The sequence below is a fragment of the Nocardia sp. NPDC055321 genome (assembly GCF_053645575.1).
Window position 1 is genome coordinate 54138 of the sequence record NZ_JBSHMS010000024.1, and the last position, 57671, is coordinate 111808.

A 57671-nucleotide genomic window follows, 5' to 3' on the forward strand; every position below is an offset into this window, starting at 1 on the left:
GGGCGGGGGGGGGGGGGGGGGGGGGGGGCCCCCCCCCCCCCCCGCGGGGGGGGGGTCCTCTACCTGGGGGGGCGGCTCCCCCCCCCCCCCCCCCTACCCGCGGGGGGCGGCCCCCCCGGCGCCGCCGCCCCCCACGGCCGCGCGCCAGCGTTCGCTGCCCGGTTCCCCGAGCGGGTAGCGCTGATTGTCCACTCCCGGAACGGGTGTACCGATCCCGTCGGCATCCGGCCGATCACACGCGTCTGTCCAACCCCCGGTCGCAGCCATGTGATCATTCTTGCCTCAGAATTCGCCGACACGCCCGAGATGCGGCTCAATTGTGGATAATCACATTTCCTGTGTGCCAACAGTTTTCATGCGTCAGATTTGCGGTATAAGCGCTCGGCGCGCCGGGTGAGTCATCCCCGGCGCGCCGCGCGGTAGCGCTCGATCAGCGCAGCGGTCGAGCTGTCGTGCGTACCGGCCGATTCCGAGCGCAGTTCGTCGTGAATGCGCCCGGCCAGCGTCTTTCCCAGTTCCACGCCCCACTGATCGAAGGAGTTGATGCCCCAGATCCAGCCCTGGGTGAAGACCTTGTGCTCGTACAGCGCGATGAGCTGCCCCAGGGTGTACGGGGTGAGCCGCGGTATCAGCAGGGTGTTGCTGGGCCGGTTGCCCGGGAATTCGCGGTGCGACCCCGAATCGCGCTGCGGCGCGGGCTGTCCGAACGCCAGCGCCTCGGTCTGGGCGAACAGGTTGGCCATCAGCAGGTCGTGGTGACCGGCCAGCTCGTGTGCGGGCTCGAGTACCCCGAGGAAGTCGCAGGGCACGAAAACCGTTCCCTGGTGCAGCAGTTGGAAGAACGCGTGCTGGCCGTTGGTTCCGGGCTCACCCCAGATGACCGGCGCGGTGTCCACCTCGATCGGGGAACCGTCACGGCCGGTGGACTTTCCGTTGCTCTCCATGTCGAGCTGTTGCAGGTACGCGGGCAGTCGCGCGAGCCGCTGATCGTAGGGCAGCACCGCGTAAGTCTGTGCCCGCCAGAAGTTTCGATACCACATCCCGAGCAACCCGAGCAGCACCGGCAGATTCGCCTCGAACGGCGCGGTCCGGAAGTGCTCGTCCATCGACCGCGCCCCGGCGAGCAGATCACGGAAGTGCGCGGGGCCGATCGCCACCATGAGCGACAGGCCGATGGCCGAGGGCAGGGAGTACCGGCCGCCGACCCAGTCCCAGAACTCGAACATGTTCTCCGGGTCGATGCCGAACTTCGCGACCTCGCCCGCGGCGGTGGAGACGGCCACGAAGTGCTTGGCGACCGCACCGGGATCGTCGATCGCCGCCAGCAGCCACGCGCGGGCGGTGTGCGCGTTGGTGAGGGTCTCGACGGTGGTGAAGGTCTTCGACGAGACGATGAACAGGGTGCTCTCGGGCTCGAGCTCGCGCAGTGTGCGGGCCAGGTCGTGGCCGTCGATGTTCGAGACGAACCGGACCGCGAGGGTGTCGAGGCCGAATTCCCGCAGGGCCGGGTACGCCATGGCGGGACCGAGATCCGAGCCGCCGATACCGATGTTCACCACCGTGCGGATGGGCGCGCCCGTCGCGCCCCGCCACTGCCCCGTGCGCACGCGATCGGCGAACGCGCTCATCCTGTCCAGCACCGCGTGGACGTCCGGCACCACGTCGCGGCCGTCCACGATGATCGACTCGCCGGGCCGGGCACGCAGGGCGGTGTGCAGGACCGCCCGGTCCTCGGTGGTGTTGACGCGGGCGCCGGAGCACACGGCCTCGATGCCGGCCCGCAGTCCACGCTCGTCGGCGAGCGCGACGAGCAGTTCCAGGGTGCGGGCGTCGACGAGATTCTTCGAGTAGTCCAGCACCACGCCGTCGTGCTCGGCGGTCATGGCCGGGCCGCGCCGGGGGTCGCGCGCGAACAGCTCGCGCAGGCTCGCCCCGGCCAGCTCGCGCTGCCGATCGCCCAATTGCGCCCAGGGCGTGCGGGTTTCACTCATCACCGAGCTCACTTGACTTTGGCGATGACGTTCTCGCCGTACCAGTTGATCATGTTGATCTTGTGCTCGAGGGTCTCGGTGTCGTGCTCGGCGACGTAAGGATTGCGGAAGCCGACCAGCGCGTCGGTGATGCCCTTGTCCTCGAGGCGCTTGACCCCGTCGGGGGTGTAGGCGTCGAGCGAGACCGCGTGGATCTCGAACTCGCCGGGATTGTCACGCTCGCTGCGCAATTCGTTGATGCGCGCCAGGTACTTGTCCAGGGTCTCGGCGTCGCCGCCGGCGTGCATCCAGCCGTCGCAGAGCCGGACCGCGCGGCGCAGGGCCGGGTCACTGTGCCCGCCCAGCAGGATGGGCAGCGGTTCGGTCGGCGCGGGGGTCATCTTGATCTTCTGGATGTCGTAGAACTCGCCGTGGTACTCGAAGAACTCACCGGTGGACAGACCGCGCACGATCTCGATGCACTCGTCCATGCGCTTGCCGCGGCGCGCGAAATCGACGCCCATGATGTCGAAGTCCTCCGGCCACGGGCTGATGCCGACACCCAGGGCGAAGCGGTTGTTGCTCAGGCGCGCGAGCGAGCTCGCCTGCTTGGCCACCAGCACCGGCGGGCGGATCGGCAGCTTGATCACGAACGGGGTCAGGCGCAGCGTCGTGGTGGCCGCGGCGATGGCCGCCGAGAGCACGAAGGCTTCGATGAACGGCTTGTCCTCGAGGAACTCGCGGTTGCCGTCCTCGTTGTACGGATACTTCGAATCCGATTCCGCGGGGTAGGCGACGCTGTCGGCGATGGTGATGCTGTGGAATCCGGCGGCCTCGGCCGCCTGCGCGAGCGGGACATAGTAGTCCGGGTTGGTCATCGCCTCGGCGTAGGTGTAGCGCATGGCAGGTCCTTTCGGGGTGCGCGAGATCGGCGGCGCCCGCTGTGGCGTCGCCCGGTACGTGTGGGTGGTGACGGGATCGAATTCACGTGCCCGCCACCGGATTCAGGTTCGGCCGTTGTGACTGAGCTGCCGGGCCGTGGCGACCAGCCTGGCGCTGTAGTGCTCGCGCTCGGCGCGCGAGACCGCCGGGCGCAGCGGGCCGATCTGCAGCTCCCAGCCCGCGCGGCCGTCGGCCTTGAGAACCGGGGCGGTCAGATAGCTGATCGGCAGGTCGAAATCGGAGTCGACGGTGGCCGCCGAGTACGGCCGCCCGCCCAGATCGCTGAGCATCGTCAGCACCCGGTCGCGCAGCGCGCCGGTGGCGGGGTGGTCGTCGAGATGACCCGCGACCTCGGCCAGGACGTCGAGGAATCCGGCGTTCTCCGCGGCCACACCCCAGACCGCGACGCCGCGCGTGCGGATCTGTTCGAGGACGTCGCGGTACTCGTTCATGCGCGCGCGGGTTGCGGCCTGGCGCAGCCACTGCTGCTGGCTCTGTTCGTCGTTGAACGCGGCGATGGTGGCCCCCACCGGTGCGCGATAGGGCAGGCGGGCGCCGGGGGTGATCACCGCGGGAATGCGGCCGCGGCCGGTGGACACCGCGACGAACACCATGTGCGAGCGCACGACGATGGCCAGGGCCGCACCGCAATCCAGTTCGGCGGCGAGCGCCTCGATGGCGGCCAGCGTGCCGGGACCCGGCAGATCGCCGCGGGCCTGCGCGCTGGCGGCGAACGCCATCGCCCCCGCTCCGAGCTGGTAGGTCAGCTCCGGGGAGCGCCGCACCCAATCGCGTTCCTCGAGGACGCCGAGCACCGCGCCCGCGGTCGAGCGGCTCAGGCCGAGTTCGTGCGAGATGTCGGAGGCGGTGCGCGCAGCCGAGGAGCCGGCGAGCAGCTCGAGGACGTCGAGAACGCGCTGCGTGGGCGGTGATCCGGGCACCTGCACTCCTCTTGTCGAGTCGCTGAATTCTCGCTAGCGTACGACCGAATCAGATATTCGTAAATCAGCTTGCGAATATTCGCAAGCGTGGTGGCGGGCCCGTCGGTTCAGACCGTCCGTGACATCGTGAGAAAGGCTGGCGCATAATGCGTTTCGGCATCGTCCTGTTCACCAGTGACCGCGGCATCACCCCCGCGACGGCGGCGCTCGCGGCGGAGGAACGCGGTTTCTCCTCGTTCTTCGTCCCCGAGCACACCCATATCCCGGTCAAGCGCGAAGCCGCCCATCCCGGCACCGGAACCGCCGAACTGCCCGACGAGCGCTACACGCGCACCCTGGACCCGTGGGTGGCCCTGGCCACGGCCGCCGCGGTGACCTCGCGCATCGAGCTGTCCACCGCCGTGGCGCTGCCCACCGAGAGCGATCCGATCACCCTGGCCAAGACCATCGCCACCCTCGACCATCTCTCGGGCGGACGGGTCACCCTCGGCGCCGGATTCGGCTGGAACACCGACGAACTCGCCGATCACGGCGTGCCCGCGAACAAGCGGCGCACGGTGCTGCGCGAGTACGTCGAGGCGATGCGGGCGCTGTGGACGCAGGAGGAGGCCGCGTACCAGGGTGATTTCGTGTCCTTCGGGCCCAGCTGGTCCTGGCCCAAGCCGGTGCAGCCGCACGTGCCGCTACTGATCGGCGCGGGCAGCACCGACACCACGTTCAAGTGGATCGCCCGCTCGGCCGACGGGTGGATCACCACCCCGACCGAGACCGACGTGCACGCCTCCACCGGCAGGCTGCTGCGGGCGTGGCAGGAGGCGGGCCGCGAGGGCGCGCCGCGCGTGGTGGCCCTGGACTTCAAACCCGACGCCGAACGCCTCGCCCGCTGGGCCGACGCGGGCGTGACCGACGTGCTCTACGGGGTGCCCGACGCCTCGGACGACATCGCGTACACCTACCTCGACCGGCTGGCGAAGAAACTCGACGGGTTCGACCTGCCGAAGGGGTAGCGGCCGGGGTGCACCGGCACCTCCGGAAGCCGAGCACGCCTGTGGTTCAAGGACTCTCGAATTCGGGTACTCCGAAGGAGAGAGGACAGCGTCATGAGCGTCAATCACTCCTGGGACACCATTACCGCTGCCCTGCACCGGGTTTCCGGCCCGGGCAGGCGCGGCGGGGAGTGGTTCACCTACCTGTGCCCGGTGCACGAGGCCGACGGGCGGCGCCATCACCCCTCGCTCGGGGTGGTGTACAACCGGCGGCGCGGGCGCACCGTGGTCCGGTGCTTCGCCGGCTGCTCCGACGAAGAGGTGCTGGGCAGGCTCGGCCTGGGCGTGCGGGATCTGTTCGACCGGCCCGGTGCCGGGATGCTCCCCCGCCGCCCGGACAAGGCCGCGGCGGTGTCGCTCGCCGATCGCGCGGTGCTGGCGGGCGGGCTGTCGCTCGAGGCGCACCGGCGCGATCTCGGGCCCCGGGTCGGGCGACCGCGCCGGGTCGCGACCTATCTCTACCGCCGGGCGGACCGCACCCCGGCGGGCCGGGTCATTCGCGCGCACATTCCGCATCGGCACGGTCGCGCGAAGACCTTCTGGCAGGAGCGCTTCGGCGAACACGGTTGGGAGCCGGGCGGATTCGACCCGTTGCCGTACCGGCTGCCCGAGGTGCTCGCGGCCGTGGGGGCCGGGCGCGACATCGTCGTGTGCGAGGGCGAGGCCGACACCCTGACCGCCGTGCACGCCGGGCTGGCCGCCACCTGCAACGCCGGTGGCGCGCAGGGGTGGCGGCGCGAACACGGCCGCTGGCTCGCGGGGGCGCGGCGGGTCTGGATCATCGCCGACCGGGACGCGCCCGGCTATCGCCACGCCGACCGGGTGGCGCGGTCGATCGCGGGGAGTGTCGGCCGGATCCGCGTCGTGCAGGCGCGCGACGGCAAGGATCTGACCGACCACTGCAACGCCGGTCACCACATCCCGGATCTGGACCCGGTGCCGGTGCTGGACGACCACTATCGCGCGATGTGAGCGCGGCTTCGTAGGCGGCCGCGTTCGGCGACCACCCGCCGGCCGGTATCGCATCCCCGCGCGGCGGCGCCGGGCGCGAGATCACTCATCCCATTGCGCCAGTACGGTTTTCGGCGCCACCATCCGGTACGCGTCGTGCACCACCTCGGTGATCTCGGTCCAGTCGACGGGCACATCCAGGTACACACCGAGCCAGCCGCGATGCCCGACGTACGGCGGGCGGAAGAAGCGGTCGGGCTCGGCGGCGATCAACTCCTGCTGGGCGACGGGCGGCGCGGGACACCAGAACGCGAGGCGATCGTCGTGATGGTGGTCGGCGAACATCACGAACACCTTCTTGCGCACGAACCAGGTCGGCTCGCCGTGGCTGAGCCGTTCACTCGTCTCCGGGAGCGCGGTGCACAGTGCGCGTAGCCGGTCCAGTTGATCGCCCATGATCGAAGGCTAGTCACCGCGGGCGGGTCGCGCCTTGGACGAATGGGAAGCGTCGCTCCGGGCCTCGAACCGAGGCTGCACTACGCTGCGTATCACTCGGCGAGGCATTGCCTGCGCCCCCTTGATGAAGGCCGCCGTAGTACTTCAGTGCACTCCCCGCTCTCCGCCCGTCTGGACGCCCCGGAGGTTTGCCGATGACCCAGCTCGCCGCCCGACCCGTGACCGCACCGCCGTTGACACCGGTGGCCGCCGACCATCCCCTGCTGCGCCCGCTCGCGCCCGTCCCGTCCACCGGTCACATCTTCGACTTCCCCGGCCGCCTGGGCACCTGCGACATGGACGAGAACCAGGGCCTGCGCATCGACGGCATCGCCCGCCACATCCAGGAGGCCGGGGTCGATCACCTGGTGCACTGCGGCGCGCTGGAATCGCATCCGCACTGGATCGTGCGCCGCACGGTCATCGACGTGGTGCGACCCGTCACCTGGCCCGCGCAGCTGCGCACCCGGCGCTGGTGCTCGGGCATCTCACCGCGCTGGTGCACCATGCGGGTGCGCATCGACGCCGACAACGGCGGGCTCATCGAGACCGAGGGCTTCTGGATCCACATGAACAAGGAGACGATGAGCCCCTCGCGGGTGGACGACCAATTCTTCGAGCTCATGTGCACGACCACCGACGAACAGCGCCTGCGCTGGGAGCAGTGGCTGACCGAGCCGGCGCCGGCCGCGGACGGCGCCCGATTCCCGCTGCGGCGCACCGATATCGATCACTTCGAGCACGTCACCAACACCGCGTACTGGCACGGGGTGCACGAATTCACCGGGGCCGCCCCCGATCTCACCGAGGGACCGCACCGGTTCGTGCTCGAATACAACCGGCCGATCCGATTCGGCGAAGAGGTCGACATTCATACCCGGCGTGAATCGGACGCGCTCACCCTCTGGTTCACCGTCGACCGGGAAATTCGCGCCGTGGCGCAACTGCGCCGGACAGCGTGAGCGAGCGGCGGGCGCGCGGTGATTCCGGCGCGGTGCGGACAGTGACGCAATCGGCACCGCCCGCCGTGACGAAGGATTAGCGCCGAACGAGCGCTGCCCCTAGGCTGACGCCGTGATTTCCGAGCGGACAGTGATCGACGGGCGTTTCGAATTGCTCGAACCGCTCGGTAGCGGCGGCATGGGCACGGTGTGGCGCGCCTACGATCTGGCACTGCATCGGGAGGTGGCGCTCAAGGAGGTCCGCCCGGCCGAGCCCGATCGCGAGAGCACGCCGGGGGTCCAGCGCGAACGCGTGCTGCGCGAGGCGCGGGCGCTGGCCCGGATCGGGCATCCCAATGTCGTCGCCATCCACCACATCGTGGACTCCCCCACCGTCGCGCATCCCTGGATCGTCATGGAGCTGGTGCGCGGCCGGACACTGGCCGAACACCTGGATCCGGGGCCGCTGCTGGACGGCGGGCGTATGAGCCCGGACCAGGCGGCGCAGATCGGGCGCGGGATCCTGGCCGCGCTCAAGGCCGCGCACGCGGTGGGCATCCTGCATCGCGACATCAAGCCCGCCAATGTGATTCTGCGCGAAGACGGTTCGCCGGTACTCACCGATTTCGGCATCGCGGCCATCAACGACATGGAGGGGCTCACCTCCACCGGCAGCGTGGTGGGATCGCTCGACTACGTCGCACCCGAGCGACTCGGCGGGCAGGAGGGGCATCCGGCCTCGGACCTGTGGTCGCTGGGGCTGGTGCTGTACGTGGCGGTCGAGGGTTACCACCCGATGCGCCGCGACACCTCGGTGGCGACGCTGGCCGCGGTGCTGCGCGGCGAGGTGCCCCCGCCGCGGCAGGCGGGCGCGCTCACGACGGCGCTGCAGGCGCTGCTGGTGCCGGACCCCGATCAGCGGCCGTCGGCCGATCAGCTGGATTGGCTGCTCTCCCAGGCGATCACGGGCTCGAGCCCGGCGTTCCCGACGACGTTTCCCGGATCCCAGCCCGGGTATCAGGGGCCGCAGTCCTCGCCCTCCCAGCCACTGGTGCAGACGCCGCCCGCGGGATACGCACGACCGCAATATCATTCGTCGCCGCACCAGTCGCTGCCGTACGCGCCGACCATGACCGCGACCCCGCCGCAGCTGCCGGTGCAGCACGCGCCCGCCCCGGGCGGGCAGCGGCGCTGGATTCTGGTGGGCGGCGCGGTCGCGGCGGTACTGGCGCTGGGCATCGTCGGCGCGGTGACCCTGCTGCCCGAGGATTCGGACAGCCAGGCCCTACCCAGCCAGCTGCCCGGGACCACCGACGTGCGCAGCACGGTGTCGATTCCGGTCGTTCCCCCCACCGGCGGCGCGGCCCGGACCACGACGGCGGCCGCCGCGAAGACCGACCTGCTCACCCCCGCCGGCATCCGGCAGGCGATCGAGAATTTCGAGAAGACCACCGGCGGAACGGTTTTCACCGAGACGGTGTTCTATCCCGAGTACGCGAACTTCGGCGCGCCGGTGAAGGACCGCCCGACCGTCTACGACGAGTACTCCTACCGGAACGGCGCCGTCAGCCGCCAGGGCGCGGGCGGCCAGATCGCCGACGAGCCGACCATCACCCTGAACACGATCGACTGGGACATCCTGCCCGCCCTGTTGGCGACCGCCCACGAGAAGCTCGGCCTGCCGAACCCGACCAGCCGCTACCTGATCGTCAACCCGTCCTGGACCTTCAACGACGACAAACCGACGCTGATGGTGTACCTCAGCGACGAGTACGACGGCGGCGGGTACATAGCGGCCAATCTCGACGGCTCGATCGTGAGCGTGTACGCGCGTTAGGGGCGATAACTTCCTGGTCTGAGCGCCATCCACTCTCGGATTACCTGGGGCAGGTCGTCGATCCGCAGGTCTGCGGCGAAGTCGCAGTGCATCAGCCGGGTAAGCGATTCCACGATCTCGACGAACGCGACGCCGGCCAGTTCTTCGTCGGCGATCGCGAACCGCAGTGCGGCCCACGCGCGCTGATCGGGCCAGCGCCACAGCTCGGCCACCGACTGCCCGCGGAGCACCAGGTCCTCGGTGGTGTCCTGCACGATCGCCACGAACCGCTCCGCGCGCCGGTCCCACGCGGGTGGCTCATTTCGAAGGAGGCAGTCCAAGAACTGCCGGTGCGGCCTGTAACCGTGTTCGGTCACGTAGTGCAGGATCATTACCGGCGCCGCGTACACCACGTCGTTCTCGGCGTAGTAGTGGTATTCGCCGTTCCCCTCGAAGACTGCTCCTTCCGGACAGAATTCGCACTCGTGATACCCGAGCATGAGGTTCGAGACGTACTGGGAAGCGGCGTGCAGCGCCGCCGACTCCGAGTCGGAGAGTGGGGGTTCCGTGGCTCCGGGAATGCCGTGCCGACTCCCTAACCAGCCGATGGAGAGCATCGGTATCGGGAAGCTGTAGTACTCGTACGAGTCTAGATCTTTGTATTCCATGCCGCTTTCCTGGTGTCTGCCAGGACTATTCGATCGCCTGCCGCGACCGATCGCAACGAAATATCGATCGCCGTTCCGGCCGCGTGTACCCAAAGGCGGACCGAACGTGCACTATCGCACCGGATATGGCGGAAACCGCCACGGGGCGGACGATAGTGCACGATTTTAGGGCCTGGTACTTACCCGGCGACCGACCCACAGCCGCCACTTCAGGACCTTCAGTCGACCGGATCGGCAGGGCCGGTTGTCTTTCCGGTCAGATCACCGTGAGTGATCGACAGGGCGCCGACGGCGGCGATCCAGGCGGCCGTGAGGTGGATGGCGGCGACGCCGTCGCCTATGCCCAGGGCCCGAGTGAAGGCCTCGTCGATGCGGTGCGCGCGAACGTGGTCGATGACCGCCTCGGCGTACAGTTCGTCGCGCGGCAGCACCGCCAGGCGTTCGAGGATCACGGTCTGGAGGCGGTCGGGCGGTAGCGCGGCGATGAGGTCGGCGTTCTCGGTCAGGAGCGTGGTGGCGAACGCGTTGATTATCTCGTGCAGGGCCTCGATGTGGCCGCTGGCGCTTATCGCCGAACCGGTTCGTTCGACACGGGCACGGTCACTTTCGGCGTAGGCGCCCACCAGGTCCATCACCAGCGTGTATGGCACGGTCATCGGGCCAGTTCACCACACCGGACGGGCTCGCTCGGGGTGTTCGATCACGACCGCCCGTTTCGTCCGAAGTGCGCCGGGATGTCTCTGAGCCATCCCAGCGGGCCGTCGAGCGCTGATTCGAGCCGGTCGAGCATGTCGATGAAGGTCCGCTCGCTCCACGAGAGCACGGCGTCGAAGCCGAGCAGATACGCGATGGGCAGGATGGTGGCCGCCACACCCACGACGACCAGAATCGGGAACGCGATGAGACTTCCGATGCCCCGGGCGATACCGAGGGCGTCCACGTGCTCGGGGTCGTTCGGCCGGTAGACCACGACGATCCGCGCGCCGATGCGCGGGCGGGCGGCCATCGTTCCAGCCACGGCACCCCGGCGGAGTTCACCGGCCGGCCCGGCGAACTCCACGGTGGGCCGATAGACACGATGGTCTTCGGAGTCACGTTCCGCGGCAACCGAGGTGATGACCCCGCGCGCTCGGTGCCCCCGCGACCACAGCAGCGCGCGCTCGATGGTCTGCCGAAGGAGTCCGAACCCGATCACCAGCTGGCCTATGCCGAAAAGGACCACCCCCACAGCGCCCAAGTATTCCCAGAAGCCGTGCACCACAACAGAATATGGACCAAGAGTGACGTCGACAGACCGCGGCGAAGGCTACCGCGTGAACAAAACGGTGGCTGACGCGCAAACGGCTGATGACCGAGTCCGATACGGATGCATGTGGGACTCACCGTGCAGCGGAGGGGTCCGCCGTCCCGACGCGCCCGTCATGGCCGATCAGGTCCGGTTGGCGTCGATCTCGCGCACATGGAACCGGACGAGATCTTCGATCAGTTCGGTGGGCAGTGGCTTCTCCAGCGTGAACTGAATCGCGTGTTCGGAGGTGCGGTAATCCGTCAGGCGGTCCGCGAACTCCTCGATCGCCCAGGACGAGGGATAGAAACTCATGTGCTTCTTCGACGCGGTGAAATACACCAGGGCGCGGTTCTTGTACTTCAGGGTCGGCATGCGGTAGCTGATCGATTCTTCGACGCTCGGCACCAGCGCGGTCACGAGCGCACGAATACGTTCGAGCTCGGGCCGGAACGCGGCGTCGACCCCGTCGAGATACTCATCGATGCTCGTGACCTTGTCAGCCATGGTGCCGATCCTCTCCGGTGGTCGAGCGTTGGGAGTTGCTGCGCTATCGGGACGTTCACGGATGTAGTCGCCGAATGTAGTCCTGGTAGTCCACGACGAAGCCGTCCGGGTCGAACTCGATATCGGCGTGGTACTCGCCGGAACTGAAGGCGACCACGCTGTTACCGCGCGGCTCGTAGCGTTGCGCGGTGAGTTCGGAACCCAATTGAGGGACGGTGACGAAACGCATCGTGTAGTCCCGTGCGGTGGCGGCGGTCGACAACAGGCCGTCGCGCAGCACCGGGAGCGAGTTGAAGAACGCCGAATGCTGCAGATCGAAGAAGTCCGCGCCGTCGAGGGTGTGCCGGACCGGGCCTGCGCCGGTATCGACGATCAGCTCCGAACCGTCGAGCTCCCAACGCAATTCGTACACCAGCCCGACCATGGTGCCGCGTGCTCGATCCAGGCTTTCCATTCGGACGATTTCCATCCGCGGCTCGTCGATTCCCTGCCATACGAACGTGCGCATGCCGATGAAACTACGCGCTCGTGGTGCGCAGTTCGCGATAACAGCCTGGGCCCGGCCTATGCGTTCGGCCGACGCGGGACCGATCCGGCGGCATGCCCTGCGAGCCGGCCGGTCAGGTCGCTGGCTACCCGTTGTGCACGGCGTATCGGAGCAGGGTCACGCCGGACGGCAGCGCCCGCGATTCGAGCACCTCGAGCCGGTCGAACGAGGTGCCCTCGGCGACCAGCCCCTTCCCGCGCCCCTGAACGGCGGGAAAGACTAGCAGCCGGATCTCGTCGACCAGCCCGGCCGCCAGCACCGCGTGCGCCAAAGTCAGGCTGCCGCACAGGGTGATGTCGCCCCCGTCGGATTCTTTGAGCCGGCGCACCTCCTCGACCGGGTCACCGGGCAGGATCGTCGCCTTGCGCCACTGCGGATCGGTCATCGTCGACGAGACGACGTACTTCCGGACTTCGTCGAGGTAGGCGCCCGCCGGCTCGTCGGTGTGCTGTGGCCAGTAGCCACGGAAGTCCTCGTAGGTCTGCCGGCCCAGCAAGATGGTGTCGGAGGCCGCGCCCAACCGCTCCGTCGCGAACAGCCAGTCGTCGATGCCGCCTGCGGGGGTCGGGGCGAACCACTCGTCAATGATCTCGATCCGCCCGTCGGCGGTGATGTTCTCGGTGAGCAGCAACCGGCGCATCGCACCGTTCTAGCACCGATCGCAGCCACCCTCAACGCGCCGTGCAGAGGTCGGCGCGAAATTGACCGGAGACATTCGGAGGGGTGTTTGGGAGTATGTCGTGGGCGGGTCCCGCGGGGATCGACAGGATCGCGGGGGCGTCGACAGCGATAGTGCCGGGCGCGGAACGAGATTCGCGCACCACCGCACGGAAACAGTCAGGTTGATATGAGCGAAGAGCCGACCACCACCGAACTCGACGACGCCGTCCTTACCGGACCACCCAAGACACTGGCCGCGGGTCTGGTCAAAGCCGTGCGTCCGCGCCAGTGGGTGAAGAACGTCCTGGTGCTGGCCGCACCGCTCGCCGCGGGCACGATTCCCGGTACCGACACGTTCATCTTCACCGACCTGACCCGCGACCTGCATATCGGAATCGCTTTCGTGGCTTTCTGTTTGGCGGCGTCGGGCATCTATCTGGTCAACGACGCACTCGACGTGGAGGCGGATCGAGCGCATCCCACCAAACGCTTCCGTCCGATCGCCGCCGGTGTCGTGCCGGTGAATCTGGCGTACGCGCTGTCGGTGGTGCTCCTGGGAGCGTCGGTGCTGATCTCGTTCGTGGCCACGTGGGAGCTGGCCGCGGTGATGGCGACCTACATCTGCATCCAGCTCGCCTACTGCTTCGGGCTCAAGCATCAGGCCGTGCTCGACATCTGCATCGTGTCATCGGGTTTCGTGCTGCGCACCGTCGCCGGCGGCGCGGCCGCGAATATCGAACTGTCACAGTGGTTCCTACTGATCGCGGCCTCCGGCTCCCTGTTCATGGCAGCCGGAAAGCGCTACGCCGAGCTACGAATAGCACTCGACACCGGCGCGAAAATCCGCAAGTCGCTGACGTATTACACGCCCACCTACCTGCGTTTCGTCTGGACCCTGTCCGGCACTGCGGTAGTGATCTTCTACGGCCTGTGGGCGTTCGAGGCCGGTCACGAGGACAACCCGTGGTTCGCGATCTCGATGATCCCCTTCACGGTCGCGATCCTCCGTTACGCGGTAGACGTCGATGGCGGCGAGGCCGGCGAGCCCGAGGAGATCGTGCTGGGCGACCGCACGCTCCAACTACTGGCCCTGGCGTGCCTCGCAACGGCCGGTACGGCTGTGTATCTCACCTGACGGGCTCGCGTCGCGGGCAGATGAGTGCCTTCGGCTGACCTGTCCACACGTGGTTCGTTCAGCGCCACCGGAACCAGCGTCGGCGACCCGCACGCGATCCAACGGGTGGCTGGTACCAGACGGCCTTCGGACGTTTGCTCTGGAGCTCTTCCCAGCGCATGAAGGTGCGGTGATGGATTCCGGTGATCAGGGCTGCTTCTTCGTCGTTGATCTGTCGACCGTCGTCGCGTGCAGATACGCGGATGCCGCTGGTGACCTGATAGAGGGCAGCGATCGTGCCGTCCTCGACAGGTCCCTCCTCACGAAGGCGTTCCGTGCCCAGAACGAAGTTCTCGAAGTCGAGTGGGAAACTCTCGGACGATGCCGCCCGGCCACGAACCTCCTGCACCATCGCCCGCGAAGCCGCGACGAATTCACCCGTCCCGCGGTCTAATGCGAAACCTCCGGTGCTCCCGTCCGCCGCCTCCTCGAGCCACAAGGTTCGGTCCCGATGAAAGTAGAAGGCGGGGAGATCCACTGGCGCTCTATTCTTTTCGCTCCTGGCACGATCTCGGTGAGTCTACTGGTCGACAGGTCGGACCTGATTGCGCGGTCTGTGCCACATTGCGACGGGTCTTTCCAGCTCGCACAGTTCGGAATACGTGGCGTCGTCTTCCGATAGTTCGTTCTCGTTCTCGTTCAGCCAGCGCCGGTACAGCGCGGCTCGCCCCGATCGCTCGGCTCGAGACCGATCGGCATCCTCGACTGTTCCTGTTGCCCATGGCTGGTCGTAGCTGTAGCCGGTCACCAGCCGGACTTCGTCGAGGTAGGCGCCCGCCGGGGCGTCGGTGTGCTGTGGCCAGTAGCCACGGAAGTCCTCGTAGGTCTGCCGGCCCGGCAAGATGGTGCCAGGTCGCCCGTCGATGGCGGCGTAGCAGATCAACCTATCCACGGGTCACGGTCGACCGGGCGTGCTGTGCGAGGAGTTCGGTGAGGGTGTCCAGGCCCGGTAGGTCGAGGCCGCCGCCGGTGTGGGTGGCGTGCGAGAGCAGTTGTTGCAGGCGGGTGTTGAGCGGGGCGGGGGTGGCGTGGAGGCGGGCCAGGAGCGCTATTTCGCCGTTGAGGTAGTCGACTTCGTTGGTGGGGGCGGCTCGGGCGAAGCTCTGCCAGGTGGATTGGTGGCCGGGGGTTACTCCGGATTGTTCGTCGAAGTGGTTCTGGGCGGGGTCGAGGACGAGCTCGGCGAGGTCTCCGGGGGTGTAGCCCGCGGCGAGCAGGACCGTGCGGGCTTCGGCGCCGAGAGCCAGGCCGACGGTGTCTTTCGTGCGGCGGTCTCCGGCGAGTACCTCGAGTCCGTTGCGGACGCTGTGGATGATTTTCGACGCCTTGTAGGAGCGGATGTCGGTGACCAGGGTGATCAGGAAGTTCGCTTCGTTGATGTCCGTTGCGAAGGTCTTCAGAGCATGTGTGGCGAATTCGGGTGTGCGAGTGGTCGCGATTCCGGCGATGGCGCCACCGAGGTGGGGATGCCCGCCCACGCGAACTTCACCGGTACGACTGTGCTGGGCCGCGATGAGGAAAACCGCGCCCAGCACGGTGTCGAACCAACGGGCGGCGGTGCGCTCGGCGTCCAGGCCGTTCTGCACGGTGACCACCGGAATCAGTTCTGCGGCGTTGCCTCGGACACAGCTGTGCTCGTCGGTCACATCGCGCCAGGCCACGGCGGAGGCGACCGTTGGCAGATCCTGGGTCTTCACCGCGAGCACGACGATATCGCCGATCCGCAATCCCAGGTCAGCGGCCAGGTCGACGGCCCGGAGGCGAACCTCCCTGCGCCCCGAGTGGGTGTAGTACGACAGCCGCTGTGCGACAAGGTGTTCGAGTGTCGCACCGCGTGCGACGAGCAGCACCTCATGTCCGCGATCGCCGAGTTCCACGGCCAGACTGACACCGATCGCGCCCGCGCCGACGATGACGTACCGGGTCATCGCCCGGCCCGGCGCAGGAAGGTCTCCCCGGCGCGCACCGGGAAATCGAGGCGGTTCTCCGGTGGCGGCATCGGGCACAGGTAGTGGTCGGAGAACGTGCACGGCGGCAGGTAGGCGCGGTTGAAGTCCGCGACGAACCGGCCCTCGCCATCGGGAGCGGGCACGGTGAGGAATCGAAAGCGCTGGGTCTCGGTGCCGTTGGTGGTGTCGGCGAAGGTGAGCTGGATGTCGCCGTTCGGGGTCGCCGCGCCCGACAGCACCAGTTCTCGGCCATCGATACCGATGCGCAGGCGAACACCGGGGTTACTGCTGACGAAGCCATCGATGTGGTCGAGTCGCAGTGGCGCGGTGAGGGTCTCGGCGACACCGTCGAACACCCAGGAAGGATCCGGGGCGAAGGTATCGATTCCCGCCAGGCCCGCGCGGGTGGGCGCCTGCGGGTCGAATACCCGTAGCGCGACCTCGCCCGCGCGAATCAGGGGTTGCAGCAACAGCTCTCCGCTGAGCACCCGGTCGCCGGGTGCGAGTTCGAGATGACGACCCCCGCCGTCACCGATGGCGCGGCCGTCCGCGGCGACCCACTCGCCCGGAACACCGTCGATTCGCAGCGGAAGGTCGCTGAGCCAATATGTTCCGACGGCGGCGGCGAGACCGTGCGCCGCGGTGGCGAGTGTCTCGCGCTCGGCGTGCCAGTGCTGCCAGTCGGATACCCAGGTATCGGTTGCCGTGGTCATTGTGCGGCCCTTTCGAGAGTGGATGGTTCCCGGCCGGACAGCGCCCGGCGTCCGGGGATGGCGGCGAGCAGCCGTTCGGTACGAATGTCGCGCGGATCGCCGAAAACGTCTGCGACCGAACCCGCTTCGACGACCTTGCCGCGATCGAGCACCGATACCGTGTGCGCGATCTTGGCTATCACCGAGAGGTCGTGCGACACGAACAGGTATGCCAGGCCGAATCGCCGTTGCAGGTCGAGAAGCAGGTCGAGGATCTGCTCCTGCACCGAGACGTCCAGCGCGGAGACCGGCTCGTCCAGTAGCACCAGATCCGGTCGCAGGGACAGTGCGCGCGCGATGGCGACGCGCTGGCGCTGCCCGCCGGACAGCTCATCGGGCAACCGGTCCAGCGCGGTGCGCGGCAGCGCCACCGCGTCCAGGAGTTCACCGGCGCGAGCGTGGCGTTCGGCGCGAGTGCCGATGCGGAACGAGACCAGCGGCTCGATAACGCTGTCGCGCACGGTGAATCGCGGATCCAGGGCGGCGTACGGATTCTGCTGAACCAGTTGGAAGCGCCGGCGGAGCGGGCGCTGCCGCCGCCACGACAGACCTGCCAGATCGGTGCCGTCGAAAAGCACCGCACCGGAGGTAGGGGTCTCGAGGCCCATCGCGAGACGCAGGAGCGTGCTCTTCCCGGAACCGGATTCGCCGACCACGGCGTGGGTGCGACCGGCAGGCACGCGCAGCGACACCGCATCCAGCGCGACCACCCGGCGCCCGCGCCCGGTGGGCCGGAATTGCTTTGTCACAGCGTCGATCTCGAGAATGGCGGGCAGGTCTTCTCCCCCGGTCTCCCGGAAACGTGGCACCGGCACACCCGCGTTCGCCAGCCCGGGCGCGGCCGCGATCAGCCGACGGGTGTAGGCGTCCGCGGGCGCGACGAGAATCTCCGCGGGCGTACCGGATTCGACGATCCGGCCCCGTCGCATCACGATCACCCGGTCGGCGCGGTCCGCCGCGACGGCGAGATCGTGCGTGATGATGAGCAGGGCGATACCGCTCTCGCGCACCAGTGATTCGAGATGGTCGAGGATCCGGGCCTGGACGGTCACATCCAGCGCGCTGGTGGGTTCGTCGGCGATGATCAAATCCGGTCGCCCGGCCAGGGCGATCGCGATCAGCACCCGCTGGCGTTGCCCGCCGGAGAGCTCGTGCGGATAGCGGCGCACATGGTGCTCGGGGTCGTCGAGTCCGGCGGTACGCAATATGCCGAGTACTTCGAGGTCGACCGCGGGACCGCGTATTCCGCGCAGTCGTACCGCCTCGGCGACCTGGGTTCCGATCTGCTGGGTGGGATTGAGACCGACCATCGGGTCCTGCGGAATCAGTCCGACCGTCGCTCCGCGCAGGGACCGGACCGTCTTCTCGCCCGCTCCGACGATCTCGACGCCCCCGACTCGAATCGAGCCGCCTGTGATTCGCGCGCTGTCGGACAGCAGGCCGATCACCGCGTGCGCGGTGGTGGACTTCCCGGAACCGGATTCGCCGACCAGCGCCACGATTTCGCCCGGGCGCACCAACAACGAGACATCGTGCACCGCTGTCACCACGCTACCGCCGGTCAGGTAGCCCACGGAGAGGCCGGTGATGTCGGCGATCGGCGCAACGGTCGCCGTGCGGGTTTCCGGCACGGTCATCGCCGCACCTCCCGCAGGGTTTGCGCGATGTGATTGAGCGCCAGCACCGTCAGCGCGACCAACGCGCCCGGCAACAGCGATACCCACGGCGCGGTCACCAGGAAGTTTCGCCCGGCCGCCACGAGCGACCCCCATTCGGCCTCCGGTGGCGCCGCTCCGAAGCCGAGGAAACTCAGTGCCGCCACCGCGATGATCGCGGCCCCGAAATCCACCACCGCCAACGCCAGTACCGGCCCCCAGGAGTTGGGCAGCACGTGCCGGATCAGCACTCGCGGCCAGGATCCGCCGCCGGATCGCGCGGCTTCCACATAGGGCAGCGTCTTCACTCGGAGCACCTCGGCACGGGTGGTTCGCGCGAAACCGGGGATGGTGCCGACGCCGACGGCGATGGCCACCGGAATGGTCCCGAAGCCCAGGGCGGTGACGATCGACAGCGCCAGCAGCAGGCCCGGAATCGCGAGCTGCACATCGACCACGCGCATGATCAGCGCGTCGAGTACGCCACCGAGAAACCCGGACAGCACGCCCAGCAGGAGTCCCGCTCCGAGCCCGATGGCGATTGCCAGGAGAGCCGCCTTGACCGTGAGGTCGGCGCCGTAGAGCGTGCGGGTCCACAGGTCCCGACCGACATCGTCGGTGCCGAACAGGTGGGTGCCGCTCGGCGCGCGCAATCGCTCCGCGGGCGCGGTGGCGTAGGGCTCGTAGTCGGTGAACAGGGTGGGCGCGAATGCCGCGACGATCACGAACGCGACCAGCGAGCTCGCCAGCACGAAGCCGGGCCGGCGGGCGAGGCGCAGCAGCCGTGCACGGCCACGGCTGCCGCGTGTACGCGCGGGGAGTTCTCGGTCGTCATCGACCGCGATGACCTCCGGGGCGATCAGCGACTGCACCATGTCAGCGCACCTCGGCGGGCGCGAGGTGGGCGATGCGCGGATCCAGTAGCGGATAGAGCAGGTCGACGATCAGGTTGATCACGACGAACCCGGCGGCCGCGATCACCACGATCGCCTGCACCACCGGAACATCCTTGGCGAGCACCGATTCCTGGGCGAGCCGGCCGATACCGTTGCGATTGAAGACGGTTTCCACCACGATCGCGCTGGTCACGGTGAGGCCCACCAGGACTCCGATGATGGTGAGCGCGGGCAGTGCCGCGTTGCGCAGGGCGTGCCGAAACTGCACGGCCCCGCGCGAGAGGCCCTTGGCGCGAGCGGTCACGATGTACGGCTCGCGCAGGGTGTCGGCGAAGCTGCGCCCGAGCACCTGTGCGAGCTGGGACGCGCCCGGCAGCGCCATGGTGATCACCGGCAGCACCAGGTATTTCCAGCCGCCCGAGCCCGAGGACGGCAGCCAGCCCAGCTCGAACGAGAAGTACTGGATGAGCCCGAGCCCCACCAGGAACGACGGGACCGCGACACCCAGCGCCGGAGCCCGATCCAGCAGCACACGCAGCGGTGCGATCCGCACGAACGCGGCCAGGTAGGCGATCCCCGCACCCAGCACGATCGCGAGTACACCGGCGATCAGGCTGAGTGTGAGGGTGCCACCGAGCCTTTCGGCCAGCAGCTCACTCACCGGCGTCTGTTTGGCGATCGAGGTGCCGAAGTCGCCGTGCAGCGCACCGGTCAGCGCGGAGAAATACTGGTCCAGGATCGGGCGGTCCAGCCCGTACTTCGCCTTCGCGGCCGCGAGCTGTGCCGGTGTGAGGGAATCGGTTTCGATTCCGGCGGCGCTGAGCTGGATCGATACCGGATCACTGGGAAGCAGGTAGAGCACGGCGAAGGCGAGCGTGAACGCCGCCCAGAGCACGCCGGCCGCCTGTGCCACCCGTCCGGCGACATAGCCGATCACGGCTGGATCCAGACGTCGTGCAGGTCGATGAAGCTCTCGGCGGTGAAGCGGAAACCGTTGACCTGATTGCGAATTCCGGCGTACTGCACGCGTTCGGACACCGGGAAGGTGATGCCGTTGTCGATCAGCACGCCCTGAAGTTCGTGGTAGATCCGCTCGCGCGCCGCCGAATCGGTCGACTGCACCGCACGGGTGAACAGATCCGAGATCTGTGCCGCCGCGGCCGGCTTCTGGGCATTGCGCGCCAGCGCCTTGGAGTTGGCCAGGGCTTCGACGAGGATGAACTGCAGCGCACCGGGATCCGCCCGGGTGAAGTATCCCTCGACGAGGTCGTACTGGCCGTTGGCGATGACCGCGGGCCGCTCGGCGGCGGTCACGGACTTCAGCTGGAGTTCGATTCCCGACTGGCGCAGCTGATCCTGGAGCAACTCCGCGCCGACGCTGGCCGCGCTCAGCGGCTGGACCAGGGTGAGCCGCTTGCCGTCCTTGGAGCGGAATTGATCACCGGGCGCGACCTTCCACCCCGCCGCGTCCAGCAGGCGACCGGCCTGCGCCGGGTCATAGGTGAGCTTGGCGCTCTGGTTGGCGTAGTACGGGGTGGTGTTGTCGAACGGCCCGCCGACGACCGGATAATCCGCTCCGAAGGTGGTCGCGGCGAAGGTCTTCAGATCGATGGCGTGGTAGAGCGCCCGCCGGATCTGGTCGTCGGCCAGCGGGCGGCCTTCGGACACGTTCGGGTACAGCGTGTAGGAGACGCCCGGGAGCGGGCGCGACCGCAGATACGCGCCGGATCGGCCGATCAGGGTCCGGTCCTCGACGGTGAACGGATTACGCGGCCAAGCGATGTCGATCTGTCCACTGACCAGGTTGCCGGTCCGAACCCCGTCTTCGGCGACATAGCTGACCTTCACCTTGTCCAGATAGGCCTCGCCCGGGTTCTTGTTCAACGGCGACGGCCACCGGTAGCCGGTGCGGCGACTCAGGGTGACCCCCTGGTTGGGGGTGTAGTTGTCCAGGGTGAACTGTCCGGATCCCACGACATCGCCGAGGCAGCGCTGCTGCGGTGTCTTCTGGAACGAGGCCGGCGACAGCAGCGCCAGGTTGGTGGTCGCGGTCGCCTGCAGGAAGGACGAATTCGGCTTGCCGAAGTGGAATTTGACCGTCTTGGGGTCGATCACCTGCGCCGACTCGAGTCCGCCGATGTAGCTCGCGCCGAACGCGGTGCCGCTCGAGGTGCGGGCGAGATCGATGAATCCGTCGAAATTGGTCTTCACCGCGGCGGCGTCCAGCGGTGTGCCATCGGCGAAGGTCACCCCGTCGCGCAGGGTGAAGGTGTAGTCGAGCCCGTCGGGGCTGATCTGCCACGCGGTCGCCAGCCACGGCACGATCTCCCCGGTATCCGGGTTCTGATCGGTGAGCGAATCGGCGAAATTGCGGATCAGCGAACGGTGTTCGATCCAGTAGGTCTGGAAGGGGTCGATGCAGGCGAAGGCCACATTGTCCGGAAAGAACGCCAGGTTCAGGGTGCCGCCTCGCACCGGTTCCTGTCCTTCTCCCGAGGGCCCACCGGTGGTGTCGGCGCTGCCGCCGCAGGCGCTCACGAGCAGGGCCAGTGTCGCGGCGAACGCCGCGGCACCGAGCTTTCCGACCTTGCGCGGACTGCGCGCGAGCCGCGTGGTGATAGTCATGGCTGGGCTGTTCCTCGAAGTAGGTTGTGGGCGCGCGGCCCGGGTGTGTACAGGTGGTGCCGTGGTGGCGTACTACGCGTCCGGCCGCAGCACCGAACGCCCGGCGCCGAGTACGGCGGCGTCCTCCTGCGGGGGATGCACGCGCACGCAGAGCGCGTCGCGCAGATGCCGTTCGAGCGGGTTGTGGCGGGTCAGCGCGGCATTGCCGAGAGCGCCGACCGCGGTCTCCACCGCGGCGATCACCGATCGCGCGATGAGCACCTTGACCACCGATAGGCGCTGCGCCACGTCGCTTTCCCCGGCCGCGAGGCGGTGCAGGGCGCCGAACAGCAGGGTTTCGGCCTGCACTATCTGGGCTTCGATCTCACCGGCCACCGATTGAATGCGTTCGGTATCGGCGATCGGCTTGCCGAGTGCGGTCGGCACGCGGTTGCGGGCGTAGTCGGCGAAGGCCGCGCGGGCCGCGCGCGCCACCCCGATGTACAGCGCAGCATGTCCGAAAGAGGCCGGCCCCGCGGCAGCCGCGGGGTCCCGGTAGACGCCGTTCTGGAACGGGATCTCCGAGAAGTTCCGGTAGGGCACTGCGACATCGGCGTAGCTGACGTCATGCGTATTGGAGGCGCGCAGGCCCAGGTGATCCCAGGTGCGGCGCCAGGTGATGCCGTCGGCGTCGGCGGGGACGATCAGATGCCCCACCCGGACCGGGGTTTCGTCGGTCACCACCCACACCAGGTGGTAGGAGAGCGCGCTACCGCCGGTGGCGAAAGTCTTGTGCCCATTGAGAACCCAGCCGTCACCCGTGCGGCGAGCGAGGGTGGCGGGCAGGCCGCCGCGCGCGGGCGCACCCAATTCGGGTTCGGCTCGGATCGCGTTGATCAGCACCGGCTCTCCGGCCGCGCGATCGACCACTTCACGATAGAGATCTTCCGGCCAGCTCCCGGCCGCAGTCTGCGCGAGGTGAACCGCCAGTGTGTTCGCGACGATCAGGGCCACCGACGGGTCGCCCTCGCCGATCGCGATCAGCAGTCGAGCCACCTCGCTGTGCTCGAGCTGAGGTCCGCCGTAACGCGCGGAGACCGTCGCGGTGAGATACCCGCCGCGTTGCACGGCGCGCAAGCCGGCCTCGGGAATATCGCCACTGCGATCGTATTTCGCTGCCGTGGAAGCGATTTCCGCCGTCAACGCGGCCAGCGCGGCCGGTGAGGTATCGGGGACGGTCAGCACGGGACCGGTGGTGGCGGTCACGAGTGACTCGCCGTGACCAGCGCGCCCGGATTGTCGGCCTGCAGGGTGCCGCGCGTACCGGTTCGCTTGCGATGTTCGAGTTCCTGCCGGACCAGCGGCAGGATGTAGCGCCCGTAGTCGATGACATCGTTGAGGGTGTCGTACCCGCGGATGGAGACCAGGTTCGCGCCGAGGTCGATGTAGTCCAGGATGGCGGCTGCCACCGTCTCCGGGCTGCCGACCAGGGCCGTGGAGGCACCCGCGGCATTGGTGACCGCGGCGGTCCTGGTCCACAGCGCGCGATCGTAGATCTCTTGGCGGCGAGCGAATTCCAGTGCCCGCCGGGAGCCGACGTTCTGTGGCTCGGACCCGCTCACCTTGCGGTACGCGCCGCGTTCGAAGGTATCCGCGATGCGGTCGGCGTAGTCGTACGCCTTGGCCCATGCCAGCTCGTCGGTGCGGTCGATGATCGGACGGAACGTCACCCAGATGCGCGGGCGGTCGGTGCGCCCGGCCGCGGCGGCGATGGCGTGCACCCGCGCGATCTGGGATGCGATGTCCGCCAGTGGTTCTCCCCAGAACGAGAAGATGTCGGCCTTGGCGCCGCCGATGTCGAACGCGGCATCGGACTGCCCGCCGATCGAGATCGGAATCGAGGTGGCGTAGGGCGGGAAACCCGGCCCGAAATCGTCGAATCGATAATGCTCCCCCGCGTGGGAGAAGGCCGCCGTCTCGGTCCACGAACGCCGCAGGACGTCGATGAATTCACCGGTGCGCGCGTATCTTTCGTCTTTCGTCGAGTAGTCGCCCTGGCGGGCCTGTTCGGCGTCGTTGCCCCCGGAAATCACATGCACCACCGCGCGGCCCTCGGTCAGCTGATCCAGGGTTGCCAATTGCTGTGCGGCGACCGTGGGGAACACCGTGTTCGGCCGGACCGCGACGATGGGCTTGAGCCGCGCGCTGAGCTGTCCTACCGCGGAGGCGAGCACGAACGAGTCCGCGCCGGCGGAGCCGTACGGCAGTAGCGTGGCGTCGAATCCGCCGTCTTCCAGCGCCCGCACGTAGCGCCGCACGAACGGCAGGTCGATCCCCCGGGTCGGTATCGGCTCCAGTTCGGTCGAGGCGTTGGCGTGGGTGAGGCTGATGAACTCCACCTCCGTCGCGGCGGTGCCCGGTACCGCGTTCGATTCCGCATCGGCAGTCATGGGATTCCTCTCGGCGAACAATTCTCGATAAATCGTCATGCTAGGGAGACCGCATCCGCGGAAACCAGAGTTCTCTTCAGGTATTTCGATTCGGATAGCCGATCATCACCGATAGTCGAAATACGTTGTGCACATTAGAATCCGGTGGATCGAAAGGGTTTCCGAAGTACCGGATCGATCATTCCGATATCTCCGGCCAGGCGGTCGTGAAACCCACCGACCCGGTCGGCAGGCGTGATCAATAGGCTTTTCCCGGGTTGAAGATTCCCGCCGGATCCAGCGCTCGCCGGATGGCGTGCTGCACCCGGAGCGAATCCGCCCCCTGCTCCCGTTCGAGCCACTGTCGTTTGAGCACGCCGACACCGTGCTCACCGGTGATGGTGCCGCCCAATTCCAAGGCCGCGGCGAAGATTTCCGCCGCGGCCGACTCGGCCCGGGCGCGAGCCGCGGAATCGTGATCGGGTACCACGATTATCGGGTGCAGATTCCCGTCTCCCGCGTGACCGAAGGTATAGATCCGGCTGTCGTGTTCGGCGGCGATCGCGGTGATGCGGCGCACCGCCTCGGCGATCCGCGAGCGCGGCACGGCGATGTCCTCGATGAGCGCGCGTCCGTACCGTTCCAGGGCGGGCAGGGCCGCGCGGCGGACGGTGAGAAGTTCACCGGCGGCCTCGGGATCACTACCCACTCGGATTCGAAAGGTGTACCGGCGCAACACCTCCACTATCAGATCGGCTTCCGCGCGGGCACCGAAACCATCGGTCTGCGCCACGATGAACGCACCCGCCGCCTGCCCACGCACACCGAGCAGGTCCTGCGCCTCGCGCAGCGACGCCGCGTCGAGCAGCTCGAGCATGGCGGGCCGCACTCGCGCGGCGAGCACCTCGGTCGCGGCGGCCGCCGCCTGGTCGACATCGTCGAAGTACGCGGCGATGGTGACGGTATCGATCGGAGCGGGCTGCAACCGCACCACCGCCTCGACGATGACCCCCAAGGTGCCTTCCGAACCGGTGAACAGGCTCGTGAGATCCAGTCCCGCTACACCTTTCGCGGTGCGACGCCCGGTCTGCACGAGGGTGCCGTCGGCGAGCACGACACCGAGCCCCAGCACCGCCTCGCGGGTGACGCCGTATTTGACGCACCGGAGTCCGCCGGCGTTCGTGGCGATGTTGCCCCCGATGGTCGAGATGGCAACGCTCGCCGGGTCGGGCGCATATCGCAGACCGTGCTTCGCGGCCTCGGCGTCGAGCGTGGCCGCACTCACCCCGGCCTGCACCACCGCCAGTTCATCGACCGGCGCTATCTCGAGAATTCGGCGCAGTCCGCTGACGTCGAGGACCAGCGTGCCCGCCCCCGCGCTCGCGCCTCCGGCCAACCCGCTGCCGCCGCCCCGGACCACCACCGACAGCCCCCGCTCGGCCGCGAAGGTCACCGCGCGGCGCACATCGTCGACCTCCGCGGCGACCACCACCAACTCCGGTGATCCCGGCGGCTCGTAGCCGGATCTGTCGACGCGATAGGTGTCGGGGATCTGCTGCCCGCTCAGCACGGTTCCGGAAAACAACGGTAGATCGAGGGTCATCACGTACTCCTCTCCGAAGGCGAGCAAACCCGACCCCGCGGGCACGGTGAAGCCTTGGAATCAGGGCAATCCCAACGTCTGCGCATCGTGCGCGGGCGGGCGTACCATCGCCGATCACCATCCCGTCCGAGAGCGAAGGCAGAACATGACAACACCGGGGCAGCAACACAATTCGGACTCCGAAGCATCCGAGTGGCGTGAACACGGGGTCCGGGTCGTCAAATCCGGGGAGCTCGATCCCAACACCGCGCAGACGCCGGGCATGGACCGCGCCGCGGCGATCAATGCCGCGCGCGTGGGCGCCCAGCGCATCTGGGCGGGCACCGTCACGATCCACCCGGACGCGAAAACCGGTGCGCATCACCACGGTGCGCTGGAGAGCGTCATCTACGTCGTGCGCGGGCGCGCGCGCATGCGCTGGGGAAATCGGCTCGAGTTCGTCGCCGAGGCCGAACCGGGCGACTTCATCTTCGTCCCGCCGTACGTCCCGCATCAGGAGATCAACGCCAGCACCGACGAACCGCTGGAGTGCGTCCTGGTCCGCAGCGACAGTGAAGCGGTGGTGGTGAATCTCGATATCGAGCCGGTCGAAGCGCCCGAAACCGTGCACTGGGTGGACCCGATTCATCCGCACCCGTGAGCCGCGGTCCGATCGAAAGTTCCGATCACTGTCGATAACCGAATTCGATCGCAGGAATTGAATTCACGTGATCGCAAATGATTGACCCGAATACGTTCGGCGGGTTGAGTTTTCATCGGTCGGCGGGGTGTCGGTTCCGGCCGAAATCACACTTCTACGAACGGGTGAAATGTCTACTCATGAAGAGGCCGATCGTCCGGCCGCACGCCCCCGAATCCGTTCGCGCCGGCGGCGCAACACCTGGATCGCCGTGGGAGTCGCGGCCGTAGTGGCCGTCACGGCGGCCGTGGTGGCCGGATTGTCCGGCAGTGATGCCGAGGACGCCGGGCAGATCACCAAGGACGGCACACTGGTGTACGCGGTGGCGGGCACGCAGGTCTCACTCGATCCGGCGGTCGCGGCGACCGCGGTCACCAGCCTGGTCAATCGCAATATCTTCGATTCGCTGGTGGCCCAGACCGGTCCGGATTCCTTCGGTGCATGGCTGGCGGATTCGTGGACGATCTCGCCCGACGGGCGGACCTACCGGTTCGCGCTGCGCGAGGGGGTGACGTTCCACGACGGCACGCCGTTCACCGCCGACGCGGTGCGGGCCAGCCTGGACCACATCGTCGATCCGAAGACCAAGTCCGCGTACGCGGCGTCGTTGATCAGCGCCTATCAGGAGACCCGGGTCATCGATCCGCTCACGGCGGAAGTCGTGCTGAAGCAGCCCTTCACGCCGTTCCTGCAGGCGCTCTCCACCCCGAGTCTGGGCATCCAGAGTCCCAAGGCGCTCGCCGATCCGGCCTACCGCCCGGTGGGCACCGGGCCCTTCGCCTTCGAGAGCTGGGAGCAGGGCAAGGCCGAGACGCTGACCCGATTCGACGCCTACCGCTGGCCTGCCCCGGGCAGCACGCATTCCGGCCCGGCGCACCTGGGCAAACTGGTGTTCCAGTTCATCAACGAGGACGCCACCCGGTACGGCGCGCTGACCAGCGGTCAGGTGCAGGCCATCGGGGGTGTGCCGCCGGTCTCGGCGGACGATCTGAGCAAGCGCGAGGACTTCACGCTGCATTCGGACGAGACGCCGGGTCTGAACTACAACGTGTACTTCAACCAGTCGCGCGGACCGCTCACAGATCCGGTGGTGCGCCGTGCGCTCACGGCGGCTGTGGATGTGGCCGAGCTGGTGAAGAGCATCTACTTCGGGCACTTTCCGGTGGCGGACAACGCGATCAGCAAAGTGACCGCCGGATACGATGCCTCCGCCCGCGACGACCTCACCCGCTACGACCCCGACAATGCCAAGCGACTGCTCGATCAGGCCGGGTGGAACACCACCGATTCCGAGGGCTTCCGAGTCAAGGACGGCGCACGGCTGTCCCTGGTGTGGCCCTACTGGCCCGACGGCACCCGTGAACAGCGCGATGTGGTCGCCGATGGAATCCGGGCCCAGGCCCGCGCGGTGGGTATCGACATCCAGCGGCCCACCGTCGACACCGGTACCTATGTCGAGAAGTATCTGATCGGCGGCGGCTACGACCTGGTGGATGTCAGCTTCGCCCGGCCCACCCCGGATGTGCTGCGCTTCGCGTTCTTCTCCGCCAACACCTACGCCAAGGCGGGTGGCAATGTGGCGCTGGTCAATTCACCGCAGCTCGACTCCTGGGTGACCGGCGCCGCGGCCACCACCGATCCGAAGCAGGCCGCCGGCAACTACTCCTCGGTTCAGCACGAGGTGCTGAAGCAGGCGTACATCATTCCGGTCTACACCCCGGTCAGCCTGACCGGATACGCGAAGTCGGTGCGCGATCTGACCTTCGACGCGCAGACCTATCCGCGGTTCTACGACGCCTGGCTCGCGGCGTGAACCGGTTGCCCGCGACCCCGAGGTGGCCGCCCCCGCTCCTGCGGCGGCTACCCGAGCCGCTGCGGTGGCTGCTCGGCCGCCTCGTGCTCGCGGTGCTCGTGATCTGGGCCGCGGCCACGCTGACTTTCGCTGGACTGCAAGCTATTCCAGGAGACCCGGCGCGCGCCATCGCGGGTGGCGTGGCGGCGACCAGCTCGCCGCAGGTGCTGGCGCAGATCCGGGCCGAGTACGGACTGGACTCGCCGATCCATGTGCAGTACGCCCGATTCCTCGGCCGCCTGGCGCACGGCGATCTCGGCACCTCCTACCAGCAGCATCGACCGGTGCGCGCGCTCATCGCCGAACAGCTGTGGCCCACGGTCGAACTCGCCGTCGGCGGGCTGGTTCTCGGCCTGGCGATATCGATCGCCGTCGCGGTCCTCACCGCACAGCGACCCCGTTCGCGGGCGGCGGCGCGCGCGGTCGAGTTCACCGCGCTGTCCATGCCCACCTACTGGGTCGGTTTCGTCCTGCTGGCGCTGTTCTCGTTCCATTGGCAGGTGTTCCCGGTGGTCGGGGAGACCGGCCTGCGCGGACTGGTACTGCCGTGGCTCACCCTCGCGGTGGCCGTGGCCGGGGTGCTGTCACAGGTCACCCGGGACGGGCTGGAGCACGCGCTGGAGCAGCCGTTCGCGGTCACCGTGCGGGCACGCGGAGCGAGCGAGTTCCGGGTGCGGGTCCGGCACGCGCTGCGGCACGCGTCCGCCCCGGTGCTGACCCTCTCGGGCTGGATGCTGGGCAACCTGCTCGGCGGTGTGGTCGTGGTGGAAACCGTCTTCGCGCGCCGAGGCCTGGGCCAATTGCTGGTGAGCGCGGTCCGCGGCCGCGACTACCCGGTGGTGACCGGCACGGTGGTGCTCACCGCGGCGGCGTTCGCGCTGATCTCGATAGCGCTGGACCAGCTGTACCGACTGGTGGATCCCCGCATTCGGGAGGTGGCGCGATGACCACAGCCGCGCCGGCAGGGCGGGCGAAGCCGATTCGCTTGCGGGACCGGCATTCCCTGCCACGACCCGGCCGCTTGGTCGCCGCGACGGTGCTGGCGCTGGCCGCTGTCGCGGTCATCGCACCGCAGTTGCTGGCCGGCTCGCCGGAGTCCATCGATCCCGGCATCGCCTTGCAATCACCGAGCGGCACACATCTTTTCGGCACCGACTGGTTGGGCCGCGACGAGTACGCGCGTGTGGTGTACGGCGCGCGCGCGTCGCTGCTGGTCGGCCTCGGGTCGACGCTGCTCGCGACCGTCGCGGGGACGCTCTGGGGACTGGGCTCGGCGCTGGGCGGCCCGGTCGCCGATCAGGTCGGGATGCGGCTCGCCGACGTGCTGCTGGCCTTTCCGACCATTCTCATGGCGCTGCTGGTGGTGGCGGTGCTGGGCCCGGGAACCGGCAACGTGGTGCTGGCCATCACCATCGCGCTGACACCGGGTTTCGCCCGGCTGGTGCGGATCCGCACCCATGAGGTACGCCGATTGGCCTATGTGCGTGCGGCACTGGATCTGGGCATCGCGCCGTGGCGGGTGACGTGGCGCCACATCGTGCCCAATGTCCTGCTGCCGCTGAGTGTGCTGGTGGTGATCAATATCGGAACCGCGATCATCATCGGCTCGTCGCTGAGTTTCCTCGGGCTGGGGCCCGACACCGCGGTGCCGGAGTGGGGCGCGATGCTCGCGCAGTCCCGGAACTATCTGTCCGCCGCGTGGACCCTGGCGCTGTTCCCCGGGCTGGCGATCACCGTCACCGTGATGTCGATCAGTGTGGCCGGTCGCGCCCTGCGCGAACGCGTGGACGGAGTCACTCGATGAGCGAACGGCTGCTGTCGGTGCGAGATTTGTCGGTGGCCTTCGGCCGCACCGTCGCGGTGCGGTCGGTCGATCTGGAGGTCGACCGGGGCCAATGTGTGGCGCTGGTCGGCGAATCCGGGTCCGGTAAGAGCGTGACCGCGCGGGCCCTGGTCGGGCTGGCCGGAGCCGACGCGCGGGTGCGTGCCCGCGAACTGACCCTCGGCACGGACGACCTGCGCGACGCGAACAGCGCGCGCTGGCGGCGAATCCGGGGCCGCCGTGTGGGTTTCGTGCTCCAGGACGCGCTGACCTCCCTGGATCCGCTACGCCGGATCGGCTACGAGGTCGCCGAGCCGCTCGAGATCCACCGGCTCGCCACCGCCGACGACCTCGACGACGCCGTGTTCGGGCTGCTGCGGCGCGCGGGTATCGGCGATCCCGAGCGACGCTGGCGGCAGTATCCGCACGAGCTGTCCGGGGGCCTGCGCCAGCGCGCGCTGATCGCGTCGGCTCTGGCGGCCGGGCCGGAGTTACTGATCGCCGACGAACCCACGACCGCGCTGGATGTCGTGGTACAGCAACAGATTCTGGCTCTGCTGTCGGAACTGCGGGCGGCCGGCACGGCGATAGTGCTGATCAGCCACGATCTGGCGGTGGTCGCCGAGTCTGCGGACACGGTCGCGGTCATGTATGCCGGGGTCGTCGTCGAGCAGGGACCGGCCGAAGTGGTGCTGGGTGCGCCCGCGCATCCGTATACCGCCGAACTGCTTTCCGCCGCACCACGACTGGACGGGCCGATGCTGGCATCGACGGCACCGCGTTGGGCCGACCCGGCCGAGACCGGATGCCCGTTCGCGCCGCGCTGCCCCCTCGCCGGCGACGACTGCCGTACCGGCCTGCCCGAACCCGTCCCGCTGGCCGATGGGCGCACGGTGCGCTGTCTGCGCCCGGGCCTGGCTACGGCGCCGGTCGAAGTGGTGTCCGGCCCGCCCGACAAGGCGGCGGCGGTGGACGCTGTGCCGCTACTGGAGTTCCGGGCGGCGAGCAAGCACTATCGACTGCCCGCCGGCGGCCGGACCGTGGGTCTGGAACCGGCATCGTTCACGCTGCACCCCGGGCAAGCCTTGGGCGTGGTCGGCGAATCCGGTTCGGGCAAGAGCACATTGGCCCGGTTGGCCCTCGCACATCTGTCACCCGACAGCGGTGAGGTGCTGCTCGACGGCGCACCCTGGTCGCGGCTGCGCGAGCGCGACCGGCGGCCACACCGACATCGGGTCCAGCTCATCGACCAGGATCCAGCGAGCGCCTTCGATCCCCGGCATTCGGTCGCGACGATCATCGGCGAGGCCCTGCCGCGGACCTGGTCACGGGCCGAACGCACCGAACGCGTCGGCGAACTACTCGCCGACGTCGGGCTCTCGGCCGCGCTGCGCGATGCCCGTCCCGCACGGCTGTCCGGCGGACAGCGCCAGCGGGTGGCCATCGCACGAGCCCTGGCCGCCGCACCGGATCTGATCGTGGCCGATGAACCGGTCTCCGCACTCGACATCACCATCCAGGCCCAGATTCTGGACCTGTTCGACCGGGTCCGGCGCGACAGCGGAGCCGCGCTGCTGCTCATCTCCCATGACCTGGCGGTGGTGCGCAGGCTCTGCCGGCGGGTGGCGATCATCCACGACGGCCACATTGTCGAGATGGGGGATACGGCAGCGGTTTTCGCGAATCCGCAGCACGCATACACCCGGCAACTGCTCGCGGCCGTCCCGCGACCACCGGTCCCGGCCGCGGCACCTGAACTCGCACTCTCGACGCCCGAACATTCACTCTCGAAAGGAATCGCATGACATCGACCGATGACCAGCGGGTCGCGATCGTCACCGGCGCCGCGTCCGGTATCGGCCGCGCCACCGCGGAACTGTTCGCCGAGCGCGGATACCGGGTGGTCGCCGTGGACGTGGACGAGCGTGGCCTGGCCGGACTGTCCGGGAATCCGGTGACCCTGAGCGGTGACGTCTCCACCGAAGCCGTGAACGTGGCCGCGGTGCGCGTCGCCCTGGATCGGTTCGGCCGCATCGACACCCTGGTCCTCAACGCCGGGACCGGTGGTACTCCCCCGCTCGAGACGCCCGGGGCGGTCGACGCGGCCGACCGCATCTTCGGGGTCAACCTGCGCGGGCCGATTCACGGTCTGCGCGCGGCGATTCCGGCGCTGCGCGTGAGCGGCGGGTCGGCGATCTTCACCGCCTCGGTGGCGGGCCTGCGCGGGGATCCGGGCAACTGGGCCTACAACGCGTCCAAGGGCGCGCTGATCAACCTGGTGCGCGCCTTCGCGATCGACTACGCCGCGCAGGGGGTGCGGATCAATGCGCTCGCGCCGGGGCTGACCCGCACCGGCATCACCGCCAATGTGCATCAGGATCCCACGCTGCTGGCCGTCATCGAGCGGCGGATTCCTCTGGGCCGCTTCGCTGAACCCGTAGAGCAGGCCGAGGCCATCTGGTTCCTGGCTTCGCCCGCGGCCGGCTACATCACCGGCACCACCCTCGTCGTGGACGGCGGGCTTGATGCCAACCTCGGCATTCTGCCGCTGCCCGGTCAGGGCTTCTGAACCCCTTTCGATCCGATAGTTCGACAACCCGTACGAAGGAGCACAGGATGACCACGATCTCTGCCATCGAGGCCAACAAGGCCGTAGCCCGGCGGTTCTACGATGAAGTGGTGTCGCAGGGCAAGCTCGAGGTGCTCGACGAGATCATCGCCGAGGACGGCCGCGACACCGCGGTCCCGGCCGGGAACATCAAGGGCCGGTCCGGATTCGTCGAGCACATCACCTGGCTGCGTGAGAACGTCGAAGGCGTCACCGCCACGGTCGACGATCTCATCGCCGAGGCCGACCGGGTGGTCGTGTACTGGACGATCGACGGCATTCAGCGCGGTGAGATCTTCGGTGTGCCGGACCGGGGCGCAGGCCGCCGGTTCACCGGGGTCAGCATCAGCACCATCCGCTTCCAGGACGGCCGCATCGTCGAATACGGGGTGCTGCCGGATCGGTACGGCATCATCGCCCAGCTCGCCCGCTGAGTTCGAGAACACCGAAGCCCGGCACGGATTTCCGTGCCGGGCTTCGCCGTTCGATCGCTACGCGCTTTCCAGCGTATCGATCCACGTGCGCAGGGCCTGCGCGGTCGTGACCGCGTCCTCCTCGAGCACCGTGAAGTGGTCGCCGGGAATATCGGCGGTGCCGTGCGGCACGGGCCAGAAGGCCCGCCAGTCCCGGGGCCCGTCGGTGCGGGTGCCGGGCAGCGGAGTATCCGAGCGCAACAGGTGGATCGGCGTGCGCACCGGGGTGGCGCGCCAGTCCAGGAACAGCCGGTTGTAGGTGCCCATGGCGGTGAGCCGCTCGTCCTGCACCGCCATATCGAAACGGTCGACGCGCGCGAGCATGCCGCCGATCATGGCCCCGGTCCACCATTCCATGCCGGGTTCCAGCGCCGCCTCGACCGGATAGCTGTCCACGAGCAGCAGCCCGCGTGGCGCGTGACCCTCCGACTCGAGGGCCGCGGTGACCGCGTGCGCGACACAGCCGCCCATGGAACGACCCAGCACCACGAACGGACGATCACCGACCGCCTCGATGAGCGCCTCCACACCGAGCCGGACCAGGGTGTCGACCGAATCGGGCAGGTCATCGCTACCCGCGGTGAAGCCCGGCGCGGGCACGACGTACACATCGCGTTCACCGCGCAATTCCTGTGCCACGCGCGAGTATTCGTGCGGACCGGAGATCGCGCTCACCGCAGGGAACGCCACCACCACTGTCTCTCCCGGCCCCTGTGCGAGCCGGATCGGAGCCAGCGCGTGCCGTGCGCGCTCGTCCACGCCGAACGTGGTGCGCGCGTGCGACGCGGCAACGAGCAACTGCGCGGCCTCGAAGTGCTTTCCGGCGTCGTGCATTCGACGGTGGATCGCGGACAGGCCCGCACTCACGGCGCCGACCGCCGCGGCCGGTTCCGGAGAATCCCCGACCTGCCCGCCGAGGAACTCGGCGATGGCCTGCGGCGTCGGATAGTCGAAGGTGAGGGTCGCGGGCAGGCGCAGCCCGGTCACCCGCCCCAACCCGTTGCGCAACTCGACGGCGCTGAGCGAATCCAGCCCCAGTTCGATCAACGCCCGGTCACCGGCGATGGTATCGGGAGACGGATGAGCCAGCGCCACACCGACTTCGGCGCGCACCAGGTCGAGCAGGGCACCCTCCCGGGCCACCCCGTCCAATGCCGCGATCGCGCGCAGCACCGATCCGGAATCCGCGTTTCCGGCCGCGGTGCGCCGCCGTACCGGCACCAGCGACCGCAGCACCGGCGGCAGCGCATCGGTCCGCCGCGCCAGTGCCCGCCCATCGAATCCGGCCGCGATGACCACGGCGGGGTTGTTCACGACTACTTCCTCATGACCGCCCGCCACCGCGGTGAGGTCGTCAGCGGTCGCTTGCGCGGCGATGGCCGCCGAGGACCCGGCGGGATCGGCCGCGGCCGCGTCGAGCAGTGCCAGCGCGGTCGCCGTCGGCAGGGCTCGCAGCCCGTTTCTGGCTATGCGCGCACGGTCGGTGGCCGAGAGCGCCGCCGTCGTGCCGCTGGCGCGTTCCCACAGGCCCCAGGAGATGGACACGGCGGGTAGGCCGAGTGCACGTCGTTGTGCGGCAATGGCATCGAGTTCGGCGTTCGCGGCGGTGTAGGCCGCTTGGCCCGGACCGCCGAGTTGGGCCGACACCGAGGAGAAGAGCACAAATCGGGACACGGTGGGGAGTGCGCGAGTGAGTGCGTCCAGGGTGCGGGCGCCATCGCTCTTGGGCACCGCGACAGCGGCGATTCGTTCGGGGGTAAGGGTTTCGAACAGCCCATCGTCGACCAGGCCGGCGGCATGGATGACGGTGGTCAGCGGCCGGTCCCCCGGGATGTCCGCCAGAACCTCGCGCAGCGCGGCGTCATCGGTCACATCGAGAGCCGCGAGAGTGACCGCGGCACCGGCGGATTCGAGCTCCGCGGCCAGTTCCGCAGCGCCCTCGGTGGCCGCGCCCCGGCGACCGCCCAGCACCAGCGACCGAACCCCGTGTGTGAGCACCAGGTGGCGTGCCACCTCCGCGCCGAGTCCGCCGAGGCCACCGGTGATCAGCGTGGTGCCCGTGGTGTCCCAGCTCGAGATCTCCTCGGCGGCGGGCGGATCCCAGCGCCGCAGCCGGGGTACCGAGACCCGCCCGGCCCGCACCGCGGTCTGAGTGTCGCCGTCGCCCGCCGCGTGCACGGCCGCGGCGAGCGCGAACCAGGACTCCGGCGCGTCATCGATATCGCTGAGCAGCAACCGATCCGGATGCTCGGCCTGCACCGACCTGACCAGCCCCCACACCGCGGCGGCGGCCGAGTCCGGCACTTCGGTTTCCCCGAGGGCGACCGCGCCACGGGTGAGCACGACCAGCGGCACCGTGATGGTCGCGGGATCGGCGAGCCAGCGCTGTAGCACCGGCAGCAACGCATCGACGTCGGCAACGGCGACTATCGCGGCGTCGGCGGCGGAATTGCTTCCCACCGTCGCCGCGTCGGTGATCGGGTGGCGTCCAACTGCCGGACCATCGGCGGCGTCGTCTCCTGCAGGCTTGCCGCCGGCGGGGCTGTTCTCACCGGTCTGGATGTCGCCGGGACCGGCCGCGAAAAGCCGGCCATCGCCGAGACCGCCTCCGACAGAACCGCTTCGGGCGAGACCACCGTCGATACCCTCGCCGTCGGCTTCGGCGCGGTGGCCGCTCGCGCGCAAGGCGTCGAGCACCGGCCGCGAACCGGCGCCGCCGTCGAGGACCAGCCAGTGCGCCGGGCCGGCGGTGGCGGCGTTGTCGGACCAGACGACCTCGAACAGGGTGTCGCGCAATTCCGCACGGGACGAGCGCAATTGGGCGGTGGATACGCGGCGTGCCACCAGGCTGTCGATACTCAGGACCGGCGCGCCGGACGGGTCGGCGGCATCGATGGCGACCGTGTCGGGACCGGTCGATGCGATGCGGACCCGCAGTGCCGCGGCACCGGCGGCGAATATCCTGACCCCGGTCCAGGCGAAGGGCAGGCGGTTCTGCCCGGGCGGCACATCGGCCAGCGCTCGCAGGGCGGGGAGATGGACCGCCGCGTCGAGCAGGGCCGGGTGAACGGCGAAGCCCTCGGGCCGGGTGCCCGCCGTTTCGGGCAGTTCCACTTCGACGAAGAGCTCGTCGTCGCGCTCCCAGGCGCGGCGCAGTCCCTGGAAGGCGGGACCGTAGGCGAGGCCCGTCGCCAACAGCGTGGGATAGATGTCCGTCACATCGACGGACGCGGCTCCCGGTGGCGGCCAGACGCCGAGATCCGCTGTGCTCGCCGGGTTTTCCGGACCGATCACTGCGGTCGCGTGCCTGGTCCAGGCATCGGCGGCGCCGCCGAGCGGCCGGGAGTGGATCGTGACGGCGGAGGTACCGTCCCCGTTCGCGCTCACCGCGACCTGGAGGTCGACGGCGGCCTGGCCGAGTACCAGCGGGGATTCCACGATCAGTTCCTCGATCGAGGGCAGCGTGGCTTCCTCACCCGCGCGGGCCACCAGGTCGAGTAGGGCGGTGCCCGGCACGATCACCGTGCCCAGGACCGCGTGGTCGGCCAGCCACGGATGAGTGCGCAACGACAACTGCCCGGTGAGCAACAGTCGGTCGCCTTCGGCCGCCGTGATCACCGCCGACAGCAGCGGATGGTCCAGGGCCGCCGCTCCGGCCGCTCGGCCGGTCCGAGTCCCGGCGACGGGTTCAGCCCAGAAGGTCTGCTGCTGAAAGGCATAGGTGGGCAGGGTGATACGGGGGGCCGGGGGAACGATCTCGGCCCAGTCGACCCGGTGGCCGTGCGAGTGGACGACACCGGCGGCGGTCAGTACCGTGGCCACCTCTGGCCTGCCCCGGCGCACCAGCGCCGCCACCGCGACCTCGTCCTCGGTATCGTCCTCGGTCAGGGTTGCCGAGATCAGCGGTGCGAGTACCGAATCGGCCCCGATCTCGAGGAAGACTCCCACGCCCTGCGCGCGTGCCGTGCGCACCGCGTCGGCGAAACGCACCGTGCCGCGCAGATGCCGGACCCAATAGTCGGGCTCGGCCAGCTCGTCGCGACCGGCGACCGCGCCGGTGCTGTCCGATATCAGCGTGACCCCGTCGGGTTCGGCGAAGTCCAGTTCGGCCACCACACTGGCGAATTCGTCGAGCACGGGTTCCATCAGCGGTGAGTGGAACGCGTGCGAGACCGCCAGCCGCTTCACCCGCCGCCCCGATCCGGTGAGTTCGGCGGCGACCGCCACCACCGCGTCCTCGACCCCGGACACGACCACCGCGTCGGGCCCGTTCACCGCGGCGATCGACACCCGCGGCGAGTCCTCCAGCGCCACAGCGGCGCCGTCTCCGGCGTGCGCGACGCTGCTCGCCCGGGCGGCCACCGCGTCGATGACCGCACGCACCTCGGCCTCGGTGGCCTCGATCGCGATCATCGCCCCGCCCGCGGGCAAGGCCCCCATCAATCGCGCGCGGGTCGCGACGAGCCGCGCGGCATCCCCGAGCGAGAGCACCCCCGCCGCGTGCGCGGCCACGATCCCGCCGATGGAATGCCCCGCGACAGTGCGAATCTCGACACCCCAGGACACCACCAGCCGATACAGGGCGGTCTCGAACGCGAAGATCACCGGCTGGGTGTAGAGGGTCGAATCGATGAGACCTTCGGTTCCCGCCGCGCCGAAGGCGACATCACGCACCGGATACTCCACGGCCGCACCGAGATAGCGGTCCAGCGCGTCGACCGCCGCGTCGAAGGCCGCCGCGAACACCGGAAAACGTTCGTACAGCGCGGCTCCCGCGCCGGCGCGCTGGCTACCCTGCCCGGCGAAGACAACACCGACCGCCCCGGTGGCGGCCGTGGTGAGCGCCGCCGTGGAGGTCGCGTGCCCCCGCGCCAGCGCTTCCAGGGCGGTGGTCAGCTCCCCTCGCTCGGCCGCCACGACGACCGCCCGGGTGTCGTGCGCGACCCGGTCTCTTACCAGCGCCGAAGCGATCGAGGCCGGTTCGGCCGTGGTCCCCGAAACGAATTCGGCGAGCCGTGCTGCCTGCGCGCGCAAACCGTCCGCGCCCCTGCCCGACACCACGAACGGGAGCGGCCACGCGCCTGGCGACCCGGCATCCGGGTCCGGGCTGCCGTCCACGGCCCCCGGCAACCCGTACGAACCCACCGGCGGCTCATCCGCGATCGGTGCGATGGCTGCGTGCGTATCGGCACCCGAGCCCACGAGCGGCGACGGCCCGGCGGCGGACGAGGCGGAAGGTGGTTCCGGGGCAGTCCCATCCACGTCGGCCGGTGATCCGGTCGCGCCTTCGAGCGGCTCGTCGACGGCCTGTTCGACGATGACGTGTGCGTTGGTGCCCGAGACCCCGAAGGCGGAGACTCCCGCGCGCCTGGCTCGGCCGGTCTCGGGCCAGTCGCGTGCCCGCGAGAGAAGTTCGACGCGGCCAGCATCCCAATCCACGAGTGTGGACGGCGTACCCAGATGCAGGGTTTCGGGCAGGTGGCCGTGGCGGAGGGCCTCGACGAGTTTGATCACACCCGCGACGCCCGCGGCGGCCTGGGCGTGCCCGATGTTGGACTTCAGGGAGCCGAGCAACAGCGGTTCACCCCCGGTGCGTGAGCCATAGGTCGCCAGGATGGCCTGGGCCTCGATGGGATCCCCGAGCACGGTGCCGGTGCCGTGCGCCTCGACGGCGTCGACGTCGCCCACGCCGAGCCCGGCGTCGGCGAGCGCCTCGCGGATCACGCGCTGCTGGGCCGGCCCGTTGGGTGCGGTCAGGCCGTTGGAGGCGCCGTCCTGGTTGATCGCACTGCCGCGGACCACCGCCAGCACCTGATGGCCGTTGCGGCGAGCCTCCGAAAGCCGCTCCAGCAGTACGATTCCCACCCCTTCGGACCAGCCGGTGCCGTCGGCGTCGTCGGAGAACGCCTTGCAACGCCCGTCCGTAGCCAGTCCGCGCTGGCGGGAGAACTCGGTGAACCCGATCGGAGTGGACATCACCGACGCGCCGCCCGCGACGGCGAAATCGACCTCCCCCGCCCGCAGCGCCCGCACCGCGAGGTGCAACGCCACCAGCGACGACGAGCACGCCGTGTCGACGGTGACCGCGGGGCCCGCGAAACCGAAGGTGTAGGCGATCCGGCCCGAGACCACGCTGCCGAGATTGTTGATCGCGAGGTAACCCTCGAGCTCCTCGGGGACGGGGTCCAGGCGCGAACCGTAGTCGTGCCCGGCGAGTCCGGCGTACACACCGGTGCGACTGCCCTTGAACGCGTGCGGGTCCAGGCCCGCGCGTTCGAACGCCTCCCAGGTGACCCGGAGCAGCAATCGCTGCTGCGGGTCCATCGAGAGCGCCTCGCGGTGCGAGATGCCGAAGAATTCGGGATCGAATTCGCCCGCACCGGTGAGGAATCCGCCGTGCCGGGCATAGGAGGTGCCGGGCACGTCCGGGTCCGGATCGTAGAGCGCATCCAGATCCCAGCCACGATCGGCGGGGAAGGGGCCGACCGCGTCGCCGCCGCCCGCCACCAGCTCCCACAGCTGTTCGGGCGAGGCGATCCCGCCGGGCAGCAGGCAGGCCGTGCTCACGATGGCGATCGGTTCGCGGGTGCGGGCCTCGATCTCGTCGAGGCGCTGTTGCAGGCGCTGTTCCTTGGCGATGGAACGCTTGAGGTATTCACGGAGTTTGGCTTCGGTGGCCATCGCGGTCAGTTCCTGTCTACCAGGTCGAATAGTTCGTCGTCGGAAGCGGAGTCGAGGTCGACCTCGGCTCCGGGTGCGGCGAGGCGATCGGCGAGCGAACGCAGTCGCTCGGCGACCGATTCGGTGCCGGCCGCGCCGCCGATCAGCAGTTCCTCGAGCGCGCGCAACGCGTCGTCGGCATCGATCGGGCCGCGGTCGGCGCTGCCCGCGCGGGGCAGGGCGGTGGCGATGTACTCCGCGACGGCCGCGGGAGCCGGATGATCGAAGATGAGCGTGGCGGGCAGCGCGAGTCCGGTCGCGGTTCGCAACCGGTTGCGCAGGTCCACCGCGGTCAGCGAGTCCAGGCCCAGTTCACGGAAGGCGCGAGTGGCCGGAACATCGTCGGCACCGCCGTGTTTGAGCACGGCCGCGGTCTCGGCCCGCACCAGTTCCAGCACCGCGCCACGCCGCTCGGCGTCGTCGAGGCCGGAGAACCGATCCAGGACAACCGGACTCGTCGTTTCGACGATGTCGCTCGAGGCCGGCGTGGGCCGGTCACCCCGGCGCGATGCCGAGCGGTCCGCGTCGATCCAGTACCTGCTGCGCTGGAACGCGTAGGTGGGCAGCTCGATTCGGTGTCCGTGTCCGTGCAGCAGCGTCTCGGCGTCGACGGCCAGGCCCCGGCTGACCGCCGTGGCCACCGAGAGCGCGATGCGCTGCGGGCCGCCTTCGTCGCGGCGCAGGGTACCCACCACGACCGTGGCGGGGGTGCCCACCTCGGCAATGGTCTCCTCGAGGACCGAGGACAGCACCGGGTGCGGGCCGATTTCGACGAAGGCCCGGTACCCGCCCGCCAGCAGCACCCGGGTGGCCTCCTCGAATCGCACCGTGCCGCTGATGTTCTCGAACCAGTACTCCCCCGTGAGCTCCGGTCCGTCGAGCCAGTCCGCCGATACCGTCGACAGCACGGGAATGGTCGAGGCGACCGGGCGTACCGGGGCGAGTTCGGTGTGCAGGGTGGCCCGCAGGTCGTACATCTGCGCGGAGTGTGAGGCGTAGTCGACCGCCACTCGCCGGTTGCGCACACCCTGGGCGTCCAGCCGGGCCAGTACCTCCTCGACGGCCGCCACCGCCCCGGAGAGCACCACCGAGGTCGGGGAGTTCACCACGGCCAGCGAAATTCGGCCGTCGTACTCGGCCACCAGTTCCGCGGCGTCCGCCGCGGACAACGAGACCGCCGCCATCGCGCCGTGTCCGGCATGAGCGGCAATCGCCCTGCTGCGCAAGGCGACCACGCGCGCACCGTCCTCGAGCGAGAGCGCACCGGCAACCACCGCCGCGGCGATCTCCCCCTGCGAATGGCCCACCACCGCGTCCGGGCGGACGCCGTGCGCGATCCACACCTCCGCGAGCGCGACCATGATCGCCCACAGTGCCGGTTGGACCACGTCGACCCGGTCGGTGTCGATCTCGGCCCGCCCGAGCAGGACCTCGAGCACCGGCCAGTCGACGAACGGCGTCAGCGCTCGCGCGCACTCCTCCAGCCGGTGCGCGAAAAGCGGAGTGGTGCGGTACAACTCGGCGGCCATACCCGGCCACTGGCCGCCCTGACCGGGAAACACGAACACGGTCCGCCCGGTCACGTCGGCGGTACCGGTGACCACGTGGGCGGGCAGCGCCGCCCCGGAGGCCAGCGCTTCGAGCCCCGCGCGCAGCTCTGCCGCATCCCCCACGATCAGTGCCCGCTCGGCGAGCGCGGCCCGCGAATCCCACAGGGTGCGCGCGACATCCGCGTCGTCGAGTTCGGGCCGGGCCCGCAGATAGGTCGCCAGCGCGACCGCCTGCCCGCGCAGAGCGGCGGCATCGTGCCCGGACAGCACCCACACCACCGGGGCCGCCGAATCCGCTGTCGCTGATTCGGTCGGCGACGCCGCACCGGTCCGCAACGAATCGTCCGCGTCGGCGCTCGATACAGCCGTGGCATGCTTCGGGATATCCCCCGAAACGGTGCCGAGTTCCAGCGCTGTCGGCTCTTCGATGATGACGTGGGCGTTGGTGCCGCTCACTCCGAACGAGGAGATGCCCGCCCGGCGCGGCACGGTCCGCGGCTCCCACGGCCTGGCCTCGGTCAGCAGGCGTACCGTGCCGGCCGCCCAGTCCACGTGCGGTGTGGGCTCGTCGACGTGCAGCGTCCGCGGCAGCCGTCGATTGCGCAGTGCCAGAATCATTTTGATGATCCCGGCCCCACCGGCGGCGGCCTGGGTGTGGCCGACATTCGACTTCAGCGATCCCAGCCACAGTGGCCGGTCCGGGGCGTGTTCGGCGCCGTAGGTCGCGATGATCGCTTCGGCTTCGATCGGATCGCCAAGCCTGGTGCCGGTCCCGTGCGCTTCCACCACGTCGACCTCGCTCGCGGTCAAGCCCGCGTTGGCCAGCGCCCGGCGGATCACGCGCTGCTGCGCGGGACCGTTGGGCGCGGTGAGACCGCTCGACGCACCGTCCTGGTTGACCGCCGACCCGCGCACCACCGCCAGCACCGGGTGGCCGGATCGCTGTGCGTCGGAGAGCCTTTCGAGCACGAGCATGCTGACCCCCTCGGCCCAGCCGGTCCCGTCGGCGGCGGCCGCGAACGCCTTGCAGCGGCCGTCGGCGGCCAGTGCGCGCTGGCGGGAGAACTCCACGAAGGTGGCCGGGCTGGCCATGATCGCCACACCGCCCGCCAGGGCCAGGTCGCTCTCCCCGGACCGCAGCGACTGCGCCGCCAGATGCAGCGCTACCAGCGAGGACGAGCAGGCCGTGTCGACGCTCAGCGCGGGCCCCTCGAAACCGAAGGTGTACGCGATACGGCCGCTGGCGATGCTGCCGGCGCTGCCGTTGACCAGGTAGCCCTCCAGATCGGCGGGCGCGTCCTGGATGTGCGGGGCGTAGTCGTGGTACATGGTGCCCGCGAACACCCCGGTTCGGCTGCCGCGCAACGAGGTCGGATCGATGCCGGCGCGCTCCAGGGCCTCCCAGCTGGTTTCGAGCAGCAGTCGCTGCTGCGGATCGGTGGCCAGCGCTTCGCGCGGCGAGATGCCGAACAGTCCCGCGTCGAAATCGGCGGCGTCCACCAGGAATCCGCCGTGCCTGGTGTAGGAGGTGCCGGCGCGCTCGGGATCGGCGTCGTAGAGCGATTCCAGATCCCAGCCACGATCGGCCGGGAACTCGGAGATGGCGTCCCCGCCGGTGTCGAGCAGTCGCCACAGCGCGTCGGGTGTCTCGATACCGCCGGGCAGGCGCAGGGCCATGCCCACGATGACGATGGGATCGGTGTCAGCGGCGTCCACCGTGTGGGCGGCGGGACCGGTCTCGACCGTACCGACCAGCCGCGTGTGCAGGAGTTCGGCAATCGCCTGCGGGGTCGGGTGATCGAATGTCAGGGTGGCGGGCAGCCGCAATCCGGTCGCGCTCGCGAGGCGGTTGCGCAGTTCCACCGCGGTGAGCGAGTCCAGGCCGAGGTCGGTCAGGGCGCGGTCGCCCCGGATTCCGACGGGGTCCGGATGATCGAGCGCCACGGCGGCTTCGCGGCGCACCACATCCACCAGCAGCGCCCGCTGTTCCTCGGCGGATCGTCCACGCAGCTGGGCTGCCAAGCCCGACTCCGGCTCGCGGACAGGCGATTCCGCCCGGCGGCGCCGGGTCCGCACCAATCCGCGCAGGAGTGGGGGCACGGTGGCGCCGGGCCGCTCGAAGGCCGACAGGTCCAGGGGCGCGGGGGCCAGCAGCGGTGTATCGCGGTGGAATACGGCGGCATCGAACAGGTCGAGGCCGTGCTCGGCCGACAGCGGGCGCACGCCCTGACGAGCCAGTCGCGCCCGGTCCGCATCCGTGAGATGCGCTGTCACGCCGCTCGATTCGGACCACAGACCCCAGGCCAGCGAGACGGCGGGCAGCCCGTCCGCGTACCTGCGGGCCGCCACGGCGTCCAGTCCGGTGTTGGCGGCCGCGTAGGCGGCCTGCCCGGCGGTGCCCAGCAGCCCGGCGACCGAGGAATACAGCACGAACGCGGACAGCCCGAGGTCGCGGGTCAGCTCGTCGAGTAGCTGTGCCGCCACCAGTTTCGGTGCGAGTACCGCGTCGAATCGCTCGTCGGTCACGGTATCGAGCACTCCGTCATCGACGATTCCGGCCGCGTGCACCACGGCGGTGAGCGGATGCGCCGGGGTCACCGCCGCCAGCACACGGGCGACGGTCTCACGATCGCCGAGATCGGCCGATACCACCAGCACCCGCGCGCCCAGTCCGCGCAGCTCGGCTGCCAGTTCCGAAGCTCCGGGCGCACCGGCTCCCCGCCGGCTGGCCAGAATCAGGTGCCGAACACCGTGGCGCCGCACCAGATGCCGGGCCAACAGCGCACCCAGACCACCCGTGCCGCCGGTTATCAGCACGGTGCCCTCGGGGTCCCACGTGCGTGGCTCGGCGGCTTCCCGCGCCGGCCGGGGTTCCGCGGCGATGTCCTCCCGCACCGATCGGGTCTCGGCGGCCGTGCCCGCGTGGACCAAACGGGGTACGTACGCGCGGCCCGCGCGCAACGCGAGTTGCGGTTCCTCCTCGGCGGCGGCCAGCGCGCGGGGCAGGATGTCCCGGGACTCGGCCGCGTCATCGGTGTCGATCACCGTGATCGTTCCGGCGCGCTCGGTGGCGGCCACCCGGGCCAGGCCCCAGATCGGGGCGGCATCGGAATCCGGGCGGTCGTCGGCGGTGACGGCAATGGCGTTGTGGGTGAGCAGTATCCGAGTGTGCTCGGCCGGCTCACGCAGCAGCGCCAGGGCCGCGTGTACAGGTGCGTCGAGATCGATGGAATCCCAGACCCGGTGTTCGCCGGCCGATGTCGCGGTCGGCAGTGCGTATTCCACCCATGCCGTCTCGTACAGACCCTCCTGTGCCGGAGCGTGCTCGGTCCGGGCGGCGCGCAGCACGAGGTTGTCGACCGAGAACACCGGTGCACCGGCCGGATCGGTGGCGAGCAGGTCGCTCAGCCCGTCCGCGGTGACGGTGAAGCTCACTCGCAACGCCGTTGCTCCGGCCGAATGCGCCCGGAATCCGTTCCACACGAACGGAATGCGCGGTGCGGCAGGTTCCTCGGTGGTGAGCGCGACCGGGTGCAGGGCGGCGTCGAACAGCGCGGGGTGCACAACGTAGCCGGTCGGGTCCGCGAGCCCGGATTCCGGCAGGGCGATCTCCGCGTAGCGGGTCTGCCCACGCCGCCAGAGGGCGCGCACCCCCTGGAAGGTGGGACCGTAGTCCAAGCCCGTGGCCGACAGCCGGGAGTAGGCATCGGTGAGCTCGACGGGTTCGGCGCCCGCGGGCGGCCACGAATCCGGCACCGCCGCAACGGCCCTCGCCCGGGAGCGATCGAGCCGGCCGGCCGCGTGCCGGATCCACGGTGCGGTCGGGTCGGCAGGCGGGCGCGAGTGGATCTCCACGACGTGATGCTCGTCGACCCGGTGCGCGCTGACCTGGACCTCGACACCGGACTCGGTGGTCAGCACCAGCGGCGTCTCGATCACGAGTTCGTCGACCGCGTCGACACCCACCGCGTCCGCTACGTGCACTGCCAGCTCCGCGAGCGCGGTCCCCGGAACATAGATCCGCCCGGCGACGACGTGTTCGGCCAGCCAGGGCTGATCCGCGACGGACAGCCGTCCGGTCGCGACAACGCCCGCGCCGGAGGCGAGGCGGACGGTGGTGGCGAGCACGGGATGCTCGCCACGGCTCGGCTCGGTGGCCGCGGTGGTGGTCGCCCAGAATCGCTCGTACCGGAATGCGTAGGTCGGCAATGTGATTCGTCGCCGCGGCGACACGATCGCGGTCCAATCGACCGTATGACCGTTGGCGTGCACGGCCGCGGCCGCGGACAGCACCGTGGCGATCTCGTCGCGCCCGTTCCGGACGGCCGCGACCGCGACCGCGGGGTCGGGGCTCTCGGCCAGGACGGCGGACACCATCGGCGTGAGCACCGCGTCCGCGCCGAGCTCGAGGATCACTCCGACACCTCCGGCCCGCAGCGTGGCGACCACGTCCGCGAAGCGGACGGTGCCGCGCATATGCCGCACCCAGTACGCCGGGTCGGACAGTTCGGCGGCGGTGATCGCCGCACCGGTGAGATCCGAGACGAGCGTGCGCGCCAGGGATTCGGTGACGGTCAGCGCCGACACCACCTCGGCGAACTCCGCCAGCACGGGATCCATTGCCGCGGAATGGAAGGCGTGTGACACCACGAGCCGTTTGACCCGTCTGCCCCGGCCGGAAAGCCCCGCCGACACCGCGAGCACCGCCTGCTCGGCGCCGGAGATCACCACCGCGCGCGGGCCGTTCACGGCCGCGACCGACACCGTCTCGCCTGCGCCCGCCTGCTCGATCGCCGCCCGGATCTCGTCCTCCGCGGCTTCGACGGCGACCATCGCGCCGCCTTTGGGCAGCGCGCCCATCAACCGGCCACGGGCGGCGACCAGGCGGGTCGCGTCCGGCAGCGACAGTGCGCCCGCCACGTGCGCGGCCACCACACCGCCGATGGAATGCCCTGCGACCGTGCCGATCTCGATGCCCCACGATTCCAGCAACCGGAACAACGCCACCTCGACGGCGAAGATCACCGGCTGGGTGTAGGTGGTGTCGTCGATCAGTCCGGCCGTGCCCGGCGCACCGAAGGCCACCTCCCGAATCGGGAATCGCACCGCCGCGCCGAGGTGCTCGTCCAGCAGCGCCACCGTCGCGTCGAAAGACTCCCGAAAGGCGGGAAACCTCTGGTAGAGAATCTTTCCCACACCCGCGCGCTGGCTGCCCTGCCCGCCGAAGACCACGCCCACCGTGCCCTTGGCGGCCGCGCCCACCGTCACTCCGGCCCCCGGTGTTCCCTCGGCCAGCTCCGACAACGCCGCGATCAGGTGGTCACGATCGGCGGCTGTGACCACCGCCCGCGCGCCGAAGGTGACGCGATCACGAATCAAGGCTGACGACAGGGACTCCAGGTCCGCGTCACCGACGCCAGCGAGGTGGCGCACGAGCGCGTCGGCTTGCGCGTACAGAGCAGCGTCCGAGGTCCCCGAGACCAGGAACGGCAGCACCTGCCCCGACGACTCCGGCTCCCCCGCTGCGGAATCGACAGGTGGCGCGCCCGGTGACTCCGGCTGCGCCGCCGACGAATCGACGGGCCGGCCACTCGGCGACACCCGCTGCGACACTCCGGACTCAGCGAGCCGATCACTCGGCGATGCCGACTGTGACGGCGGCGAATCAGCGAGTGGCGCACCCGGTGATTCGGGAGCCGGCTCGGGGTCGGTGGCCTGCTCGAGGATCACGTGGGCGTTCGTGCCGGACACGCCGAAGGCCGAGACGCCCGCACGCAACGGCCTGCCGCCGGCAGTCCACGGTCGCGACCGGTTTACCAGTTCGACCTGTCCGGCGGTCCAATCGACAAGGGTGGACGGCTTTTCCGCGTGCAGGGTCGCGGGCAGTGTCTCGTGACGCAGCGCCAGCACCATCTTGATCACACCGGCCACCCCCGCCGCGGCCTGGGTGTGGCCGATATTGGACTTCACCGCGCCGAGCAGCAGCGGTTCCGCACGGTGGCGGCCGTAGGTTGCCAGCAGGGCCTGCGCCTCGATCGGGTCGCCGAGTTCGGTGCCGGTGCCGTGCGCTTCGACCGCGTCCACTTCGGCGGCGCTCACCCCGGCATCGGCCAGCGCCTCCCGGATCACCTGTTGCTGGGCGGGGCCGTTGGGCGCGGTCAACCCGTTGGACGCGCCGTCCTGGTTCACCGCGCTGCCCCGGATCACCGCCAGCACCTCGTGACCCAGCCGCCGGGCGTCCGAAAGGCGCTCCACCAGTAGCACGCCCGCGCCCTCACCCCAGCCGGTGCCGTCCGCCCCGTCGGCGAACGCCTTGCAGCGGCCGTCGACGGACAGCCCGCGCTGCCGGGAGAACTCGACGAAGATCGCCGGGGTGGACATGATCGTCGCGCCGCCCGCGACGGCGAAATCCACCTCGCCCGCCCGCAACGCCCGCACCGCCAGGTGCAGGGCGACCAGGGAGGACGAGCACGCGGTGTCGACGGTGAGCGCGGGTCCCTCGAAACCCAGGGTGTAGGCGATGCGACCGGACAGCACGCTGGCCGCGGTGCCGGTGACCAGGTAGCCCTCCACATTGGCCGGCACGCTGCCACTGCCGGTCACGTAGTCCTGGCCGTTGGTGCCGACGTATACCCCGGTGCGACTGCCGCGCAGCGACCGCGGATCGATGCCCGCGCGTTCGAACGCCTCCCACGTCGTGTGCAGCAACAACCGCTGCTGCGGATCCATCGCCAGCGCCTCGCGCCGGGAGATCCCGAAGAAGTCGGGATCGAAATCCGCTGCGCTGTCGAGGAATCCACCGTGCCGCGTGTAGGCCGTGCCGGGATGATCGGGGTCCGCGTGGTAGAGGTTGGCCAGGTCCCAGCCGCGATCGTCCGGAAACTCGGACAGGGCGTCCCGGCCGGCGCTGAGCAGATCCCAGAACCGTTCCGGGGTGTCGGCCCCGCCCGGGAATCGGCAGCCGAGCGCGACGATCGCGATCGGCTCCTGCTGGGCGGCGGTGACCTCCTGCAATTGCTGCCGGGTCTTGTACAGTTCCTCGCTCACCCGGCGCAGCAGGTGCCGGATCTTGTCGTCGCCGGTGGCGTCGTCAACAGCGTTCACAGCGGTGCCTTTCACTATTCGCGAGCAGGTCAGGAGATGCCGAGGGCGGAGCCGATGAAATCGATGAGATCGGCGTCCGTCGCGGAGTCCGGCAGAGCCGGGCTGGTATCGGATTCGGTTGCGCCCGCATCGGATTCACCGAGCAGGCGCCGGAGTCGCTCGAGCGCGACGGCCCGATCGGCGGCGGACAGATCGGTGGCCGCCAAACCCGCTGCCACGCGCTCGAGGTCGCCGAGCAGGATGTCCACTCGCGGCGGCCGTGCCGGAGCGAATTCGCCGGCGATGAACGCGCTCAGGGCGGTGATGGTCGGATGGTCGAAGACCACGGTGGCGGGCAGGTCCAGACCGGTGCGCCGGCGCAGCCGGTTGCGCAATTCCACCGAGGACAGCGAGGTGAATCCCTGATCGCGCAGTCCTCGATCGTCGTCGACCGCGTGCGGATCGGCGTGACCCAGCGCGGCGGCCGCCTCCTGGCGAACCAGAGCGTGAACGCGACGGTGGCGCTCGGCGTCATCGAGGGCCGCGAACTCGTGTGCGGGCTCGGCGGCGATCGCGGGTTCGGCCGACGACAGCACTTCGGCGAGTAGCCGGGCGTGCATCGGATCGGCTGCCGCCCACTCGATATCGGCGACGATCACCTCACGCTCGCCACCGATGACCGCGCGCTCGAGTGCGGTGAGGGCTTGCGCGGGATTCATCGGCCGCAGTCCGCTCCGGCGCAGCTGTCCTGCCGCCGAACCGGCGATCCCCGCGCCCGCCCAATGCCCCCACCCGATGGCGGTGGCGGGCAGCCCGGCCCGGCTGCGATGGGCCGCCAGCGCACCGAGTACCGCGTTGCCCGGCGCGTAGTTCGCCTGTCCCGCGGCCGGAACGGTAGCGGTGACCGAGGAGAACAGCACGAAGGAGGACAGTTCGATATCCCGGGTCAGCTCGTGCAGGTGCAGTGCCGCACCCACTTTGGCCCGGTGTACGCGTTCGAGGCGTTCCCGGTCCAGGCCGTCGACCAGTGCGTCGTCGAGTACGGCGGCGGTATGCACCACATCGGTGAGCGGGCGGTCGGCCGGAATACTCGCGAGCAGGGCAGCCACTGCGGCCCGGTCGCCGACATCGCAGGCGACGACCACCGGATGGGCTCCGGCGGCGGACAATTCGGCGATCAATTCGGCCGCGCCGGGGGCCTGTGGTCCGCGCCTGCTGACCAGCAGCAGATCGGTCGCCCCGTTGCGGGCGAGGCGTCGCGCGACGTGCGCACCCAGCGCGCCGGTGCCGCCGGTGATCAGGACGGTGCCGGCCGGGCGCCAGCGTCCCGTGGCCCGCAGGGTGCCCGGTCGCACGCGCTTCACCCAGGTTCCGTCATCCCGTACGGCGAATTCGCGCTCACCGCCGGGATTCAGCAGTGCTGCGACGATCCGTGCGAGGGCATCGGTGCTCGGTTCCGCCGGTACGTCGATGACGGTGCCCGCACCGAGGCCGCCTTCTGTCGCCGCGGCGGTGACGAAACCCGCGTGCCACGCTCCGGACGGCTCGGGATCGACTCCGTCCGCATCGCGGGTCGGCAGCTCGTCGAACTCATCGGAGGCAACCGCCGCGGCGGTCAGCGTCGCGAACGCGGTGACTCGCGCCGCGGCGGCCGCGGACTGGGTCAGGATCGTGGTCGCGGCGGCGAGATCGAGATCGAACGCCGATCCGGTGGCGCGTGCGGCCAGCGGCAGCAACGACACCACGCTCAGGGCCTCGCCCGGCACGTCGGCCAGTGCCATGTCCAGCTCGGATCTCGTTGCGGTCGAAGGGTTCACACGCAGTTCGGTGACGTGTGCGGCGCCGAGCGCAGCGCGTAGTGCTCGGGACCACCCGTCGGCGGCGCCGTTGTCCGGGCCCACCAGTACCCAGGTCGTCTCGTGCTCGGGTGTCGCGTTGCCGGGAGTGAATCGCGACCACCGGGTGTGATGGATCCATTCGCCGGGCACGTGGTCGGCCGCGCCGCCCGGTGTGTCCACCCAATAGCGCTCACGCTGGAAGGCGTAGGTGGGCAGGGCGGCCCGGCCGTGGTCGGGCACGATCGCCGACCAGTCCACCGGGTGACCGTGGGTGAACACGGTGGCCGCGGCGGTCAGCACGCCGGCGACCTCGTCCCGGTCGCGGCGCAGGGCCGAGACCACGGTGACATCGTCGAGCACGCTCGACAGCGCCGCCGCCAGTACGGAGTCCGCACCCAGCTCCACCACGAGCCCGATGCCTTCGGCGGCCAAGGTGCGTGCGGCGTCCGCGAAGCGCACCGTGCCGCGCAGGTGCCGGACCCAGTACGAGGGATCGGCGAGCTCGGCGCCGGTCACTGCGCGGCCGGTGTGATCGGACACGATGCGCGGACCGGTGACGTCGGCGAAGGTCAGCTCGGACACCACGTCGCGAAACTCGTCGAGCACGGAATCCATCGCGGCGGAATGGAACGCGTGGGACACGGCCAGCCGCTTCACCCGCCGACCGCCCGCGGTCAGGTCCCCCGCAACCGTCGACACCGAATCCTCCGGACCCGAGATGACAACCGCGCGTTCACCGTTCACCGCGGCGACCGCCACCGTTTGCGTCGCGCCGGCGGCGCCGATCGCGGCGAGCACCTCGGCCTCGGCGGCCTCGACCGCCACCATCGCGCCACCGGCCGGCAATCCGTCCATCAGCCGGGCACGGGCGGCGACCAGCCGGGCCGCGTCGTCGAGGGACAGCACGCCCGCCACGTGCGCGGCGACCACGCCACCGATCGAATGCCCGGCCACCGCCGCCACGGGCACACCCCAGGACTCCCACAGCCGGTAGAGCGCGACCTCCACCGCGAACACCACCGACTGGGTATAGATGGTCCGATCGATGAGCCCGTCGGTGCCGGGTGCGCCGAACGCCACCTCGCGCACCGAGAACCGCACCGCCGCACCGAGATACCGGTCCAGCAACTCCACCGCGGCCTCGAACGCGTGGCGGAAGACCGGGAAACGCGCGGCCAGTTGCCGTCCCGCACCGGCCCGCTGACTACCCTGTCCGCCGAACACCACCCCCACCGCACCGGGCGAGGACCCCGGCCCGGTGACGACGTGCACCGCGCCGAGGTCATCCGCCAGCGCCCGCACACCCGATCGCAGCGCCGCGTCGTCCTCGGCGAGCACCACCGCGCGCGCCGCGAACCCGGCTCGGTGCCGGATCAGCGTGGACGCCACCGCGGCGGTCTCGAGCCGCTTCGATCCCGACAGGTGCACGGCGAGCCGATTCGCCTGTGCCCGCAGGGCGGCCGGAGTCCGCCCCGACAGGACGAACGGCAGGACCCCGTCCGGAGCCCCGTCCTCGGGAACAGCATCGGCCGCCGATGGATTCGGCCGCTCGTTCGTCGCGACAGCCCGCGGAGCGGGTGCCTCTTCGATGATCACGTGTGCGTTGGTTCCGCTGATCCCGAACGACGACACGGCCGCCCTCCGAGGCCGCGCGGCACGCGGCCACGGTTGCGCCTCGAGCACGGGCCGCAACGTTCCGGCCTGCCAGTCGACGAACGGGGACGCCGGCTCGGCGTGCAGCGTCGCGGGAATCAGCTCGTTGCGCAGTGCCAGGACGATCTTCGCGACACCAGCGGTGCCCGCGGCGGCCTGGGTGTGACCGATATTGGACTTCAGCGAACCGAGCCAGACCGGGTCGGCCCGATGCCGTCCGTAGGTCTCCTGGAGGGCCTGCGCCTCGATCGGGTCACCGAGGGCGGTGCCGGTACCGTGCGCCTCGATCAGATCGACATCGGCGGGATGCAGACGCGCATCCGCCAGCGCCGCCCGGATCACCTGCCGCTGCGCCGGGCCATTGGGCGCGGTCAAGCCGTTGGATGCCCCGTCCTGGTTCACGGCGCTGCCGCGCACCACGGCCAGCACCTCGTGTCCGAGTCGGCGGGCGTCCGACAGCCGTTCCACCAGTAGCACACTCACCGCTTCGGACCAGCCGGTCCCGTCGGCGGCGGCCCCGAACGCCTTGCACCGGCCGTCCGCGGCCAGGCCGCCCTGTCGCGCGAATTCGGTGAACATGCCCGGACCGGCCATCACCGTCACGCCACCGGCGACCGCGAGATCGATCTCCCCCGCCCGCAGGGCGCGCACGGCCAGATGCAGGGCCACCAACGACGAGGAGCACGCCGTATCCACGGTCAGTGCGGGTCCGGCCAGGCCGAACGTGTAGGCCACGCGACCCGAGAGAACGCTCGGCGAGGTGCCGGTGAGGCCGAATCCGGTTGCCGCGCCGCTCATCTCGTGCAGGCGCGGACCGTATTCCGATGGGCTCGCACCCAGGTACACGGCGGTGCGCGTGCCGCGCAGGGAGTCCGCGACGATGCCCGCGCGCTCGAACAGCTCCCAGACCGATTCCAGGACCAGCCGCTGTTGCGGGTCCATCGCGACGGCTTCGCGCGGCGAGATGCCGAAGAACTCCGCGTCGAACTCGGCTGCCTCGCCCAGGAATCCGCCACGGGAACCGTCCCCGCCGAGAATGCCGGCCAGCGCGCCGAGATCCCAGCCGCGATCGGCGGGCAGGTCTCCGATGGCCTCGCCGCCGGTCACCAGCAGGTCCCAGAGCGCTTCGGGGGATCCGTGCCCGCCGGGGAATCGCCCGCTCACCGCGACGATGGCGACGGGCTCGGCGGCATCGTCCGGGTCGTCCGAGACAACAACGGCGCCTGCCGGATTCGCAGCATCGGCGATGCCCGGGTCCGGGGCCGATCGCCCGCGCAGCCGGTCTGCCAGGTGCGCCGCGAGCGAGCCGGGGGTCGGGTAGTCGTAGATCGCGATCGGCGTCACCGCGAGGTCGAGCTCACGCGTCAGCAGGGTCGCCAGTTCTTGCGCGCCGAGCGAGTCCAGGCCCAGGTCCCGGTAGGTGCTCGTGGTGTCGAGCCGCTGCGGGTCGGTGTGGCCGAGCACCGTAGCGGTCGCCTCGCGCACGGTGACTGCGATGGGCGCCGACTTCGAGGCGGGCACGATGGGCTCGAGCTCGAGTGGCGCATCCTGCGGACCACCGCCCGATGACGGGTCCGTCGCCAGCGGGGCGCGGTTCGCCGGCGCATCCAGCCAGAACCGTTCACGCTGAAAGGGATAGGTGGGTAGGTCGATGCGGGTCGCGGGTGCCACCAGCGCGGTCCAATCGACCCGGTTGCCGTTGGTGTGGACGACGGCCGCGGCGGTCAGCAGGCCGGTCACCTCGTCGCGACCCGAACGCAGGGACGCGGTGGCGACGGTCTCGGCGGCATCGGACAGGGTGGCCGTCACCATCGGGGTGAGCACGGCATCCGCGCCGAGCTCGAGGAAGGTGCCGACGCCCGCGTCCCGTAGGGTGCGCACCGCGTCGGCGAAGCGGACGGTACCGCGCAGGTGCCGGGACCAGTAGGCCGGTCCGAGCTCCTCGGCTGCCTCGACCCGCCTGCCGGTCGCATCGGAGACGAGGGTGAGTTCGGGCGCGGTCCAGGTCAATTCCTCGACCACCGCTTCGAACTCGGCGAGCACGGGATCCATGGCCTCTGAGTGGAACGCGTGCGACACCGTCAGCCGCTTGACCCGCCGACCGGACTCGGACAGCGCGCCGGCAACGGTCGAGACCTCCTCGTCCGAGCCCGAGATCACCACCGCCAGCGGGCCGTTCACCGCCGCGACCGCCACCGTTCGCGACAGACCGGCGGTCTCGATCGCGGTCCGGACCTCCGGCTCGCTCGCCTCGACCGCCACCATCGCGCCGCCGGAGGGCAGTGCGCCCATCAGGGTGCCGCGCGCCGCGACCAGCCGCGCCGCATCCGCGAGGGCGACCGCACCGGCCACATGCGCGGCCACCACACCGCCGATCGAATGCCCCGCCACGGCCGCGACCTCGATCCCCCACGATTCGAGCAACCGGTACAGCGCGACCTCGACCGCGAAGATCACCGGCTGCGTGTAGATCGTCCGGTCGATCAGCCCTTCGGTACCCGGTGCGCCGAAGGCCACCTCGCGCACCGAGAAGTCCACCGCCGCATCCAGATACCGATCGAGCAGGGCCACGGACTCGTCGAAGGAGGCGCGGAACACCGGGAAGAGTTCGTACAGTTGCCCACCGGCTCCCGCACGCTGGCTGCCCTGGCCGCCGAACACCACGCCCACGCTGCCGCGCGCACCGGATCCCGTGACCAGACCCGCGGTCGTGCGCCCCTGCGACAGGGCTCGCAGACCGGCCAGCAGACCGTCATGATCTGCGGCCAGAACGACAGCGCGAGTGTCGAATTCGACCCGGCCACGGAGCAGGCCCGAGGCCAGCGACGAGATGCCGGGAGCGTGGGCGGCGACGAAGTCGGCCAGGCTCTCGCCCTGTGCGCGCAACGCCGCGTCCGAGCGGGCCGAGACAACTACCGGCACAACCGCTTTCGAAGACGCGACCGAATCGTCTACCGTTCGCTCTCCGCCGTCTCGCTCCCGCCGGCCATCGGCTCCGGCGGGCGCCTGCTCGACGATCACGTGGGCGTTGGTTCCACCCATCCCGAACGAGCTGACCCCCGCAACCAGACTGCGCTCCGGATGCGGCCAGGCACGTCCGCCGGTTACCACCCGCAGGTTCGATTCTTCGAGCCGCAGTGCGGGATCGGGCTTGTCGTGCCCGAGCGTCGCGGGCAGTTCGCGATGCCGCAGGCTCAGCACCGTCTTCAACAGTCCGGCGAGCCCGGCCGCGCCCTCGAGGTGCCCGATGCTGGATTTGACCGATCCGACCAGCAGTGGGTCGGCAGCCGTGCGGGTGCGGCCGATGGTCTCGGCCAGCGCTGCCGCCTCGATCGGATCCCCGGCGCGTGTTCCGGTGCCGTGCAGTTCCACGTACTGCACGTCCCCGGGGGCTATGCCGGCTCGTTCGAGGGCTCGGCCGATGACCGCGGACTGCCCGGCGACGGTGGGCACGGTGAACGATGGCCCGCCGCCGTCATTGGCCACGGCGGTCGCGCGGATCACCGCGTGGATCCGATCATGTTCCGCGACAGCGCGATCCAGTGGTTTGAGCAGCAGCGCTACCGCACCCTCCCCGCGCACATAGCCGTCGCGATCGGCATCGAACACCGAAGCGCGACCGGTCGCGGACACACCGCCGAATCTCTCGGCGGTCAGCGCGCCGTCGCGCGTCAGGTTCAGGTTCACCGCGGCGACGAACGCCGAATCCGTTTCGCCCGCCAGCAGACTCGCGCAGGCGAGGTCAACCGCGGCCAGGCCGGAAGACTGGCCGGAGTCGACGGTGAGACTGGCCCCGCGCAGGCCGAATACATAGGAGAGCCGGTTCGCGAGCGCACCGCGACTCTGGCCGGTGAGGGTGTGCCGTGAAATGGCCTCGGTCCCGCCGGCCTGCGCCAGTACGGCATAGTCCGCGGCCATCGCGGCGGCGAAGACGCCGGTGGCGGACCCCTGTAGCGCGGTGATCGGGATGTTCGCGTCTTCGGCTGCCTCCCAGGCCAATTCGAGCAATAGCCGCTGCTGCGGGTCCATCAGCCGTGCCTCTGCCGGGGAAATGCCGAAGAACGCGGCGTCGAAGCGGTCCACCTGCGCGAGGAAGCCGCCGACCAGGCCCGCCACCTCGCCGCCGGCGGCCGCACGCGATGCCGCGGGCACTCCGAGGGAATTTCCCGCCGTTTTCAGGAGATTCCAGAATTCACCGGGATTGTTCGCACCGGGAAGCCGGCAGGAAACGCCCACGATCGCGACCGCACTCGCGATTCCCTCGCGCCGAAAATCGTTCACTAGATCAGATCTCCTTTTGATCCGGAGAATAATTCGGTTACTACCCCCGCCCGAAAGCTCCGCGTGGAAGTTATTGTGCGAGTGCTATTCGCGAACCAACAACCGGAGGTGGCACAGGTCACATCGCGCGCTGATCGCTGTAACTTACTGTGCACCACTATGTTTCGACACTTGATCGGCATATCCGATATCGATCGATCCATGAATCCGATCAATTGCCACAGTCACGTTCAGGGATTACGAAACCATCCTTGCAATTGATTTGCAATCTCGGAGATTCAAAGGGCGGTAATGCGATTCGCTCTCCGGTTAGATGGTGATTCAGCGTCGACCAACCCGAAGGTGACTGTACGGTATGCCTGATCCGCTGGATTTGCTGCATTTGCGCACACTTGTGACCATCGCCGACACCGGCGGCTTCCGGCGCGCGGCGGACGCGTTACACCTGAGCCAGCCCACCGTCAGCCAGCACATCCGGATGCTGGAGCGGAGGCTCAAGTGCGTGCTCGTCGAAAAGAACGGCCGCACTTCACGTTTCACCCCCGAGGGCGAGCGGCTCGTGACCGAGGCCCGGCGGCTGCTCGCCGCGCAGGACCAGGTCCTGGCCCGGTTCGCCGAAGCACCCCGCCCCCAGATCAATATCGGCTCCACCGAGCACGCGGCCGACGGCCTGTTGCCCGACCTGCTCGGCGTCCTGCGCACCACGTATCCCGAAGCGGGACTGCACTTTCGGATCGACCGATCCACCGCGTTGACCGACGCGGTCGTCAAGGGCGTGCTGGATCTGGTGGTCGTGCTGGGCGGCAACACCGCCGAGCCGGTCGGCACCGAGGTGGGCGTCTTGGACCTGAGGTGGTTCGCCGGGCCGAACTGGCAATTGCCGCCGGCGCCGGGGCCGATCTCGCTGGTCGCCTTCGCCGAACCCTGCGGCCTGCGCCGTCGCGCCGTCCAGGCGCTCGGCGAACGCGGCTACGAGGTCTCGGTCACCGCCGAATCGGGCAACCTCGACGGCTTGCTCGCCGCGGCGAAGGCGGGTCTGGGCGTCGCTCTGCTGCCGTGTCTGTCCTCCGGGCCGTGTGATCTCCTCCCGGTCGGCGAACTACCCGAGGTCGGGGCGATCGATGTCCGCCTGGTCACCCGGCGCGGACTCGAGGACCACATCGAGAACATCGCGGTCGAGGCCATCACCGCGCATTACCGCGCGATCTCCGGCAGCGGGTTGCGCGGGGTCGCGTGAGCCGGATCCGGCGCTTACCAATCCCCATCTCCACACCCCGAAAG

General features: G+C 69.7%; 36 protein-coding genes and 1 pseudogene. 13 read left to right on the top strand and 24 right to left on the bottom strand.

Annotated elements, in window-relative coordinates; genetic code table 11:
* Positions 1 to 398: 398 nt before the first annotated feature.
* From pgi to ACWIGI_RS31755, 3 genes are all read right to left on the bottom strand, one after another.
* Entirely contained in the window at positions 399 to 1991 is a 1593-nt protein-coding gene (gene pgi, locus ACWIGI_RS31745) for a glucose-6-phosphate isomerase (RefSeq protein WP_454206555.1), read from the bottom strand.
* A gap of 8 nt (positions 1992 to 1999) precedes the next feature.
* Positions 2000 to 2872: a TIGR03619 family F420-dependent LLM class oxidoreductase gene (locus ACWIGI_RS31750; RefSeq protein ID WP_454206557.1), complete on the bottom strand. Its 873-nt coding sequence runs from the start codon at positions 2870 to 2872 to the stop codon at positions 2000 to 2002.
* Between the two features lie 102 nt (positions 2873 to 2974).
* Entirely contained in the window at positions 2975 to 3853 is an 879-nt protein-coding gene (locus ACWIGI_RS31755) for a helix-turn-helix domain-containing protein (RefSeq protein ID WP_454206559.1), read from the bottom strand.
* Positions 3854 to 3999: 146 nt separating this feature from the next.
* Between ACWIGI_RS31755 and ACWIGI_RS31760 the strand changes: the two genes are divergently transcribed.
* Both ACWIGI_RS31760 and ACWIGI_RS31765 read left to right on the top strand, forming a co-directional pair.
* Entirely contained in the window at positions 4000 to 4860 is an 861-nt protein-coding gene (locus tag ACWIGI_RS31760) for an LLM class F420-dependent oxidoreductase (RefSeq protein ID WP_454206561.1), read from the top strand.
* A 93-nt stretch (positions 4861 to 4953) separates the two neighbouring features.
* Positions 4954 to 5871, top strand: coding sequence for a toprim domain-containing protein (locus tag ACWIGI_RS31765; RefSeq protein WP_454206563.1), 918 nt, complete (start codon positions 4954 to 4956; stop codon positions 5869 to 5871).
* Between the two features lie 81 nt (positions 5872 to 5952).
* On the opposite strand, the gene ACWIGI_RS31770 is transcribed toward ACWIGI_RS31765, so the two are convergent.
* Positions 5953 to 6306 (bottom strand): MmcQ/YjbR family DNA-binding protein, encoded by a 354-nt coding sequence (locus ACWIGI_RS31770; protein WP_454206565.1) that lies wholly within the window; start codon positions 6304 to 6306, stop codon positions 5953 to 5955.
* A 194-nt stretch (positions 6307 to 6500) separates the two neighbouring features.
* Between ACWIGI_RS31770 and ACWIGI_RS31775 the strand changes: the two genes are divergently transcribed.
* Together ACWIGI_RS31775 and ACWIGI_RS31780 are read left to right on the top strand one after the other, a co-directional pair.
* The gene (locus tag ACWIGI_RS31775) at positions 6501 to 7307 is read left to right on the top strand and encodes an acyl-[acyl-carrier-protein] thioesterase (protein WP_454206566.1); all 807 of its coding nucleotides are present in this window, start codon (positions 6501 to 6503) and stop codon (positions 7305 to 7307) included.
* 112 nt (positions 7308 to 7419) lie between these two features.
* On the top strand, positions 7420 to 9123 hold the full coding sequence (locus tag ACWIGI_RS31780) for a protein kinase domain-containing protein (protein ID WP_454206568.1): 1704 nt from the start codon (positions 7420 to 7422) through the stop codon (positions 9121 to 9123).
* Here ACWIGI_RS31780 and ACWIGI_RS31785 read toward each other — a convergent pair.
* The 6 genes from ACWIGI_RS31785 to ACWIGI_RS31810 form a co-directional block, all read right to left on the bottom strand.
* Positions 9120 to 9770, bottom strand: a complete 651-nt coding sequence (locus ACWIGI_RS31785) for a DUF7919 family protein (protein ID WP_454206570.1) — start codon at positions 9768 to 9770, stop codon at positions 9120 to 9122. The two genes, ACWIGI_RS31780 and ACWIGI_RS31785, sit on opposite strands and share 4 nt — an antisense overlap.
* A 218-nt stretch (positions 9771 to 9988) precedes the next feature.
* Positions 9989 to 10426: a hypothetical protein gene (locus tag ACWIGI_RS31790; RefSeq protein WP_454206572.1), complete on the bottom strand. Its 438-nt coding sequence runs from the start codon at positions 10424 to 10426 to the stop codon at positions 9989 to 9991.
* 44 nt (positions 10427 to 10470) lie between these two features.
* A complete protein-coding gene (locus tag ACWIGI_RS31795; RefSeq protein WP_454206574.1) occupies positions 10471 to 10998 on the bottom strand; it encodes a DUF3592 domain-containing protein in 528 nt (175 codons plus the stop codon).
* 201 nt (positions 10999 to 11199) lie between these two features.
* On the bottom strand, positions 11200 to 11562 hold the full coding sequence (locus tag ACWIGI_RS31800; RefSeq protein WP_454206576.1) for an iron chaperone: 363 nt from the start codon (positions 11560 to 11562) through the stop codon (positions 11200 to 11202).
* A gap of 55 nt (positions 11563 to 11617) precedes the next feature.
* A complete protein-coding gene (locus ACWIGI_RS31805; protein ID WP_454206578.1) occupies positions 11618 to 12070 on the bottom strand; it encodes a putative glycolipid-binding domain-containing protein in 453 nt (150 codons plus the stop codon).
* 124 nt (positions 12071 to 12194) lie between these two features.
* Positions 12195 to 12749, bottom strand: coding sequence for a dihydrofolate reductase family protein (locus ACWIGI_RS31810; protein WP_454206580.1), 555 nt, complete (start codon positions 12747 to 12749; stop codon positions 12195 to 12197).
* 207 nt (positions 12750 to 12956) lie between these two features.
* Here ACWIGI_RS31810 and ACWIGI_RS31815 point away from each other — a divergent pair, with 207 nt between their 5' ends.
* On the top strand, positions 12957 to 13904 hold the full coding sequence (locus ACWIGI_RS31815) for a decaprenyl-phosphate phosphoribosyltransferase (RefSeq protein ID WP_454206582.1): 948 nt from the start codon (positions 12957 to 12959) through the stop codon (positions 13902 to 13904).
* A 58-nt stretch (positions 13905 to 13962) separates the two neighbouring features.
* Here the strand turns inward: ACWIGI_RS31815 and ACWIGI_RS31820 are convergent, their stop codons facing one another.
* From ACWIGI_RS31820 to ACWIGI_RS31870, 11 genes are all read right to left on the bottom strand, one after another.
* Entirely contained in the window at positions 13963 to 14421 is a 459-nt protein-coding gene (locus ACWIGI_RS31820) for a hypothetical protein (protein ID WP_454206584.1), read from the bottom strand.
* Positions 14422 to 14463: 42 nt separating this feature from the next.
* Positions 14464 to 14835 carry a hypothetical protein gene (locus ACWIGI_RS31825; RefSeq protein WP_454206586.1) on the bottom strand — a complete coding sequence of 124 codons (372 nt, stop codon included), beginning with the start codon at positions 14833 to 14835 and terminating at the stop codon, positions 14464 to 14466.
* A complete protein-coding gene (locus tag ACWIGI_RS31830) occupies positions 14828 to 15871 on the bottom strand; it encodes a ketopantoate reductase family protein (protein WP_454206588.1) in 1044 nt (347 codons plus the stop codon). Before ACWIGI_RS31830 ends, ACWIGI_RS31825 begins: the two co-directional genes overlap by 8 nt.
* Complete coding sequence (locus tag ACWIGI_RS31835) at positions 15868 to 16605, bottom strand: DUF1684 domain-containing protein (protein ID WP_454206589.1); 738 nt, start codon at positions 16603 to 16605, stop codon at positions 15868 to 15870. The genes ACWIGI_RS31830 and ACWIGI_RS31835 overlap by 4 nt, the downstream gene beginning before the upstream one ends.
* Positions 16602 to 18281, bottom strand: a complete 1680-nt coding sequence (locus ACWIGI_RS31840; protein ID WP_454206591.1) for a dipeptide ABC transporter ATP-binding protein — start codon at positions 18279 to 18281, stop codon at positions 16602 to 16604. Before ACWIGI_RS31840 ends, ACWIGI_RS31835 begins: the two co-directional genes overlap by 4 nt.
* Complete coding sequence (locus tag ACWIGI_RS31845; protein WP_454206593.1) at positions 18278 to 19174, bottom strand: ABC transporter permease; 897 nt, start codon at positions 19172 to 19174, stop codon at positions 18278 to 18280. Before ACWIGI_RS31845 ends, ACWIGI_RS31840 begins: the two co-directional genes overlap by 4 nt.
* A 1-nt stretch (position 19175) precedes the next feature.
* Positions 19176 to 20132 carry an ABC transporter permease gene (locus ACWIGI_RS31850; protein WP_454206595.1) on the bottom strand — a complete coding sequence of 319 codons (957 nt, stop codon included), beginning with the start codon at positions 20130 to 20132 and terminating at the stop codon, positions 19176 to 19178.
* Entirely contained in the window at positions 20129 to 21820 is a 1692-nt protein-coding gene (locus tag ACWIGI_RS31855; protein ID WP_454206597.1) for an ABC transporter substrate-binding protein, read from the bottom strand. Before ACWIGI_RS31855 ends, ACWIGI_RS31850 begins: the two co-directional genes overlap by 4 nt.
* 72 nt (positions 21821 to 21892) lie before the next feature.
* Positions 21893 to 23065 carry an acyl-CoA dehydrogenase family protein gene (locus tag ACWIGI_RS31860; RefSeq protein ID WP_454206599.1) on the bottom strand — a complete coding sequence of 391 codons (1173 nt, stop codon included), beginning with the start codon at positions 23063 to 23065 and terminating at the stop codon, positions 21893 to 21895.
* A complete protein-coding gene (locus ACWIGI_RS31865) occupies positions 23062 to 24249 on the bottom strand; it encodes an LLM class flavin-dependent oxidoreductase (RefSeq protein ID WP_454206601.1) in 1188 nt (395 codons plus the stop codon). The genes ACWIGI_RS31860 and ACWIGI_RS31865 overlap by 4 nt, the downstream gene beginning before the upstream one ends.
* Positions 24250 to 24487: 238 nt before the next feature.
* Positions 24488 to 25831: an FAD-binding oxidoreductase gene (locus tag ACWIGI_RS31870; protein ID WP_454206603.1), complete on the bottom strand. Its 1344-nt coding sequence runs from the start codon at positions 25829 to 25831 to the stop codon at positions 24488 to 24490.
* A 145-nt stretch (positions 25832 to 25976) separates the two neighbouring features.
* On the opposite strand from ACWIGI_RS31870, the gene ACWIGI_RS31875 reads away from it, so the two are divergent.
* The 7 genes from ACWIGI_RS31875 to ACWIGI_RS31905 all read left to right on the top strand — a co-directional run bounded on the left by ACWIGI_RS31875 (position 25977) and on the right by ACWIGI_RS31905 (position 33226).
* Positions 25977 to 26471: a cupin domain-containing protein gene (locus tag ACWIGI_RS31875; RefSeq protein WP_454206605.1), complete on the top strand. Its 495-nt coding sequence runs from the start codon at positions 25977 to 25979 to the stop codon at positions 26469 to 26471.
* 169 nt (positions 26472 to 26640) lie between these two features.
* The gene (locus ACWIGI_RS31880) at positions 26641 to 28323 is read left to right on the top strand and encodes an ABC transporter substrate-binding protein (protein ID WP_454206606.1); all 1683 of its coding nucleotides are present in this window, start codon (positions 26641 to 26643) and stop codon (positions 28321 to 28323) included.
* On the top strand, positions 28320 to 29309 hold the full coding sequence (locus tag ACWIGI_RS31885; protein ID WP_454206607.1) for an ABC transporter permease: 990 nt from the start codon (positions 28320 to 28322) through the stop codon (positions 29307 to 29309). The genes ACWIGI_RS31880 and ACWIGI_RS31885 overlap by 4 nt, the downstream gene beginning before the upstream one ends.
* The gene (locus ACWIGI_RS31890) at positions 29306 to 30166 is read left to right on the top strand and encodes an ABC transporter permease (RefSeq protein ID WP_454206609.1); all 861 of its coding nucleotides are present in this window, start codon (positions 29306 to 29308) and stop codon (positions 30164 to 30166) included. Before ACWIGI_RS31885 ends, ACWIGI_RS31890 begins: the two co-directional genes overlap by 4 nt.
* Positions 30163 to 31989: a dipeptide ABC transporter ATP-binding protein gene (locus ACWIGI_RS31895; protein ID WP_454206611.1), complete on the top strand. Its 1827-nt coding sequence runs from the start codon at positions 30163 to 30165 to the stop codon at positions 31987 to 31989. Before ACWIGI_RS31890 ends, ACWIGI_RS31895 begins: the two co-directional genes overlap by 4 nt.
* On the top strand, positions 31986 to 32753 hold the full coding sequence (locus ACWIGI_RS31900; protein WP_454206612.1) for an SDR family NAD(P)-dependent oxidoreductase: 768 nt from the start codon (positions 31986 to 31988) through the stop codon (positions 32751 to 32753). Before ACWIGI_RS31895 ends, ACWIGI_RS31900 begins: the two co-directional genes overlap by 4 nt.
* Positions 32754 to 32800: 47 nt before the next feature.
* Entirely contained in the window at positions 32801 to 33226 is a 426-nt protein-coding gene (locus ACWIGI_RS31905; RefSeq protein WP_454206614.1) for an ester cyclase, read from the top strand.
* Positions 33227 to 33340: 114 nt separating this feature from the next.
* On the opposite strand, the pseudogene ACWIGI_RS31910 reads toward ACWIGI_RS31905, so the two are convergent.
* The 3 genes and pseudogenes from ACWIGI_RS31910 to ACWIGI_RS31920 all read right to left on the bottom strand — a co-directional run.
* Positions 33341 to 39946, bottom strand: a pseudogene (locus ACWIGI_RS31910) (type I polyketide synthase); the annotation flags it as partial.
* 5 nt (positions 39947 to 39951) lie between these two features.
* On the bottom strand, positions 39952 to 48639 hold the full coding sequence (locus ACWIGI_RS31915; protein ID WP_454206616.1) for an SDR family NAD(P)-dependent oxidoreductase: 8688 nt from the start codon (positions 48637 to 48639) through the stop codon (positions 39952 to 39954).
* Between the two features lie 29 nt (positions 48640 to 48668).
* Complete coding sequence (locus ACWIGI_RS31920) at positions 48669 to 56390, bottom strand: type I polyketide synthase (protein WP_454206618.1); 7722 nt, start codon at positions 56388 to 56390, stop codon at positions 48669 to 48671.
* Between the two features lie 355 nt (positions 56391 to 56745).
* Between ACWIGI_RS31920 and ACWIGI_RS31925 the strand changes: the two genes are divergently transcribed.
* Positions 56746 to 57627, top strand: a complete 882-nt coding sequence (locus tag ACWIGI_RS31925) for a LysR family transcriptional regulator (RefSeq protein WP_454206619.1) — start codon at positions 56746 to 56748, stop codon at positions 57625 to 57627.
* The last annotated feature ends 44 nt before the right edge of the window (positions 57628 to 57671 follow it).

Coding starts and splice junctions, on each gene's coding strand:
- pgi (WP_454206555.1), bottom strand. CDS start 1,991: ATGAGTGAAACCCGCACGCCCTGGGCGCAATTGGGCGATCGGCAGCGC.
- ACWIGI_RS31750 (WP_454206557.1), bottom strand. CDS start 2,872: ATGCGCTACACCTACGCCGAGGCGATGACCAACCCGGACTACTATGTC.
- ACWIGI_RS31760 (WP_454206561.1), top strand. CDS start 4,000: ATGCGTTTCGGCATCGTCCTGTTCACCAGTGACCGCGGCATCACCCCC.
- ACWIGI_RS31765 (WP_454206563.1), top strand. CDS start 4,954: ATGAGCGTCAATCACTCCTGGGACACCATTACCGCTGCCCTGCACCGG.
- ACWIGI_RS31770 (WP_454206565.1), bottom strand. CDS start 6,306: ATGGGCGATCAACTGGACCGGCTACGCGCACTGTGCACCGCGCTCCCG.
- ACWIGI_RS31775 (WP_454206566.1), top strand. CDS start 6,501: ATGACCCAGCTCGCCGCCCGACCCGTGACCGCACCGCCGTTGACACCG.
- ACWIGI_RS31785 (WP_454206570.1), bottom strand. CDS start 9,770: ATGGAATACAAAGATCTAGACTCGTACGAGTACTACAGCTTCCCGATA.
- ACWIGI_RS31790 (WP_454206572.1), bottom strand. CDS start 10,426: ATGACCGTGCCATACACGCTGGTGATGGACCTGGTGGGCGCCTACGCC.
- ACWIGI_RS31800 (WP_454206576.1), bottom strand. CDS start 11,562: ATGGCTGACAAGGTCACGAGCATCGATGAGTATCTCGACGGGGTCGAC.
- ACWIGI_RS31805 (WP_454206578.1), bottom strand. CDS start 12,070: ATGCGCACGTTCGTATGGCAGGGAATCGACGAGCCGCGGATGGAAATC.
- ACWIGI_RS31810 (WP_454206580.1), bottom strand. CDS start 12,749: ATGCGCCGGTTGCTGCTCACCGAGAACATCACCGCCGACGGGCGGATC.
- ACWIGI_RS31815 (WP_454206582.1), top strand. CDS start 12,957: ATGAGCGAAGAGCCGACCACCACCGAACTCGACGACGCCGTCCTTACC.
- ACWIGI_RS31830 (WP_454206588.1), bottom strand. CDS start 15,871: ATGACCCGGTACGTCATCGTCGGCGCGGGCGCGATCGGTGTCAGTCTG.
- ACWIGI_RS31835 (WP_454206589.1), bottom strand. CDS start 16,605: ATGACCACGGCAACCGATACCTGGGTATCCGACTGGCAGCACTGGCAC.
- ACWIGI_RS31840 (WP_454206591.1), bottom strand. CDS start 18,281: ATGACCGTGCCGGAAACCCGCACGGCGACCGTTGCGCCGATCGCCGAC.
- ACWIGI_RS31845 (WP_454206593.1), bottom strand. CDS start 19,174: ATGGTGCAGTCGCTGATCGCCCCGGAGGTCATCGCGGTCGATGACGAC.
- ACWIGI_RS31855 (WP_454206597.1), bottom strand. CDS start 21,820: ATGACTATCACCACGCGGCTCGCGCGCAGTCCGCGCAAGGTCGGAAAG.
- ACWIGI_RS31865 (WP_454206601.1), bottom strand. CDS start 24,249: ATGACTGCCGATGCGGAATCGAACGCGGTACCGGGCACCGCCGCGACG.
- ACWIGI_RS31870 (WP_454206603.1), bottom strand. CDS start 25,831: ATGACCCTCGATCTACCGTTGTTTTCCGGAACCGTGCTGAGCGGGCAG.
- ACWIGI_RS31875 (WP_454206605.1), top strand. CDS start 25,977: ATGACAACACCGGGGCAGCAACACAATTCGGACTCCGAAGCATCCGAG.
- ACWIGI_RS31880 (WP_454206606.1), top strand. CDS start 26,641: ATGTCTACTCATGAAGAGGCCGATCGTCCGGCCGCACGCCCCCGAATC.
- ACWIGI_RS31890 (WP_454206609.1), top strand. CDS start 29,306: ATGACCACAGCCGCGCCGGCAGGGCGGGCGAAGCCGATTCGCTTGCGG.
- ACWIGI_RS31895 (WP_454206611.1), top strand. CDS start 30,163: ATGAGCGAACGGCTGCTGTCGGTGCGAGATTTGTCGGTGGCCTTCGGC.
- ACWIGI_RS31900 (WP_454206612.1), top strand. CDS start 31,986: ATGACATCGACCGATGACCAGCGGGTCGCGATCGTCACCGGCGCCGCG.
- ACWIGI_RS31905 (WP_454206614.1), top strand. CDS start 32,801: ATGACCACGATCTCTGCCATCGAGGCCAACAAGGCCGTAGCCCGGCGG.
- ACWIGI_RS31925 (WP_454206619.1), top strand. CDS start 56,746: ATGCCTGATCCGCTGGATTTGCTGCATTTGCGCACACTTGTGACCATC.